General features: G+C 63.1%; 46 protein-coding genes (2 of these 46 running past the window's edge). 21 read left to right on the forward strand and 25 right to left on the reverse strand.

The features are described from left to right. Window positions 1-13 carry the start of a nuclear transport factor 2 family protein gene (locus H290_RS0117925; protein ID WP_020108204.1) on the reverse strand. 521 nt of this gene lie to the left of the window's left edge, so only the first 13 of its 534 coding nucleotides appear in the window; its start codon is at window positions 11-13; its stop codon lies off the left edge, out of view. 134 nt (window positions 14-147) lie between these two features. On the opposite strand from H290_RS0117925, the gene H290_RS29025 reads away from it, so the two are divergent. Next, on the forward strand, window positions 148-1,017 hold the full coding sequence (locus tag H290_RS29025) for a helix-turn-helix domain-containing protein (protein WP_196809570.1): 870 nt from the start codon (window positions 148-150) through the stop codon (window positions 1,015-1,017). A gap of 201 nt (window positions 1,018-1,218) precedes the next feature. On the opposite strand, the gene H290_RS0117935 is transcribed toward H290_RS29025, so the two are convergent. Beyond that, window positions 1,219-2,277, reverse strand: a complete 1,059-nt coding sequence (locus tag H290_RS0117935) for a beta-ketoacyl-ACP synthase III (protein ID WP_020108206.1) — start codon at window positions 2,275-2,277, stop codon at window positions 1,219-1,221. Window positions 2,278-2,467: 190 nt separating this feature from the next. On the opposite strand from H290_RS0117935, the gene H290_RS0117940 reads away from it, so the two are divergent. Then, window positions 2,468-3,154 carry a ZIP family metal transporter gene (locus tag H290_RS0117940; protein ID WP_020108207.1) on the forward strand — a complete coding sequence of 229 codons (687 nt, stop codon included), beginning with the start codon at window positions 2,468-2,470 and terminating at the stop codon, window positions 3,152-3,154. A 293-nt stretch (window positions 3,155-3,447) separates the two neighbouring features. Here H290_RS0117940 and H290_RS0117945 read toward each other — a convergent pair whose 3' ends face one another. Next, window positions 3,448-4,083: an FMN-binding negative transcriptional regulator gene (locus H290_RS0117945; protein WP_020108208.1), complete on the reverse strand. Its 636-nt coding sequence runs from the start codon at window positions 4,081-4,083 to the stop codon at window positions 3,448-3,450. Between the two features lie 98 nt (window positions 4,084-4,181). On the opposite strand from H290_RS0117945, the gene H290_RS0117950 reads away from it, so the two are divergent. The 3 genes from H290_RS0117950 to H290_RS0117960 all read left to right on the forward strand — a co-directional run bounded on the left by H290_RS0117950 (window position 4,182) and on the right by H290_RS0117960 (window position 7,947). Then, entirely contained in the window at window positions 4,182-5,489 is a 1,308-nt protein-coding gene (locus H290_RS0117950) for an aminotransferase class I/II-fold pyridoxal phosphate-dependent enzyme (RefSeq protein ID WP_020108209.1), read from the forward strand. Window positions 5,490-5,692: 203 nt separating this feature from the next. After that, on the forward strand, window positions 5,693-6,466 hold the full coding sequence (locus H290_RS29030; protein WP_020108210.1) for a GAF and ANTAR domain-containing protein: 774 nt from the start codon (window positions 5,693-5,695) through the stop codon (window positions 6,464-6,466). A 383-nt stretch (window positions 6,467-6,849) separates the two neighbouring features. Beyond that, complete coding sequence (locus tag H290_RS0117960) at window positions 6,850-7,947, forward strand: alpha/beta fold hydrolase (RefSeq protein WP_020108211.1); 1,098 nt, start codon at window positions 6,850-6,852, stop codon at window positions 7,945-7,947. 234 nt (window positions 7,948-8,181) lie between these two features. On the opposite strand, the gene H290_RS0117965 is transcribed toward H290_RS0117960, so the two are convergent. From H290_RS0117965 to H290_RS29035, 3 genes are all read right to left on the reverse strand, one after another. Next, on the reverse strand, window positions 8,182-9,615 hold the full coding sequence (locus H290_RS0117965) for an acyl-CoA desaturase (protein ID WP_020108212.1): 1,434 nt from the start codon (window positions 9,613-9,615) through the stop codon (window positions 8,182-8,184). A 14-nt stretch (window positions 9,616-9,629) separates the two neighbouring features. Further along, entirely contained in the window at window positions 9,630-10,727 is a 1,098-nt protein-coding gene (locus tag H290_RS0117970; protein ID WP_028463348.1) for a ferredoxin reductase, read from the reverse strand. A gap of 334 nt (window positions 10,728-11,061) precedes the next feature. Then, entirely contained in the window at window positions 11,062-12,402 is a 1,341-nt protein-coding gene (locus H290_RS29035) for a DUF1254 domain-containing protein (protein WP_020108214.1), read from the reverse strand. 445 nt (window positions 12,403-12,847) lie between these two features. On the opposite strand from H290_RS29035, the gene H290_RS0117980 reads away from it, so the two are divergent. The 5 genes from H290_RS0117980 (at window position 12,848) to H290_RS31505 (ending at window position 20,029) form a co-directional block, all read left to right on the forward strand. Then, the gene (locus H290_RS0117980) at window positions 12,848-13,732 is read left to right on the forward strand and encodes an alpha/beta hydrolase-fold protein (RefSeq protein ID WP_020108215.1); all 885 of its coding nucleotides are present in this window, start codon (window positions 12,848-12,850) and stop codon (window positions 13,730-13,732) included. Window positions 13,733-14,067: 335 nt separating this feature from the next. After that, entirely contained in the window at window positions 14,068-14,832 is a 765-nt protein-coding gene (locus tag H290_RS0117985) for a hypothetical protein (protein WP_020108216.1), read from the forward strand. 63 nt (window positions 14,833-14,895) lie between these two features. Further along, window positions 14,896-18,846 (forward strand): non-ribosomal peptide synthetase, encoded by a 3,951-nt coding sequence (locus H290_RS0117990; RefSeq protein WP_231373736.1) that lies wholly within the window; start codon window positions 14,896-14,898, stop codon window positions 18,844-18,846. 233 nt (window positions 18,847-19,079) lie between these two features. Then, the gene (locus H290_RS29040) at window positions 19,080-19,865 is read left to right on the forward strand and encodes an O-methyltransferase (protein ID WP_036519492.1); all 786 of its coding nucleotides are present in this window, start codon (window positions 19,080-19,082) and stop codon (window positions 19,863-19,865) included. Beyond that, window positions 19,862-20,029 (forward strand): hypothetical protein, encoded by a 168-nt coding sequence (locus tag H290_RS31505; protein WP_020108219.1) that lies wholly within the window; start codon window positions 19,862-19,864, stop codon window positions 20,027-20,029. Before H290_RS29040 ends, H290_RS31505 begins: the two co-directional genes overlap by 4 nt. Before the next feature lie 30 nt (window positions 20,030-20,059). On the opposite strand, the gene H290_RS0118005 is transcribed toward H290_RS31505, so the two are convergent. Continuing rightward, a complete protein-coding gene (locus H290_RS0118005; protein WP_028463350.1) occupies window positions 20,060-20,929 on the reverse strand; it encodes a helix-turn-helix transcriptional regulator in 870 nt (289 codons plus the stop codon). A gap of 123 nt (window positions 20,930-21,052) precedes the next feature. Here H290_RS0118005 and H290_RS0118010 point away from each other — a divergent pair, with 123 nt between their 5' ends. Continuing rightward, window positions 21,053-22,072 (forward strand): zinc-dependent alcohol dehydrogenase family protein, encoded by a 1,020-nt coding sequence (locus H290_RS0118010; RefSeq protein ID WP_020108221.1) that lies wholly within the window; start codon window positions 21,053-21,055, stop codon window positions 22,070-22,072. A gap of 21 nt (window positions 22,073-22,093) precedes the next feature. Beyond that, window positions 22,094-22,861, forward strand: a complete 768-nt coding sequence (locus H290_RS0118015) for a glucose 1-dehydrogenase (protein WP_020108222.1) — start codon at window positions 22,094-22,096, stop codon at window positions 22,859-22,861. 314 nt (window positions 22,862-23,175) lie between these two features. Here the strand turns inward: H290_RS0118015 and H290_RS0118025 are convergent, their stop codons facing one another. The 4 genes from H290_RS0118025 to H290_RS0118040 all read right to left on the reverse strand — a co-directional run bounded on the left by H290_RS0118025 (window position 23,176) and on the right by H290_RS0118040 (window position 27,740). Beyond that, window positions 23,176-24,588: a hypothetical protein gene (locus H290_RS0118025; protein ID WP_020108224.1), complete on the reverse strand. Its 1,413-nt coding sequence runs from the start codon at window positions 24,586-24,588 to the stop codon at window positions 23,176-23,178. A 229-nt stretch (window positions 24,589-24,817) separates the two neighbouring features. Continuing rightward, window positions 24,818-26,251, reverse strand: a complete 1,434-nt coding sequence (locus tag H290_RS0118030; RefSeq protein ID WP_020108225.1) for a cytochrome P450 — start codon at window positions 26,249-26,251, stop codon at window positions 24,818-24,820. Further along, complete coding sequence (locus tag H290_RS0118035) at window positions 26,248-27,057, reverse strand: SDR family NAD(P)-dependent oxidoreductase (protein ID WP_020108226.1); 810 nt, start codon at window positions 27,055-27,057, stop codon at window positions 26,248-26,250. Before H290_RS0118035 ends, H290_RS0118030 begins: the two co-directional genes overlap by 4 nt. After that, window positions 27,054-27,740: a hypothetical protein gene (locus H290_RS0118040; protein ID WP_020108227.1), complete on the reverse strand. Its 687-nt coding sequence runs from the start codon at window positions 27,738-27,740 to the stop codon at window positions 27,054-27,056. Before H290_RS0118040 ends, H290_RS0118035 begins: the two co-directional genes overlap by 4 nt. 76 nt (window positions 27,741-27,816) lie before the next feature. Here H290_RS0118040 and H290_RS0118045 point away from each other — a divergent pair, with 76 nt between their 5' ends. Both H290_RS0118045 and H290_RS29045 read left to right on the forward strand, forming a co-directional pair. After that, entirely contained in the window at window positions 27,817-28,512 is a 696-nt protein-coding gene (locus H290_RS0118045) for a TetR/AcrR family transcriptional regulator (RefSeq protein ID WP_020108228.1), read from the forward strand. Between the two features lie 415 nt (window positions 28,513-28,927). Next, on the forward strand, window positions 28,928-30,382 hold the full coding sequence (locus tag H290_RS29045) for an amino acid permease (protein WP_020108229.1): 1,455 nt from the start codon (window positions 28,928-28,930) through the stop codon (window positions 30,380-30,382). A 74-nt stretch (window positions 30,383-30,456) separates the two neighbouring features. Here H290_RS29045 and H290_RS0118055 read toward each other — a convergent pair whose 3' ends face one another. Further along, window positions 30,457-31,926: a PucR family transcriptional regulator gene (locus tag H290_RS0118055; RefSeq protein WP_020108230.1), complete on the reverse strand. Its 1,470-nt coding sequence runs from the start codon at window positions 31,924-31,926 to the stop codon at window positions 30,457-30,459. Between the two features lie 172 nt (window positions 31,927-32,098). Here H290_RS0118055 and H290_RS0118060 point away from each other — a divergent pair, with 172 nt between their 5' ends. Genes H290_RS0118060 through H290_RS0118075 form a run of 4 tightly spaced genes read left to right on the forward strand, consistent with a single transcriptional unit; the run spans window position 32,099 to window position 35,839 of the window. Further along, window positions 32,099-33,499 carry an FAD-binding oxidoreductase gene (locus tag H290_RS0118060; protein WP_020108231.1) on the forward strand — a complete coding sequence of 467 codons (1,401 nt, stop codon included), beginning with the start codon at window positions 32,099-32,101 and terminating at the stop codon, window positions 33,497-33,499. Window positions 33,500-33,533: 34 nt separating this feature from the next. Then, complete coding sequence (locus H290_RS0118065) at window positions 33,534-33,881, forward strand: cupin domain-containing protein (RefSeq protein ID WP_020108232.1); 348 nt, start codon at window positions 33,534-33,536, stop codon at window positions 33,879-33,881. A gap of 21 nt (window positions 33,882-33,902) precedes the next feature. Next, window positions 33,903-35,399, forward strand: a complete 1,497-nt coding sequence (locus H290_RS0118070) for a CoA-acylating methylmalonate-semialdehyde dehydrogenase (protein ID WP_020108233.1) — start codon at window positions 33,903-33,905, stop codon at window positions 35,397-35,399. Between the two features lie 47 nt (window positions 35,400-35,446). Next, window positions 35,447-35,839 carry a tautomerase family protein gene (locus H290_RS0118075; protein WP_020108234.1) on the forward strand — a complete coding sequence of 131 codons (393 nt, stop codon included), beginning with the start codon at window positions 35,447-35,449 and terminating at the stop codon, window positions 35,837-35,839. Window positions 35,840-35,955: 116 nt separating this feature from the next. Here H290_RS0118075 and H290_RS0118080 read toward each other — a convergent pair whose 3' ends face one another. The 6 genes from H290_RS0118080 to H290_RS0118130 form a co-directional block, all read right to left on the reverse strand. Next, entirely contained in the window at window positions 35,956-36,792 is an 837-nt protein-coding gene (locus H290_RS0118080; RefSeq protein WP_020108235.1) for a peptidoglycan-binding protein, read from the reverse strand. A 105-nt stretch (window positions 36,793-36,897) separates the two neighbouring features. After that, window positions 36,898-39,207 (reverse strand): hypothetical protein, encoded by a 2,310-nt coding sequence (locus tag H290_RS0118085; RefSeq protein WP_155976908.1) that lies wholly within the window; start codon window positions 39,205-39,207, stop codon window positions 36,898-36,900. Next, window positions 39,171-41,417, reverse strand: a complete 2,247-nt coding sequence (locus H290_RS30275; protein WP_051122100.1) for a hypothetical protein — start codon at window positions 41,415-41,417, stop codon at window positions 39,171-39,173. The genes H290_RS0118085 and H290_RS30275 overlap by 37 nt, the downstream gene beginning before the upstream one ends. A 3-nt stretch (window positions 41,418-41,420) precedes the next feature. Then, the gene (locus H290_RS30280; protein WP_020108242.1) at window positions 41,421-45,152 is read right to left on the reverse strand and encodes a LysM peptidoglycan-binding domain-containing protein; all 3,732 of its coding nucleotides are present in this window, start codon (window positions 45,150-45,152) and stop codon (window positions 41,421-41,423) included. A 412-nt stretch (window positions 45,153-45,564) separates the two neighbouring features. Further along, window positions 45,565-46,128 (reverse strand): hypothetical protein, encoded by a 564-nt coding sequence (locus H290_RS0118125; protein ID WP_231373737.1) that lies wholly within the window; start codon window positions 46,126-46,128, stop codon window positions 45,565-45,567. A 259-nt stretch (window positions 46,129-46,387) separates the two neighbouring features. Next, window positions 46,388-47,260: a class I SAM-dependent methyltransferase gene (locus tag H290_RS0118130; RefSeq protein ID WP_020108244.1), complete on the reverse strand. Its 873-nt coding sequence runs from the start codon at window positions 47,258-47,260 to the stop codon at window positions 46,388-46,390. Window positions 47,261-47,419: 159 nt separating this feature from the next. Between H290_RS0118130 and H290_RS0118135 the strand changes: the two genes are divergently transcribed. Continuing rightward, window positions 47,420-48,127: an HAD family phosphatase gene (locus H290_RS0118135; protein WP_020108245.1), complete on the forward strand. Its 708-nt coding sequence runs from the start codon at window positions 47,420-47,422 to the stop codon at window positions 48,125-48,127. A gap of 491 nt (window positions 48,128-48,618) precedes the next feature. Here the strand turns inward: H290_RS0118135 and H290_RS0118140 are convergent, their stop codons facing one another. From H290_RS0118140 to H290_RS0118170, 7 genes are all read right to left on the reverse strand, one after another. Further along, on the reverse strand, window positions 48,619-49,611 hold the full coding sequence (locus H290_RS0118140) for an adenosine deaminase (protein WP_020108246.1): 993 nt from the start codon (window positions 49,609-49,611) through the stop codon (window positions 48,619-48,621). A 101-nt stretch (window positions 49,612-49,712) separates the two neighbouring features. Then, on the reverse strand, window positions 49,713-50,699 hold the full coding sequence (locus H290_RS0118145; RefSeq protein ID WP_020108247.1) for an LLM class F420-dependent oxidoreductase: 987 nt from the start codon (window positions 50,697-50,699) through the stop codon (window positions 49,713-49,715). 54 nt (window positions 50,700-50,753) lie between these two features. After that, entirely contained in the window at window positions 50,754-52,181 is a 1,428-nt protein-coding gene (locus tag H290_RS0118150; protein WP_020108248.1) for an amino acid permease, read from the reverse strand. 12 nt (window positions 52,182-52,193) lie between these two features. Beyond that, on the reverse strand, window positions 52,194-53,198 hold the full coding sequence (gene argF / locus H290_RS0118155; RefSeq protein WP_020108249.1) for an ornithine carbamoyltransferase: 1,005 nt from the start codon (window positions 53,196-53,198) through the stop codon (window positions 52,194-52,196). Between the two features lie 13 nt (window positions 53,199-53,211). Further along, the gene (locus tag H290_RS0118160; RefSeq protein ID WP_020108250.1) at window positions 53,212-54,432 is read right to left on the reverse strand and encodes an arginine deiminase; all 1,221 of its coding nucleotides are present in this window, start codon (window positions 54,430-54,432) and stop codon (window positions 53,212-53,214) included. A 24-nt stretch (window positions 54,433-54,456) separates the two neighbouring features. Beyond that, a complete protein-coding gene (gene arcC / locus H290_RS0118165) occupies window positions 54,457-55,422 on the reverse strand; it encodes a carbamate kinase (RefSeq protein ID WP_028463352.1) in 966 nt (321 codons plus the stop codon). A 256-nt stretch (window positions 55,423-55,678) separates the two neighbouring features. Beyond that, a complete protein-coding gene (locus H290_RS0118170; protein WP_231373738.1) occupies window positions 55,679-56,467 on the reverse strand; it encodes an alpha/beta fold hydrolase in 789 nt (262 codons plus the stop codon). Between the two features lie 132 nt (window positions 56,468-56,599). Here H290_RS0118170 and H290_RS0118175 point away from each other — a divergent pair, with 132 nt between their 5' ends. Together H290_RS0118175 and H290_RS0118180 are read left to right on the forward strand one after the other, a co-directional pair. After that, window positions 56,600-57,208, forward strand: coding sequence for a TetR/AcrR family transcriptional regulator (locus H290_RS0118175; protein WP_020108253.1), 609 nt, complete (start codon window positions 56,600-56,602; stop codon window positions 57,206-57,208). 56 nt (window positions 57,209-57,264) lie between these two features. Then, window positions 57,265-57,671: the start of a glycoside hydrolase family 3 C-terminal domain-containing protein gene (locus H290_RS0118180; RefSeq protein WP_028463354.1), read on the forward strand. 1,846 nt of this gene lie beyond the right edge of the window; the window shows 407 of its 2,253 coding nt (coding positions 1-407); the start codon lies at window positions 57,265-57,267; its stop codon lies beyond the right edge, outside the window.

Raw genomic sequence — 57,671 nt, forward strand, 5'->3', positions numbered from 1 at the left:
TCGCTGTCTGCATGTGGACCCCTTCGAGGCGTCGGCGCAGGACACGCCTCCGAGTGTTCGAATATTCAAACTCTATGGTTGAATATTCAGAATATGGTCGGTTGTGACCGCAGTCAACCGACCGACCCGCAGGGAAGGGAGCAACTCGTGTCCAGTCCGTCTCCGCCGACGCGGCGCGTGGTGAACGTCATCGGACTACTCGCCGAACGCCATCCTGCGCCCACCCGACTCAGCGACGTCGTACACGCTCTGGGCCTCAACAAGGCGACGGCGCATGCGATCCTCGCCGAACTCTGTGAATCGGGATGGGTCACCCGCGACCCGGCAGACAAGGCGTTCTTCATCGGCAATGAATTGGGCCGGATCGCGGCACAGTTCGATCAAACGCGTTCGGTAATCCACGCCGCGCAGGCGGCGGCCGCGGCGGCCGGGCGTGAGTTCGGCTACGCCGCATCGGTATCCGAACGTGTCGCAGACTCTCTGGTCATCTCGGCATTCATCCCCGGAGGCGATGGGCAGTGGAGCGTGACCGTGGGCGACCGCCTGCCTTTCGCGGCCCCCTTCGGGCCCGCATTTGCCGCATGGGAATCAGACGCGCAACGTCACGCCTGGGTCGAACGCAGCGGGGTGGACATCGCAGGATTCGCAGAGCGCCAAGGCGAAAAACTCGGACAGATCCGCGTCGACGGGTACAGCGTGGAACGGCTCAGTCCGGAAACGGTCTCGGCCATACCGGTGATGACAAGACTTCACGCCGACGCAGCGTCCTCCTCGATGCGCCAAAATCTCAACGAGATCCTGATGGAACTCAGTGGCACCGCGCCGACCTCGAGGTCGGCGCAGACTCAGCCGCAACAGGAGTATGTGGGAGCGATCACGGCACCGGTCTTCGACGACCGCGGCCGCGTCACGTTCAATATCTGCGTCCATCCCTTCACGACGTTGTCTTCCCAACGCATAGTGCACATCGGGCGGCACCTCAGCGAGGCCGCCACTGCCATCACTCGGCGCGACTAGACAATTCTGGATTCGCTCGAAGTGGTGAGGAAAGATAGGTTCGCTCGGCTTACCCCCGCGGCCGGCTGCCTGCGGTGCTAGTGGCCCTTGATGACGGCGCTCGACGATCGGGATGCTTAGCCCGACCAACATGAGATGTCATTGACCACGGACCTTCTGGCCGCGTAACCACCATCCACTATTCGAGGGGGTGCCTCATACCTACCGAATCGGCTGATCGTTGCTGCAGAGCGGCGGCAATGCTACGACCTGGCCGGCATAGGCCAGTCCGGCGCCGAAACCCAGTAACAGCGCGGTGTCGCCGGGCTGGGCTTGGCCAGACCGGATGATTTGTTCCATCGCCATCGGAATTGATGCTGCGCTGGTGTTGCCTGATTCGACAATGTCCCGAGCGACCGCGACGGTTTCAGGCACCCGAAGCACCCGGATCAGCGCGTCAGTGATGCGGCTGTTGGCCTGGTGCGGTACAAAAGCGTCAAGATCATCGACCGTGATGCCGGCCTTCTCCAAGACATCCCGCCCAGCCTTCTCCAAAAAGGTCGCCGTCCAACGGAATACAGCCTGACCCTTCATACGGATATACGGGCGCTCCGCTTTTGGGCCACCGGCTGCAGCAGCATCGACCTCAGAGAAGTACTGCTGAAAATCTTTGTCCTGCTTGATGGCATCGGTCTGGCTTCCATCCGAACCCCATGCTGTCGGACCGATACCCTCCGAATCAGAAGGACCAACCACGACAGCGCCGGCCCCGTCGGCAAAAATGAACGCACAGGACCTGTCGGTGGGATCGAGAAGATCGGACAACCTCTCCACTCCGATCACCAGCACATGGCGCGCCTGTCCTGCCCGAACGAGGCCTGCAGCGTTGCCCAGGGCGTAACAGAATCCCGCGCATCCTGCAGAGATGTCGAAAGCCGCGGTGTCACTCATGCCGAGTTCCGTCGCGACTACTGCTCCGGCAGATGGGCCCAACACCATCTGCGATGACGTCGCGAGTACAACCGCGTCGATCTGATCGGCCACCAGGCCTGACGCGGCAAGCGCATCCGAGGCAGCGGCAACGCTCATCGAGATGATCGTCTCGTCGGCCTGCGCCCAACGGCGAGACTCGATGCCAGAACGCGACCTGATCCATTCGTCAGTGGAGTCGATACTGTCGACCAGTTCCGAGTTGGGTACGACTCGACGTGGTCGATAGACCCCGAGACCCAGGAGCGCGGCGTGGGCAACGGGGCTAGCTGTAGCGATGTGTGCTGGCACTTACCCTCTTCGAACTAGTCAATTGGATTTAGCTTGATCTAACATGAACCGATTGGTCCATGCAACGAAACGATGCACTGCGCGTGTCCTCCTTGATGCCAGGCCGGCCGGCCAGGACCGCTCGGCGACCTTTGTCGAGGACCGTGCTCACTGACATCGGGACGGCTGACGATAACAGAAAGACCATCCCATGCTGACAGCATTTCTCTACGGAATCGCTACCGCATTACCACTCGCGGTGGGCGCAGCAATCGGCCTTCGCTGGCATCTACCGAAGGCAGTTCTGGCCGCTCTCATGGCTTTCGGTGCCGGCACCATGATCGCAGCAGCCTCGTCGGAACTATTCGAGCCGGCCTTCCAACAAGCCGGCGCCGTGATCGCCGGCATCGCCTTGTTTGCCGGCGCCGGCGTGTATGTCGTCGCCAACCATCTGATCGAAAATCGACTGGGACCTGCCGCGATCGGGTGGGCACTGATGCTGGGCACCGTACTTGACGGCATCCCCGAGAACACCGCACTGGGAGTGTCCTTGACGACCGGCGGTGGCCTGGTCCTCGTTGTCGCGATCGCCGTGGGCAACGTCCCCGAAGCAGTCAGTGGCGCCGCACTCATGCGCCAATCCCACGGATTCAATCAGATACGGGCGCTGACATTGTGGGTCACCACAGCCGTGATCCTCGTGGCAGTCACCGTCGCCGGTTACGCCCTGTCCGACGCTATTCCTCAAACAGGCATCAGCACAGTGCAAGCATTCGCCGGCGGCGCGACGATCGCCGTTCTCGCTGATTCACTGATGCCAGAGGCCTACCGAGAAGGTGGCTGGTGGGTAGGACTGAGCACCGCCGCAGGATTCATGCTGGCGTTCGTCCTCGGCTAACCACGATCGCAAGACAAGTCAATGGCTACCAATAGATTTCGCTGATAACTACGTGCTTCGCAGCGGGCGGCCTCTTCGTCGCTCTGACAGTGCGATCATTGGCTGCCACCAAATACGTCGTAGGTCAGTGACTGGCCACCACTTGCTTGCGCTCGCCTTTTGTCTGCGCCGAGTACGGCCTGGACGCACCATTGCGACTGAGAACCTCGTTCGTTCGTATTGTGGTGTGGTAGAACCAGGTACGCATGATCCCGGGGCCAGTCGGCTCGGCGCGCGCCTGGCGAGCCAGCTGCTCAGACCGCCGGCGGTCCGGTGTAGGTGATCACCGCACCAGCCAACGCGCGCTCAGAAGCGTTGGAAGAGTTCGAAAGACCGTCGACGACGCTGATCTGGTTGCGTTCGGGCTGGTTCTGGGACATCTTCGCTTTGCCTTCCCACCGGGTGATCACAAGCTCGATGCCCACGATGGCTTTGAGCTGGCCGGCGATGAAGTGTTCCGGTGCATCAGCAACGGCCCACGGCATATCGCGGGCGTGTTCGTGGCGATCGCTGAGCACACTCACGTGCTCGAGGAGCCAGTCCGGGTCATCGTGCACTTGCAGCGAACCGTACACATTGATGGTCTCGTAATTCCACGTCGGCACCACCTTGCCGCCCTCGGCTTTGGTGGCATACAGCGACGGCGAGATGTACCCATCCAGACCGGCGAAGATTGCCACCGAGTCACTCGCTGCGTCCGCCGCGTGCCAGTGGGGATTCGCCCGTGCCATATGGGCGACCAAGGTGTTGCGGTCGGGGTCGAACATCATGGGCATCGGCGTGATCTGGAACCCGTCAGCACTGGAAGTAATCAGATGCGCCATCCCGGAGCTGCGCAGCGCTGTTGCGATCTGCTCATCGGTCAACTCGAACTTGCGAGGAATGTACATGGCTCGAGTCTCCAGTCGTCGACGGTGGGCGGTCGGGTGCCACGCAGGCAGCGCAGCCAGGCTAACATTTGTCCTAGGACAATAGAAAGGCGGTTGATGTGCAGGGCCAGATCAGCGGTTCCACGGCGGCAGCGATCGCCGAATGTGTACGCGACCTTGTCGCAGTGGGGCACATCCAACCCGGCGATTCCCTGCCGCCCATCCGTTCGCTCGCCGACGATCTCGGCCTCAACCGCAACACTGTGGCCACCGCCTACCGCCAGCTGGTCTCCATGGGTCTGGCGGTGACCCGTAGCCGCGCCGGCACGGTGATCACCACACTTCCCCCGCCAGATACTGAACTGGACCCCGCCCCCGGGGCGATGGATTTGGCCAGCGGCAACCCCGACCCCGCGTTGCTTCCTGACCTCTACGCAGCGGTGAGCGCCTCACGCACCGACCCGGCGTTATACGGCGCCCCCGCGGTGCATCCGAGCCTACGAGTCGCGGCGCACCAACTCTTCGCCGACGTACCCGCCGGCGAGCTTGTCATCACCCACGGCGCGGTTGATGCGGTCGAACGCCTGCTGGCCGCGTATCTGATCCGCGGCGACCTGGTCGCACTCGAATCGCCGTGCTTTTTGGCCAGCATCGGCACCATCCGCCTCAACGGCTACCGCACCGCCGCAGTTGCAGTCGACGAATACGGAATGACTCCTGACGGCCTGGATCGAGCGCTTCGTGAGGGAGCACGCGCTGTCATCATCACCCCTCGCGCCCACAACCCCACCGGGGCAAGCCTCAATACCGAACGAGCACAGCAACTCTCAGACGTCCTGGAGGGCTATCCCGAAGTTCTCGTCCTTGAAGACGACCACCTGTCGATGGTCGCCACCGCCGCCTATCACCGGGTCACTGCAGCCACGACGCACCGCTGGGCACTGATCCGATCGGTAGCCAAGTTCCTCGGACCTGACCTACGGGTCGCTCTCACCTACACCGATCCTGCCACCGCCGACGCCCTGGAAGCTCGACTGCGGGCCGGGAAGACCTGGGTCAGCCACCTACTGCAAGGCGCAGCTGCCTACCTTCTCAGCGATCCCGACTCCATAGCCCTCGTCGCTTCCGCACGCCAAACATACCAACGCCGACTCGGCCACCTCACCGCAGAACTACTGCAGCACGACATCACTGCGTTCGGGATGCCAGACGGCCTCAACATGTGGATCGACCTACCCGCCCATGTGGACGCCGACCGCCTGCACACCGAACTCGCCCGCGCAGGTTGGGCAACCCAACCCGGACGCATCTATACCGCCGGCGATTCTCCCCCACCGCACGCCCTCCGCATCACCACCGCCAGCCTCACTCAGTCCACCGCTCACCAGTTCGCCGCAGCCCTGGCAGGCCAACTGCACGCGCCATGACCGCGGACCTACCCCCTCACCTCCCCCACAGAGCGCGTCGACCTTACGCATATCTCGTATTCGACCGCCTCCGGGCGGCGTCCATTAGTGCTGGTCAGCGGTAGGTCCCGGTCTAAAAAAGTCTTGCAGAACAGGTGCTTGCACTGGGTGGGTGCGGATGTTTAATATCTGTGACTGAAAATTGGTTGGGTTCGACATGGAGGATGGCCATGAGCGAGTACGTTTCGAATCTTTCCGAAGATCTTGCTGCGATTGCCGGTGAGCTCTCTACCGCACGCCATGACACGGTCCTGCTCGCGGCGGCGATATCGAAGGCGGCGACACGCCTGGTGCCGGCCGCAGAGTATGTCAGCGTCGTCGTGGTGACCAATGGGACGATCGAGTTGACAGGCGCGGCCGATGACCTTGCCGAGACCTGCGACAGCCTGCAATCGGACCTCGGTGAGGGCCCGAGCCTGCATGCCTCAGTACACGGCGGCACCGTGGTGATCAATGATGTATCGCGTGAGAAAAGATGGCCCCGCTTCATTCAGGCGGCGGCCGAGGTGGGGGTGCGAGCGATGATGTGTGTGCCCTTCGATGCCGGTGAAAACAAGTCCGGGTCGGTGAACATGTACAGCTCCTCTGCGGGCGTGTTTACCGGCCAGTCCAGGGAGGTGGGTGAACTGTTCACCGCGCACGCGGCGGTGGCTTTTACTGCCGGCCGCGAAAATGAGCAACTCCACCAAGCTGTGCAGGGACGGGACGTCATTGGGCAGGCCAAAGGCATGATCATGGAACGCTTCAGTGTCGACGCCGACCACGCCTTCGGCCTCTTGCGGAAGCTGTCCCAGGATTCCAACGTCAAACTTTCCCAGATCGCACAGCGGGTCATCGAGACAGGCGCCGACAACGCCGCACCGACGCCGGTCCCCAGACGGACATCGGATTCGAACGGCAACAATATGGACCCCGACGTCCACCGTCAGGCAGGATAACCGGCCGGCGGCGCGTTCCACCAGGTCGAGAAACTGTCTATGGCAGGCAGACCTGCTACGGCCGCGAACGGCGCGACTCCTCAGTTGAAGCCAGTAGGTGGCTGGGATCTAGCAGGAAGAACTGCCCGGTTCGGTGGCGGTGCAGAGTGGTTCGTCCGACGCCGAGGACTTCGGTTATCTCTGTCATGTGTATTCCGTTGTCTCATTCATTCTGTTTGACGAATCTTGGCGCTGGACATGACTAGTGGGGCCTCGCGTGCGGCCTCGGGCACGAGTTGCTGTAAGTCCTGATGATCCGTGTTTCCGGCCAAACACTCGAGGCCGTCTTCTAGCCTCATACGTGACCCACAGCACAGATGACGGGAAAGCGGGAGGGAACGAACATGAAAGACGCCACACGCGCGCGGATGACCAAATTCGGAATGACCACAGCTGCCCTCATGGCAGCGGCCACCATCGGAATCTGCGGTGCCGGTACCGCGTCGGCGGCAACCACCGAGGACCTTGCCGCGGTCATCGAGTCCGGTCTCAAACAACCGGCGAGTGATGTCATCCTCAACGGAAACAGCACGTGGACAGCACCTGTCGGCAATGGCCCGAGCAGCAGCTCATTCTTGCCGGCCTTCGCCTACGGACTGTTGAATCCTGACGTTGCACCGCCCGGTGCCAACGACTGGAGTTGCATTCCCAAGGAAGGCCAGGAGCCGGTTGTTCTCGTCCATGGCACGTGGGAAAACGCTTACAACAACTGGGCATTGATGTCACCGTCTCTGAAAGCTGCGGGACTCTGTGTGTACGCGTTGAACTACGGAAAGTTGCCGCTCCCGAACGGCGGTGGACTCGGGAACGTCATACCCGGTGCCAACGGCACCGGCGACATCGGTCAGTCGGCAGGGCAACTCGCCACATTCGTCGATCGCGTTCTGGCGTCAACCGGTTCGGCAAAAGTCAACATCGTTGGTCATTCACAAGGCGGCCTGATGGCGCGGCAGTACCTCACGTTCAACGGCGGCGCCGACAAGGTCGACAATCTCGTCACACTCGGCGCCACCAACCACGGGACCAGTCTGCTGGGGATCGGCGCGCTGGGCCGGACCATCAACAACCTCGGGATCGACGTGCTCGGGCCGGTTGCGCTCGGGGTGGGGGTCTCCGGTATCCAGCAGGTCTACGACTCCGAGTTCCTGAAGACACTCAATCGAGGCGGTGACACCGTCCCAGGCGTGAAGTACACGGTGATCGGTACGCGATACGACGAGATCACCACCCCATATGCGTCGACCTTCCTCACGGCGGGACCGGGTGCGACCGTCAACAACGTCACCGTTCAGGACGGCTGCGAAGCCGACACCTCTGATCACCTCGCGCTGAGCTATTCCCCACGGGCGGTGTCCATCACCGCGCGCGCTGTCGGCGCAGAGACCGCCGGCGGGGTTCCGGTGCCGGTCGTCTGCGAACCCAACGCCTGGCTCTTCGGCTGAGATTCGCGGAATCGGAGCAGATCAGGCGTAAGTCAGTACCTTTTGTACCCACGAGAGGTCGACCCGGTCTGGCGCCGTCACCCTGGCGTTGTCCGGCGCATCCTCAGGCATCGGAGATGGCCTGATGCCGCAGTGTGTTGGCCGGGGGGCGTCAACCAGCGGAGTCAATTGCTCGGCGCCGGAAGAATAGTGCTGTCTCTACACGCAGACCCACGCAATAGGGCTCACCGGCGTTCAGTCCCGAGGCGGCGGTTCCACATCGACCCCACCGGCCTCGTGTTCAGGTCCGGCGTCGGGGTGGCCGGCCGGGACTCGCTGCCGAAATCGCGCGGCCTCGCTGACTCGTTCGGGACCCGCCGCGCTGTGCGGGGCCCGGTGATAGGGATCTGGCTTGGGTCGCGGACGTCCACCCGGCAACGCCAGCCGGACGATCGTGCGGTGCACTTGTCCCCACTGCTGACCGAAAGGCCCTGAGTTGTACGGTAATTCGTACCGCTCGCAAATGTCCTTCACCTTGGGCGCGACCTGCGAGTACCGGGTACTGGGCATATCCGGGTACAGGTGGTGCTCGACCTGGTAGCCGAGGTTGCCGGAGATCACGTGGAACAGCGGACTGCCCTCGATGTTGGCCGATCCCAACAACTGCCGGACATACCAGCCGCCGCGGGTCTCGTTCTCGGTTTCGGCCTTGCTGAACGTGTAGGTCTGGTCTGGGAAGTGGCCGCAGAAGATGATCGCGTGGGCCCACACGTTCCGAATGATGTTGGCGGTGAAGTTCGCCGCGAATGTGGCCAGGAATGTTTGCTCCACCCCCGGCAGGACTCGATCCATAAGACCGGCTGCGGTATTCGCACGTGTGCCCGCACCAGGCGCACGTCGCAACCGGCGCGCCAGACGCGAGCTCTTCGGCTGTTTGATGTTGCCCCCGGACGCGAGCTGCGTCAGCGCGAAGGCACCGGCGCTGATCACCGGCCAGCCGATGTAGTCCTTGATCACCTGCCGCCGCATCTTGACACCGATCCCCTTGAGGTCGTGCCAGAGGTCCGCCGCCGATTTCTCGCCTTTGCGAAGGGCATCGAGGTCGAGATCGTGCAGCGCGACACCCCATTCGAAGAAGGCGGTGAGCAGGACGTTGTAGAACGGTTGTGCCAGGTAGACCGGGTTCCACGGCTGATGCGGATCGATCCGCATGATCTCGTAGCCGAGGTCCTTGTCCTTGCCCCGGATGTTCGTGAACGTGTGGTGAATGTAGTTGTGTGAGTGCTTCCACGCCTCCGCTGTGGAGGCGGTATCCCAGTCCCACACCGAGGAGTGGATGTCAGGATCGTTCATCCAATCCCACTGCCCGTGCATGACGTTGTGGCCGATCTCCATGTTCTCGAGAATCTTCGCCATACCCAGGCACGCGGTACCTGCAACCCAGGACACCTTCGATCTCGACCCCAGCAGCAATACCCGGCCCGCCACGGCGAGATTGCGCTGAGTGGCGATCACTGACTTGATGTACCGGCGGTCGGCGTCGCCGAGATCGCCGTAGACCTCATCGTGGATGGCATCGAACTCTTTGCCGAGCTGATCGATTGTCTTGTCGGAAAGATGCGCGAGCGGGCTTTGCACGTCGTTGTGCCTGTTGTGACGAGTCTTGCCTTCGGCTTCGTCGATCGTCATGACTCTCCCTTCGTCTACAGATCTATTTCGATATCGCCTTCGGCACTGTTCACACAGATCCGCACCGAGGCTCCAGCCGGCTCGCTGACTTCACCGGTGCGTAGATCTCGCAATTGCCCCGACTTGAGGGTTCCGACACATGTATGGCAGATACCGATCCGGCACCCGTACTTGAGTTCGAGGCCGGCATCTTCTCCTGCAGCCAAAATGGTCTGTCCAGGTTCGCATGTGGTCGCGGTCTTGCTGCGTACAAACTTCACCGAGCCGCCTTCCCCGTCGCCGGCGCCACCGCCGATGATGGGTTGGAACCGTTCGAAGTGAATACGGTCCGAGACGTCATTGCTCTCCCAATGCTCAACGAGGGCATCGAGCAACTCCCCAGGGCCCGAACACAGGGCCTCTCGTTCGCGCCAATCCGGGCAGAGCTCGTCCAGATCTTCGGGCTTGATGCGCCCGTCGTCACCGGTCAGCCGAATGGTCACCTGCAGACCGTCCTGCCGCCGGTCCATCTCCTGCAGGTCCTGGTAGAACATCACCTGATCTTCGGTCCGCGCCGAGTGGATCACCACCACGTCGTCCATGGCATCGTTGTGGTCGAGACTGCGGAGCATGCTCATGATGGGCGTGATGCCGCTACCGGCGCTGATGAAAAGCAACTTGTCCGGACACGGGTCGGGCAGCGTGAAGACACCCTCGATCTCGCCGAGCCGGATGACCTCCCCCGGACGGATCTTCCGCACAAGATAAGGCGAGACCACCCCGTTCTCAACGAGCTTGGGAGTGACCGCGATCAGCCCGTCCCTCGGCTCAGGGTCGGACGTCAAAGAATATGCCCGCCAATGGAACACACCGTCGATGACCACTCCGAGCCGGACATACTGGCCGGGCATGTGCCCCGGCCACTCGTACCCTGGCCGAATCCACACAGTGGCAGCGTCGGACCCTTCTGGACGGACCTCTTCGATGCGGCCGCGCAACTCGCGCGTGGTCCACAGTGGGTTGATCATCTCCAGATAATCATCCGGCTGCAGCGGGCTGAACAGGTGACTGATGGCGCGCAGCGCCCGGCGCCGCAACGTGGGCACGGCAGGCTTCGCTCCGCGCTCAGCCACCGCGGCACCACACAGTACTAGACAAGGTCGTACTCACTGGAACGCTCACGTCGACAATCCCCCGCGGCCGATCCGCGCATCTGTCGATACGCGGTATGTCGGACACCTGCATCGTGGCTTGACAGGTTTGGCTAGCTCTCAGCACCCACTCGTCGCGGGCTAGGTGTGACCTTACGACTCACTAACCGCGTCGGCAGTCAAATTGATGAATCAGCACTGAGACTTTGGCAAGCTGGTTGAGACCTGGGCTGCGCCTACGGGGTCGACGGTTCGCCGGTCACGAGGAAGATCACCCGGCGTCCTACCACGACGGTGTGGGCGCACCGAGAACCTGTCAGACGGGGATGATCGGCGGCGGCGCCCAAGCCGTGTTGGTCGGAATGTATTGCCGGAAGATGAGCTGGAAAGGCCCCGCCGGTGCCGGAATCCAGTTGGCAACGGGTCCGCGCGGACCCACTGAGATCGTGACGTCGGCCGAGCCGTCCGGGTTTCGCACGAGCGGGCCATCGAGGTCGGTGCCCACGGAGTATTTGAATATCGGGTTGACGATCGGGAACCCGTCCATGTCGTAGACAGTTACTGACCACCAGCCCGACTTCGACTTGTCCACCGGGACCGACGCCGGAACATGGATCACGTAGGAACGGGCACCTGTCAGCGTCGCCCCCGCCGAATCCACCGTCGCACGGAAGTACCGGGACTCCGCGAGTTCGTTGATACCGAGACCGACCTTGGTCAGAAATGCGCGCAACAAGTAGTCGGTGCCCCAGTGCCCGGCCGTGTCGGTCGTTCGCCACGGGCCTCTCGCGGGCAGCACGCCCTCGGAGTTGTCCACAACGGCGTTCCCGTTGACCACCCCGGCCGACAGTGCCGCCGCGTCCGGGCCGGCGCTCGGCGTGGCCCCCGGTCGGACACCAATCGACGACAGCGAGGCGACAATCGCCGCGTCCGCCGGTGGTGGCGGGTCGGCGGCGATGACGTCAGCAAGCTCATCGAAGAATCCGGCTTGCGCCGACACCAGGTTCTGCGGACTCGATACGGTACAGCCCTGCTGGCGCAGCGGCGGCGGGGTAGGTCCCACGTTCTCGTTGTCCACCGACATCCGGTAGCTGCTTTGCAGGGTCCGGGCGTCGGGAATTGTCGTGCCGGACAACAGGGTTCGGCCGAGCATCCACACATCCCAGGTACCGGACCGGATTTGCCGTTGCCCACGCACCGGCCCGTGGTATCCGGGCGGGACGATCGTCACGCTGTGCCCAGCCGGCCCGTCGACGCGGGTTCCGGCGTTGCCGATCACATTCGAGTACATGTCGAGGAACTGAAACACCATGTACCGGCCGCCGGTCGGTGGGTAGGACACCGTGACAGGACCCTTGCGTAGATCGAGAAAGGAATTCGTGTAGAGCGTCTCGGTGTTGGGCGCGACGACCGCCCGGAACAGCGGGTTCGCCGTCACCGGAAGGTTCAGCATGGTGTTGACCCCGGTTGCGCACAGTGTGAGCGCACGGGTGCGGGCGAGCGCGACCGGGGCGTAGCCGTAGACGAAGCCGTCCGTTGCGATCCGCACCTTGTCGTCGTTCGGCGCTCCGACCGCCGGTCCTGGTGCGAGCAGCGATGTCACCGCCACCGCGACGGCCAGCGCGCCAGTTATTGCACCCCGGGCGAACTTAGGCATTTTGCCCCCCTCATCGATCCTCGGGCCTGCTGCACTCGACAGGTAACAATGTCGGTCACGCAACCTGGTTGGCCGGTGCGGTCATGATGGCTTCGATTTCGATCCTGGTCAACCGCCTAGAGGCGATCTGGCGTCGACGGCGGTGGACTCCGATGAATCGGCCCGCCCAGCGAACCCTCGTAACACCAGAATCACTAAATAACACCAGCATCACCAAATTCGTGCTAGGTCATTCCCGCAGCGGTTAGGATCCCGGGATGGATGGACGCAACGCTCGGCGGCGAGCGCCGGCTTTCAGCGAAACAGTCCGATGAGGGCGCGCCGGCGGGGACTACTGTGGATGGCCGTCTGCGCGTGGACGGTGGTCTGCGCGTTGGCCGCGTCTTCCACGGTTGCATTCGCGGCCCCTAACCCCGCGGGACCTGTTGCGTCGGATGGATCCGCTGTGGTGTCCGTGGCGCCACTGGGTGGACGCCAGTTCGCCGTGACGGTGTATTCGGCGGCGATGAATCGGCGGATACCGCTGTGGGTGTCGCACCCGAACGCGTCGGCACCCGCGCTGTATCTCCTCAACGCCGTCGATGGCGGCGAGAGCGGGGGCGCTTGGACCGGGCGGACAGACGTGGCCTCGTTTTTCGCCGACAAGAACGTCAACGTGGTGATCCCGATGGCCGGCCGCGCCAGCTACTACACCGATTGGGAGCACGACGATCCGGTCTTGGGTTCCAACAAATGGGAGACGTTCCTGACCCGCGAACTGCCGCCATTGCTCAATGCCAGATTCTCCATGACAGGCCGAAATGCGGTTGCCGGATTGTCGATGTCGGCGACCTCCGCCTTGGACCTGGCGGGCCATGCCCGCGGCCTGTATCAGGCGGTCGGTTCCTACAGCGGCTGCACACGCATGAGCGACCCGCTGGTGCAGGGAACTGTGTATTCGGAATTGGCGACCTTCGGCGCCAATGCAGCCAACATGTGGGGTCCACCAGGGGATCCCACGTGGGCCGACCACGATCCGACGCTGCACGCGGATCGACTGCGTGGCACCCACGTGTATGTTTCGGTCGGCAGCGGCCTTCCAGGCCCGCACGAAACCCTGAATGCGCCGGGAATCGGCGGCAATGTCGGCGCGCTGGTCGATCGAGGTGTTGTCGGCGGAACGTTGGAAGCCGTTGTCAATCAGTGCACGCGGCCGTTGGTGGACCGTCTGCATGCCCTCGGCATTCCGGTGACTGTGAGCATGCCTGCGGCCGGCACACACTCGTGGCCGTATTGGCAAGACGAGCTGCACAGATCCTGGCCCACGCTGGCTGCCGCGATCGGCGCATGAGCTGCGACCACACAATGTGTCGGGAATGTAGGTGACTTCGACGTGTCCATTTCACACATTCCGGCCGGCATCGCTGGTTTAGCCGGACGACCCGCCGGGTATCGCTCGTTCGAGGGTGAGTTCGGGTGTGTTGCGAGTGTGATCTGTTCGGATGGCGGGTGGCGGGGGTACCGTTGATTGTCGTCGATCGCGTGAAATGCAATTGTACTGGTGGTCGCCTGGCCGAAGTTGGTCAGAAGACGGGGAAAGCCACCGCAGACACGTTCGAGTGAAGTCTGACAGGGGGTAGCTGAGAACTGGCAGGGAATTCCAGCGACCAGAAAGTACCGAATGTGATGACAGTATGTCTCGATGTCCGGGCCGAGCGCAGGCGGGTTGCCGGCGCGTTCCGTCCGGGGCAACCGTTGCCCGATTTTGGCTACAGCAGCGAAGAGGACGCTTTGTGGTCGCGTGTGTTCGCGACGCTTCGCGGCATGCATGAGCACTTCGGTTGCGTGCAATATCAATTGGCCGCACAACGCGTGGAGCTGCCCACCGGCCGGGTCCCGCAACTGCGTGAGGTCTCGCGCACGCTTCGGTCCTTGACCGGCTTCGAGCTTGCACCGGCGATGGGAGCCGTACCAGGCCCGCTGTTCTACGGCCCACTTGCCGAGGGCATCCTCACCTCAACCCCGGATCTGCGCCCGGTCACGGAGCAATTGTTTTCGCCGGACCCCGATGTCATTCATGAATTGGTCGGCCATGGGGTGATGCTTGCCGATCCGGATTTCGCGCAGTTGTATCGCTGGTTCGGACGAGCCGCCGTACATGCCGCCTCTGACGAGGTGCGGACGGCGATCTCACGGTTGTTCTGGTTCACCATGGAGGTCGGCCTGGTCATCGAGAGGGGTCGCCCGCGAGCGTGTGGTGCCGCCATCTTGTCCTCGGTTGCGGAGATGGAATCTTTCGTGGATGCGGAGTTGAGAGACTTCCGGGTCGAGGATGTCATTGCCAGCGACATCGACGACAGTATTTGTCAGCCAGTGCTGTTTGTCGCCGATTCGGTCAGCCAGATGATGGATGACGTAAAACGTTTCCTCGCGACAAGTGTCGACTGGTGACAGTTCACTTCGGCATGGTTGCCGTCGCTGACACCCTCGCGGGCGAGCGTTAAGGTCTTTGCGGTGCTGGATCTACCTGGCAATATGCGCCGAAATGGCAGCACAGTATCGCAGGCGGGCACCTTCGAATTGTCGGTCGCGCAGTCCGAACTGTGGATGGCGCAAGAACTTCACCCGAGCGTGCCGTTCTCCATTTCCCAGTATGCCGATCTGCACGGACCCGTCGATCTCGCACTCCTACAGGATTGCTGGCGACGGGCCGGTCACGAATTACAGTCGCCACACGTGCGATTTGCAGTGGTCGGTGGCCAGCCGTGCCAATACGTCGACGATGACCTGCCGACGGGGTTCGACTGCGTCGATGTGAGCGATCACCCCGATCCAGAGCACGCCGCTCGTGTGTGGATGAACCACGACCTTGAGGCCGCCATCGACTTATCGGGTCCCGATGTCACCAGGACGGTGATGTTCACCCTCGGTCCCGACCGATACCGCTGGTACGCGCGCAGCCACCATATCGCGGTCGACGGCTTCGGCGCCGCGCAATTATCGCAGCGAACGGCCGAATTGTATTCCGCCGCAACCGAAGGCAGGGCCGCTCCATCGTGCCGGGCGATGCTCCTGACCGAGATTGTGGCGGCCGAGCAGCGGTATCGGTCCTCGCCGCGATTCGACGCCGACCGCGAATACTGGGCTGAGCAACTCGTCGGCCTGAATCACATCACAAAGCTGACCGATCGGTACGCAGGACCGTCGGCACGGCCGCATACCGCGCACGCAACGGTCGATGTAGCAGCAACGGCGCGGCTCGACGCCGTGGCCGGCCGGTTCGGCACCGGCATGGCGGAGGTGTTGGTCGCGGCAGTGGCCGGATTCCTGGCGCACATGACCGGTGACCGCGATGTCACAGTGTCACTGCCGGTCGCCGCCCGCACCACCGGGGCATTGCGGCGATCGGCAGGAATGGTCTCGAACGTGGTGCCGTTACGAGTGCGGGACGTAGCCGAGAGTACGGTCGCTGACCTGGTGCAACAGGTGCGCCTGAACATCATCGGGGCGTTGCGCCACCAACTGTATCGCCACGAAGACCTGCTCCGCGACCACGGTGTCGGTCTGGCCGGTCGCAGTGGCTACGGTCCGCTGATCAACGTCCTCACCCTTCCCGACAGCATCGGCTTCGGTGTCGCGCGCGGGCGGGCGCACCTGCTCTCGGCCGGGCCGGTGGAGGATATGTCGGTCAGCTGCTACCGAGTCGGTAGCGGACCCCTCAGCATCGATTTTCATGCGAACCCCGACCTGTACACCGCAGATGAGCTGGATCGGTATCGAAAACAGTTCATGGACTGGTTGTCCCGATTCCTGCTGGCTTCGGCCGAGGAGAAGGTGTTCGCACTCATCGCCGGCACACGGAGCATCGCGGCCGCGCAGGCCCGGCGTCGGTCGCGGTTGCTGCCGGAGTTGCTGGCGGCCGGGATCGGTGCCGGTGAACGGATTGCGCTGAGCGGGCCGGACCGGGCGGTGTCGTATCGCGAACTCGACGAGGTGTCCGCGCAGTGGGCACGTGAGCTGATCGCACGTGGGGCGGGGCCGGAAGTTGTTGTTGCGGTGGCGTTGTCCCGGTCGGTGGAATCGGTTATGGCGTTGTGGGCGGTGGCCCGAGCAGGCGCGGTGTTCTTCCCGGTGAATCCCACCGATCCGCCGGCGCGGGTCGCGAAGCTGATTGCAGATTCAGGGGCGATGCTGGGAATCACCCTCACCCGATGGTGCACGCTGCTGGACGCCACGGCGGTGAATTGGTTGCTGCTCGACAGCGACGAGTTCGCCTGTGCCGCCGCATCACACCCGTTCGCGGCGGTGACCGATGCGGAGCGGACACAGCCACTGCGTGCCGCTCACCCCGCGTATCTGATCTACACCTCCGGATCCACCGGGGAGCCGAAGGGTGTGCTCAGCACTCACGAGGGCCTGTCGGCACTGAGCGACGAACTGCTCGCCCGTGGTCGAATTTGCCCGGAATCGGTCGTGCTGCTGGCACATTCACCCTACTGTGACGCGTCGATGCTCGAATACCTCTCCGCATTCGCATCCGGTGCGAAGCTGGTCGTGTTGGCACCGGACATCGTGGCGGGCGAACAACTTTCCCAGGTGATCGAGCATGAAGCGATCACCCATTTGAACGTCACGCCGACCATTTTGGCGACACTCGACCCGCATCGACTGACGTCGCTGCAGAGCGTCACCGTCGGCGGCGACAAATGCCCACCGGCCCTCGCCCGTCGCTGGGCCACCCGGGTGCCCATGTTCAACTCCTACGGCCCGACCGAAGCCACTGTGATCGTGACCCACAGCGGTGCGCTCGACCCCAACGCGGCCATGACGATCGGCGGGGCACTCCCCGGCGTGCAGATTCTCGTGCTGGATGCCAGGCTCGGCCTGGCACCACCCGGGGCCCGCGGCGAACTCTATCTCGCCGGTGACGCGTTGGCGCGAGGGTATCTGGGACGGCCCGCGACCACGGCACATTGTTACGTGGCAAACCCGCACGGGCCCAAGGGAACCCGAATGTATCGCACCGGTGATGTAGTACGCGAGCAGCCGGATGGCACGCTGGAGTACCTCGGACGCAGCGATGTCCAGATCTCGCTACGCGGGCAGCGCATCGAACCGTCCGAAGTCGAGCGCGCTCTGACCGCGGACGAGGCAGTCGATCAGGCCGTAGTGCGGATATGGACGTCCGAAGCACTCGGCGACCGATTGATCGGCTACGTCGTCGCCGCAGATGGCGACGGCTTCGACCGCACCGCTGTATTGGCGCGGTTACGGACGGTGTTGCCGCCTGCCATGATTCCGGCAGCGTTGATTCAGCTGACCGCGATACCGATCAACCCCAGCAGCGGTAAGGCCGACCGATCCGCACTGCCCGATCCACAGGTGCTGGCGCGTCCCGCATTTCGCCCGCCGCAAACACAGATCGAGCACATGGTGGCAGATGCGATCGCCGACGTGACCGGACAGTCGTGCATCGGCCTGGACGACAATTTCTTCGAACTCGGCGGCAACTCGTTGCTGGGAGTGGACCTGTGTCAACGGTTGTCGGAGCAGAGCGGCACTGCGGTGGCGATGTCGTGGTTATTCACCCCGACGGTGCACACCTTGGCAGCCGCCATCGAATCCGCGGCTGCGGTCGGTGCGAACGGTGATGTGACGGCAGGTGTATCGGCGCTGGAGCCGATTCTTCCGTTGCGTGGCAACGGTTCAGGGACGCCGTTGATCTGCCTACATTCCGCCGTGCCGCTGTCGTGGTGTTACACCGGCCTGCTGCAATACGTCACCGACCGGCCGATCTACGGGCTGCAGTCCCCAGCCATCGCTGCAGGAGGGCGCCGGTGCCGGACCGTCGAGGAGTTGGCGCAGGTGTATCTGGACGAACTCACCCGTGTGCAACCACTGGGGCCGTACCACCTGTTGGGCTGGTCGCTGGGCGGGCAACTCGCGCACGCGCTTGCCATTGGGCTACGCGCGCGTGGGCATGACGTGGATTTGCTCATCATGCTCGACAGCGTGGCATTCACCGACGGTGCACCCCAACCGTTATCGCCGACCATGCGCGATCTGGTCACCCACCTAGAGGGCAATGAGACAGACACTCCAGACAGCCGGCCGCTGGCCATCGACGATGCTGTCGATGTGCTCGCCCACACCACCGGACCGGGCCGCGGGTTGACCCGTCAGCAGCTCGAACGCCTTCACCAGGGATATGTCGACTGCGTTGGCATGTCGGCACGCTACCGGCCGGAATCCTACGACGGGGACTTGCTGTATTTCTCGGCACGCGAAGGAATAACCGGCGAACTCACCAGCGACATGTGGCGACCGTACGTTTCCGGACAGATCACCGAACACTCCGTCGACGTCACGCACGCCCAAATGGCGAACCCCGCGGCCCTCGCGGTCATCGGACCGATCTTGGAGGCCGAATTGAGTCGACGACAACGTATCGACAGGCGACAGTAAAGGCACACGGCACGTAGAGGGTTTCGCATGACGTTGGCGGCAGGGTAAGGGAGAGACACGTGAGCAAACATTTCGCTGCGATCCTGGCAGTCACGGTGTCGGTCGCTTCATCGGTTCTGCTGGCCACACGTCGGCCAAGACTCTTCGGGCGCCGTCTGCCGCGGGTTGTGCTGGCAGCCATCGCGGCACTCGGTCTGGCTATCGGCGCCAACGAGTGCACCGGTAGGCCGGTGATGTTTCTGCGATGGTCGTATGTGCGGTTCCTGTTCGGTCTTCGGCACATGGGCGCCACCTGGCAGGTCGGTGACGGCCGCGAACAAGCCTTGGCCGACTATGTGTGCGCGCATGCGCGCAGAAACGACATCGACGACGTCATCCGGGCGATCGACGAGTTCTGCTACACCAAGAGCTATCTGATCAACATCGGTGACGAGAAAGGCAAGCTTCTCGACCGCGCCGTCGCAGCAGCGCAACCGCACCGGCTGCTGGAACTCGGCACCTACTGCGGCTACAGCGCACTGCGCATTGCGCGTGTCATGCCCGCCGACGCCGTTTTGTACTCGATCGAATTCAATCCGGCGAACGCCGTCGTTGCCCGACGGATCTGGGATCACGCGGGTATCGGCGAGCGCATCGTGGTGATCGTCGGAACGTTGGGCGATGACGGTAGGACCCTCAGCACACTGGGCGACAAACACCAGTTTGCCCCCGGAACCCTCGACTTCGTCTTCATCGACCACGAAAAAGACGAATATCTTCCCGATCTCCACCGGATCCTGGACCACGAATGGCTGCACCCAGGCTCGGTTGTCGTGGCAGACAACGTCAAATACCCAGGCGCCCCACAGTATCGAGCATTCATGCGCAGCCAAGAGGGCCTCGACTGGCGTACCCGAGAACATCCGTCACACGCCGAATACCAAAAGATCATCAAAGACGTCGTGCTCGAATCGACCTACCTCGGCCGACCAGACAATGCGCAATCAGGTCAGCGGCCCGTCACACCTCACGCGGGATGATCAGCCGCACCCTCGAAAGGCAGATCGTCGACCCCCGCTGTCACGAAGACGGTTTGGCGCTCAACGGGTGGCGGTGCCAGTGGGTGCGGGCGCCGGGCATGAAGTGCACCAAGTTCGCCGACATCCGCAACGGTGCAGGTGCGGCGGCGACGGCATCGATGTAGACGTTGTGATCGTTGGGTGTTCGGGGAAGGTCAGGGCTGCGCGGCGCTGTGTTCGGCCGCCCAGGAACCGAGCAGTCTCAATCGCTCTGCGCTCGGCGAACCGGGTTCTGCGGTATAGACCATCATGATCGAGCCGGGGTCTGCGGTAATGACGAGTTCCTCATACGCCAGACTCACCTCCCCGACAATAGGATGGTTGAACCGTTTGGTCCCCGACCCGTGGGTCCGCACATTATGCGCACCCCACAGGGTCCGGAAAACGTCGCTGCGCGTAGACAGTTCGCCAACCAGATCCTGCAACCCCTTGTCGTACGGATCGCGGCCGGCCTCAGCCCGCATGATCGAGACACACATCTCCGCGAACAGGTCCCAGTCGGGGTAAAAATCACGGGAGGCGGGGTCCAAGAACTGGAACCGGGCGAGGTTGGGGACACGGCCGCCGTCGCCGATGACCGGTGAGTAGAACGCCGCGCCAAGCTCGTTGGTCGCCAGCAGATCCTGGTGCTGATTCCTGACGAACGCTATGGCGTCGGTGATCGAGTCCAGCGCCCACTGCAAACCCACCCGGGCCGGTGATGGTTTGGAACTGCGCCGGCGCGGACGCCCCGAGGTGGGGATGCCGTCCGCGGCGCGGGCCAAATCAAGCAGGTGCGAGCGTTCGGTTTCATCGAGCTGAAGCGCACGTGCGATCGCATCGAGCACCCCTGCCGACGCACCGGCGATCGTGCCCCGCTCGAGCCGGGCGTAGTACTCCACACTGACACCGGCCAGGGTTGCGACCTCGCTACGACGCAGACCGGCCACCCGCCGGTTCAACCCGGCCGGCAGCCCGGCCGCCTCGGGGGTCACCTTCGCCCTCCGTGACATCAAGAACTCACGTACCTCAGCGCGATTAGCCATGACCCTCAGCGTAGGTCCGGATCGCCCATCGAGGGGTGCCCTGTCAGTACACCTCCCCGCAGGGACTCCCCCGCCCCCGGATTTGTTGGTTGCCTGGTACAGACCAACAAAAAGGAGACGTACATGCGTGGAGTCATGCTCAACAAGCCCGGTGACGTGCAGGTTGTCGATCGCCCCGACCCGGTCATCGTCGAACCCACCGATGCCATCATCAAGATCGCCGCCACCTGCGTGTGCGGATCGGACCTGTGGCCCTACCGCGGCGACGACCCCGCCGATCACATCCCCATGGGACACGAATACGTCGGCACCGTCACCGCGATCGGCGATGCTGTGAAGAACCTCGCGGTCGGTGATTTCGTGGTCGGGTCGTTCTTCGCCTCGGACAACACCTGCGAGATCTGCCAGACCGGATATCAATCCCGCTGCGTGCACGCCCACATCATGGGCGAGATCGGCACCCAAGCCGAATATGCCCGCGTCCCCCTGGCCGACGGCACCCTCGTCGCCACTCCCGGCCGGCCCGACCCCGTCCTCATCCCATCCCTGCTCGCCGCCTCCGACGTACTGGGAACCGGCTGGTTCGCCGCCGTCGCCGCCGAGGCCGGCCCCGGAAAAACCGTCGTCGTCGTCGGCGACGGAGCGGTCGGACTACTCGGTGTGCTCGCCGCCAAACAACTTGGAGCCGAACGGATCATCGCTGTCAGTCGCCACCCCGACCGTCAAAAACTGGCCCTCGAGTTCGGCGCCACCGACATCGTCGAAGAACGCGGAGACGACGGCGTCGCGAAAATCAAGGAGCTCACCGGCGGCCTCGGCGCCCACTCGGTCATCGAAGCCGTCGGCACCCAGGAATCGATGATGCAGGCCATCCGCTCCACCCGCCCCGGAGGGCACGTCGGGTACGTCGGGGTCTCCCACGACGTCGACCTGCCCGGCCTCGAACTGTTCTTCTCCGGCATACACCTGCACGGCGGGCCGGCACCGGTACGACGCTTCCTGCCCGAGCTCATCGATCTGATCTGGAACCGCACCATCGACCCCGGAAAAGTCTTCGACCTCACCCTTCCCCTCGAAGAAGCCGCCGAAGGCTACAAAGCCATGGACGAACGCCGCGCCACCAAAGTTCTTCTGACTGTCTGACCCACTAGATAGGAACTACACATGCCTGATACTGAATTCATCGACAAGGTCGCCTTCATCACAGGCGCCGGTAGTGGAATAGGGCGCGCTACGGCGTTGGCATTCGCCGCCGCGGGAGCCACCGTCGTAGCCACCGATCTCGACAACGAAACCGCCACAGCCACCGCCGATCTCATCGGACAACAGGGCGGCCGCGCCCTGGGTCTGGCCTGCGACGTGACCCGCAACGACGACATTGTGGCCGCGCTGAACGCGACCGTCGACACTTTCGGTCACCTCGACATCGCATTCAACAACGCCGGTATCGAACAACCCGTCGCACCTTTGGCCGACATCAGCGAGAACGACTGGGATCGCATTGTCGCCGTCAATCTCAAGAGCGTCTACCTGTGCATGAAGCATCAAATACCGCTACTCCTCAAGGCGGGAGGCGGTTCGATCGTCAACACGTCCTCGGGTGCCGGGGTCATCGGCATCCGCGGCCAAAGCGCCTATACCGCAGTCAAACACGGCGTAATCGGGATGACGAAATCGGCCGCCCTCGACTACGCCGCAACCGGCATTCGCATCAATGCCATCTGTCCAGGCATCATCGAAACCCCGATGATGGGCCGATTCTCCGGAGGCACCCCCGAAGGCCGCGAGCGCGTCATCGCCCAGGAACCAGTCGGCCGCATGGGCCGACCCGAAGAGATTGCCTCGGCCGTTCAATGGCTCAGCTCAGACCTGGGCGCATTCACCACCGGCCACGCCCTCGTCATCGACGGCGGACAAACCGTCGGCCTATGACATACACAATCGTGGGCCACGGAACAATCCTGCTCTTCAATGGATTGAGTCCGATCACACCCACCAGCAACGTCGCCGGCTCATCGATCGCGTTCGCCGGCGAATCCGCCTATGGGACACTGCTTCACGAAGCCCTCGCACCCCGAAACATCCACGTCCGCCAAATCCCTGGTTGCCATCGACGGCGGCGATCACCGCTACGCACCCGACGCACTCGCCGAGCGGCTGCGGACCATGCATTCCCAGCGCCATGCATCACGACACAGGGCGGTTCTAACGCAGTAACGCCAACGATCTGCAAACGTCCACAATCGTTACGCGGGCATCCCGGCGAACTCGGTCAGCCGGCTCATTCCCAGCGCCGCGTACTTCCTCAATCGCTCGACCGCAGCGACGAGTTCATCGGACTCCATCAGGTCCGGTGGCGTACGCGAAGGGTTCAGCGCGACCTGATCAGCCCATGCCTTGATGTCAGGGTTCGCGCTGAATGCGGCAGCGGCGCGGCCACCGGTGACCTGCATCCGCGCCCACTCGGCAAGACCGTTGGGATAGGTCGACGACGGGCAGATCGCGTTCTTCGCAGCATTTCCCGCGTCAGCGTCCGCTCCGACAGCCACGGTCGCCTCGACATGGCCCGATAGCGCCGCGCCGAACAACGGGAAGCCGGCACGTACCGGTTGCAGCGTGATCGTCCGGTTCCCCCAGATAGGCACCTGCGGCTGAGTGCGTAGTCCCCGCGCAGCACAGTGCACGATCACCGCGTCGGGGTCGACGGCCACCGCATCATCAGCCTCTCCGTTGTCGAACGTGAGGCGCCCGGGCGAGACTGCGCGCAGGTGCCCCCGGCGTACGACATTCTCGATCATCCGCAACCGGTCGAGCTCCCACTGCGCGATCGTCGGAGTCCTTGCCATCGTGGGCGTCACCGAACCGTCGATCCGCAGCATGACGCCGGCGTCCTCGAGGCGGCAGAACATCTCATCGGCCGAGACGGACTCGGATGCGGCCTGCATGGTGTCGGCCGCGGCACCGATGAACGTGGCCGGTTCGGGCTGGATGACGGCACGGTTCAACATCCACGGATCGCGCGGCCGCACCCAACAGATCGCGTCGGGGTCGACCCCGTTGTCGATCAACCACACGCAGGCGTCGGTCGCGGTCTTGCCCGCACCGACGATCACGTACTGCGATGCGGCACAACCGAGGCCGACCAGATCGTTGATGGGTATGACGTGCGCGCCGTCGGCCACCTCGAACGGCGGCGGCATCAAGGAGGGGATGTCCGGGGTGAGATAGCGGGCATCGACCACGCTGCGACGTACCCGCACCTCGTGCTGACGCCCGGAGATCAGTGACACAAACCGGCCTCCACCGAGGTAGTCGCAATTCGAGTGGAACGACACCTTGCCCGAAGCGAGCAGGCGGTCACGCAGGATGCGGTCGTAGTAGGCGCAGATCTCCGGCGCGGTCGCCCGCTCATGCAGACCAGCCTCGGGCCCGCGCTCCTGGATCCGTCCACCTCCCAACGGCGTCGAGGCCACACCGTAGAGAGCAGAGGCCTGGTGGAGCCGGACGAACGGATAGGCATCGAGCCAGTGACCGCCGACTCCGTGCCGCCGATCGACCATGACCACGGAGACGTCGGCGCAATCGATGAGGGCGTCGACAAAGCCCATCCCCATCGCACCCGCACCGACGACCAGGTAGTCGGCCTCCAGCACCGCCATCTCCTCAGACTGACCCTGGCCACGGGGAACGTCAATGACCTCTTGGGTGTCAGCGCAGCACCGGCCAAGGTCAGCACCGCGAGAACGAGAACCGCCACGGTAAGCAGTTCACTTCCGAGGCGAAGGGTGCTTGACCTAGGTCCCCCATGGCCAGAAGGGTTCAATCACCGCCGTGCACAACCCAGTTCACAGAGCGCGGTAACGGTCGTTGGTATGGCAGGTGGCGGTCTCAAGCAATTCTGCGAAGCCGCACCGGCAACCCGTCGGCCGGTGTCGGACCGGTCCCCCAAGCCATCACCGGGGTATACGACGACGGCACCGTCCATTCGAAGTCGATCAGTATCCGATGCAGAATGGCTTTGACTGTCAGCCCGGCGAAGTGCATGCCGATGCATTTGTGTGCACCCGCACCGAACGGCGACCACGCGTAGCGATGCATCTGCGCGCGTGTTTCCGGGTCGTCAAAGCGATTGGGGTCGAACATATCCGGGTGGTTCCACCAGCTGTCGAGACGCATCGAAGTGTGCACGTTCAGCGCTATCTCGGTCCCTGCGGGGATGAAGTGACCTTGAATGCTCGTATCCGCGGTGCTCTGGCGGAACAGGGTGCCGGCCGGCGCGTACATCCGCAGCGACTCCTTGAAGGCGTTATCGAGGAGCTGTGCAGAGTTCAGATCGTCGATCGACGCCGCGTCCGGGAGAGCCCGCACTTCCGCTCGAAGGCGTTGTTGCAATTCTGGATCCTTGCCGAGGTGGTACATCAGCATCGACAACGCGATGGTGCTGGTGTCGTGGGCCGCCATCAGCAGAAAGATCATGTGGTTGACGATGTCCTCGTCGGTGAACGTGCTGCCCTCGTCAGTCTGCGATTGGCATAGCACGGTGAACAGGTCCTCGCCGGCGCCCTCGCGTCGCCGGGGTATGGCGGCGCGGAAGTAGCCCTCCAGGAAGCGTCGGCCACGGAGGCCGCGTGACCATCGTCCAGGAACGCCGGGATGTCGGATCACGGCCTGCGCTCCGAGAACAGCATCGTCGAAGGCGTGAGACAACTGTCGAGCTGTCTCACCCTCGGGTGATTCACCGATGAACACCTGACTTGCCATCGTCAACAGCAGCGCTTTCGTGCGGTCGTACAGCAGAACCTTGTCACCCGGGGTCCACGTTGACAGCGTCTCCGAAACCAGCGGACGCGTCAGCGCGAGATACCCGTCGAGTCGCGGTCGGGTGAACGCCTGCTGCATGATTCGCCGGTGGAAGAGGTGCTCGTCGAAGTCCAGAAGCATCAGCCCGCGGTGAAAGAACGGACCGATGATCGGCTTCCACCCAATTTCGCTAGAGAACACTTTCTTCTTGTCGAGCCACACTTCCTGCAGAGCGTCCGGACCCGTCACCGTGACCACCCTGAATCCGAGCGCACCCGTCCAGGAGACCGGACCGTGCCGGCGATAGCGTTCACGACCGAAGTCCAATGGTTGAGCGACGCTCTCCAGAACGTGGCCCAGCACGGGGAGCCCGTAACTGCCCATGACCGGCTTCAGGTCACTACCGGACGCCGGTACGGCCAGCGGCTGCACCGGCGACGGATACAGGGAGGCAACGTGAGCAGCAGCACGTTGGCACACGCCGGTGATCGTCACCCGCGACGGCACAAGTGACGGTGTCACGGCGTCTGCGTCCTTTCAAGATAGGCCCGCCGCTGGTCGGGATCGAAGGCACCGGGTTCGCGCCCACCGACCAGACGTTTGGCACCAAGTAGCAATCTCTCCGGAACCCCTTGTTCCACAACCCCCATCGGCGCCAACCAGCGCGGCACGGTTACCTCGTCGCGAGTGTGCGCCGCACTCGCGACGATGGCTGCGGCGACGTCGGCGGGATCCAAAGTCGGCTGGAATCGGAGAGTGACCCCGGAGGTGAGGTCGGTGCGGGTGGCGGCCGGCATCACGGTGGTGATGGAAACCCCCGTGCCCACGAGCTCGGCACGGATTGCGCGCGAGAGCGCGACCACACCGAACTTCGATGCGCAGTAGGTGGCCATGCCGGGGGTCGAGACCTTGCCGGCCATCGACGACACGTTGACGATATGTCCGCGACCGCGTGCGATCATCGAAGGTAAGGCCAGGTGTGTACCTGTGACCACCGCACCAAGATTGACCGCCAGTTCCCGATGCAGGGCGGCGAGGTCGTTGTCGACGAAACGCCCCATCAGCTGGATGCCGGCATTGTTGACCAGCATGTCGACGTCAGCACCGTCCCCGCCGGCATGCAGATAGTCTCTGAAGCTCGTCTCGTCCGTGACGTCGAGATGATGTGCGCGGACCCCGAGTTCGTCGGCAGTTGCCTGAGCGGCAGCAAGATCCAGGTCACCGATGGTCACGAGTGCACCCTGGGCTGCAAGTGCGGCAGCGGTGGCCCGACCGATTCCGCGTGCGCCACCGGTGACACAGACCCGGGCACCGGCCAGCTCGATCACAGTGGACTCCCGATCGGTTCGCGCAACGCGAAGTGCGCGATGAGGCGAACTTCCCCGTCCGGCATGGTCAACAAAGCCCGGCCCAGGTAGACGCCGGGTACGACCTCCACGATTTCGTCGCGCGTCCTTTTGATGGGAAAAGTACGGACACTGGGATTTTTGTACTCGGGCACGCCATAGTCGAGCGCCCGAACCATCACCCTCGGCTCGATCGCTCCCCTGTCGATCGAATGTCGAAAGTCGAAGCCCTCCATCTCATTTCCCGCGCGCCGCAGACCGCGATATCCGAACGCCACCATCGGCATCGCGAGACGCGCGATCATTGCCAACCGGTTGAATCCGGTCCCGGCCTTGAGGTCGAATGTCTTGCCGCGCCACGTCGGATGGACACGCATCAACGGATTGGCCAGGTGCGCTTCGGGTATACCGAACAGTTTGCCGACGATGAGACCCTCCATTTTGCCGTCCGGACCTTCCGGCGCGGTTCCTTCGGCGAACATCTCTTCCAAAGCTCGCCGATCGTCGCTGCCGCCCAGTTCTTTTATGTACTGCCACGCGGCCCCACGCGCGACCGTGGGATGCTCCTGCGCCAGCTCGCGTAGTTCCGCGACCATGGCCTGAACCGCCGAAATGTCCTTCTGACCCGTAGACACTTCATTGATCTTCTGTGCTCCAGTGGTCATACATTCCCCCAATTGGTACGGTTTCGTGCCAGTTCCTTCTGGCACGAAACCGTACCAGTCTGTGCCCGTAAAGGAAATGGATCCGCTCGGATGGAAGACTGGCCTCGTGACGAATGCCAGTGAGCGCAGCTACGCAGGGGCGACCATGTCCGCTCGCGTGGCAAAGCGACGGGCAAGCCTGCTGGACGTGGCACTGACAGCCATGGCCAAGAATCGCTGGCGGTCGACGACCGTCGCGAGCCTGTGCTCCGAAGCAGGCCTGAACAAGAGGTACTTCTACGAGAGTTTCGACGATCTCGATCAGGTGGCCGACGAGACCATCGACGAGGTAGCGGCAGAGGTAGGCGGTGCTGCAATCACCGCCTACGTCTCGACACTCGGAGCAACGCTCGAGCAGCAGGCACAGGCCGCGGTGGAAGCGATAGTCGACGTCCTGGGCACTGACCAACGAAAAGCATTGGTACTGCTCGGTGGCGTCCCGACTTCGGTGGACAAGGAGGGTCATCGCGGCGCCGTCATCGCAGGTTTGACCACTGTGCTCACCGAGCACGCCAGGAAGATTCACGATGTCGAACTCGAGCATGATTCTCTGGCCGCGACCGGTCCGGCTTTTGTCATCGGCGGTACCGCTCAAGCCATTCTGTCGTGGGTGAACGGAGACCTCGCTGTCAGTCGTGAACAACTGATTGACGACATCACCGCCCTGTGGTTGGCATTGGGTCAAAGCGCAGCGGAGATCGCTCGCTCGAGACTCGACGGCAACATTCCCTGACGTGCTGGGTGAGAGTGGTTGGGACTCAATTCTATTGCGCTTCACGCCATCACTGCACCCACAACACCACCACTGGGCACGCATCCGGCAATTCCAACAGTTCACGTCTTCTTCGTTCTACCCGCACCCTGGAATCGACTCCAACTCGAGGAATGCGGCATCTGCGGCACGTCGCCCAGATTTGAGCGCGTCTTGCCTCCATTCCCTCGGTCGGGCTCGCACATTGATGCCGGTCCGGAAAGGACTGGGGTGAGACGCCTCATATAGATGTATGAAAGGCCGGCCGTCGTCTATCGGACTCGCGGATAGCCCGCACACGGCGTTCAAGCGAGGGTGATCACAGTCACACACGGCCTGTCTGTTGATTCTCTCGATTCATATGGCATGCCCTCGACCACACGAAGGGACCACCCCGATGGGCACTATCGCCGATCCATCCAATTCTCTCAAACCCGGTCTGAAACAACGCCATCTGACCATGCTGTCGCTCGGCGGGGTGATAGGTGCCGGGCTGTTCGTAGGGTCGAGCGCCATCATCAGCCAAGCCGGCCCACTCTCGTTCGTCACCTACGCCATCACCGGACTGCTTGTCCTCTTCGTGATGCGAATGCTCGGCGAGATGGCGGCAGCCAAACCCTGCACGGGGTCATTTACCGATTACGCGCGGATGGCCTACGGCCGCTTCGCCGGCTTCTCCACTGGATGGCTGTACTGGTACTTCTGGGTCATCGTCGTAGGTTTCGAAGCCGTTGTCGGTGGTCAGATGATCCACAACTGGATTCCCTCCCTGCCCGTCTGGGCGATTGCACTGGGCTTGATGATCATCATGACCTGCGTCAACATGTTGTCAGTAGGCTCCTTCGGCGAAGCCGAATATTGGTTTGCGGGAATCAAGGTCGTCGCCATCGTTGCTTTCATCGCAGCCGCCGGCCTGTTCGCATTCGGAATCTGGCCGGGCGCATCACTGACGTTCGACAACATGACGCAACATGGCGGACTCCTACCCGACGGACTCGCGACGCTGTTCGTCGGAGTGGTAGTTGTCATCTTCTCGATGACCGGGGTCGAGGTGGTCACCATCGCGGCCGCAGAGTCCGCGGAACCAGCCAAAGCCATTCGTAAAGCAGTTAATTCGGTCGTGTTCCGTATCCTCGCGTTTTTCGTGATCTCGACATTTCTCATCGTCATGATCGTTCCGTGGAACACCATCGTTCCGGGTGAGTCGCCATTTGTTGCAGCGATGGACCGCATCGGCATTCCCGGATCGGCCAACCTGCTCAACCTGGTCATCCTCGTCGCCGTGCTGTCGGTCCTGAACTCCGGCCTTTACACCGCTTCGCGACTCCTGTTCGTCATGGGGGCGCGTGGTGATGCACCCCAGTGGATGACCACCACCAACAACCGCGGAGTGCCGGTGAAAGGCATTCTTTCGTGCACAGTGATCGGTTACGGCTGTGTCGTTCTGTCGGCGCTGTACCCCGACACGGTGTTCTTGTTCCTCATCAATGCCTCCGGCGCTGTGTTCCTGTTCGTGTACTTCATGATCTGCATCTCCGAACTGCGGCTCCGTCGCCGGTGGGAGAAGCAGAACCCGGGAATCCTCGAGTTCCGTATGTGGCTTTACCCTGTCCTGCCGCTACTGGTCACCGCCGCCATAGTCGCGGTCCTGGTGAGCATGGGTCTGAGGGAGCAGAATCGCATCGAACTGTTCCAAGGCATCGCCGTCTGGATCGCGCTGTCGATCATCTATCTACTCCGCAAGAAGTTCGGAAATGTGAGCAACAACGACGTGATCGACGGCAACCTGATCACGCCGATCCCGGCTTCGTCGTCGACAAGCACTCCCGGAACCAGCAGCGCGCCAGCCTGATACAACTTTCATGACCACTGGTCGGCCAACAGTGCGCCGGTACTCGAAGCGAGCATCGAGTACCGGCGTCGTTGTCATTCCTGGACCAGGTCGATCAAGGGAAGGTGCGCTTGATCGACGGCTTCGAAAGCGAGCCACAGCATGGCGACCCCCTGAGTTGTCGTAGCTTTCAGACCGGTCAGTTGTTCAACCTTGCGCAGGCGATAAACGAGGGTCTGGCGATGAATTCCCAGGGCGTCGGCGCTGCGTTGCCAATTGCCGTCGTTACGCAAGAACAACCGTGCCGACTCGACGAGCTCGCCCTCATTCTCCCGGTCATACTTCAGCAGCGGACCGAGGACCTTGGTGACGAGGCGTCGGGTGTCCTCGACACTGCGTGGGAGTACCCCGGTGCTTCCGTCGAGCTCGTCATAGGTCAGCACCGGTGCAGTGTCTGACAACGCGCGCGCGGAGGCCAGTTGGGCCTGTCGAATCGATTCCGACACATCGCCGTTGACCTTCAGCGGCGCGCTCACGCCAACCACGCACCCATCCCCGAGCTTGCGTGCCAGCGCCACCAGGAGGTCCGGATCGTTGGGCGCAAGTCCGATCAATACTGATCCACGGTGGGTCAGTAGTGGGGCGCAATGCTGCAGCCGCGCATCTCGGTGAATCGTTTGATGCGACAGTGACTGGGCTCCGGGCGCCGTCCAGCACACCGCGACCACCGCGCCGCCCATACCGCGATGACGAAGTTCGGGCCACATCGCAGAGATCGGGATGGTTCCGTCGAGCAGGCCCAAGAGCAAGTCTTCCCCCGAGGCACGGAGATGATCGCGCCACACCGCATCGTGCTCGAGTTCCAACGCGATCAAACCGCCGACATGTTGCAGCAGGGCACGATCGGACGCCGGGTCCGACCGGGCTGCACGCGCAATAAGCACGTTGTCACCGACTCCGGGTATCGGTATCTGAACAGATCCGCCGGGCTCGCCCCCCGACTTGGATCGCGCCGCCTCCCGACCGCGCACAATCGACTCTTCGGCCGCGGAGTCTCGCACTTCCAACGCGAAACCCGTTGCACCCTCCAGTGCGGACACCCTGTCGACGAAATCGCCCCGAGCATGCAGCGACTGCCAGTAGACGTCGTACAGACGTGTAATCGTCGATACCCGATAGCGCTCGGACTCCACCGCACTCTCGATGACGGTGCGCGCCAGATCGACGAAGTGCAGATCGAAATCCGCTGCGAGAACGGGGAAGTTCCGTTCCTCTGCCGCCGCCAGCATCCCGGCGCTCAAAGCCGGCGCATTGGGCTCAGGAGCAACCACCAGTGCACTGACCCGACTATCGATGAGCTTGACGATCCACTCGACCTGATCCGGCTCGTCAGTCGGCAATCCTCCGCCTGTCGTCATGACCAAATCGCCGGACTCGAACCATTCCCAGGGATCAGGAAGATCGCACGCGTGGGCCCAGGTCACCAAGCGGGCTCCGCCGGCCACGCCGGCCAGATATGACAAACCCAACGACGGTACGTCCGTCAATCTGTCTACCGAGATCACCGCATCTCACCTCCTGCGCACCGGAGCTGCCGATCGTACAAATGTACAACGGCTCAGAACAAGACTATGCGGCTCGCGTATGTCGCGGCTCACATTTCTCCACAACACTCGACACCAGTGAAGGAGCGTATCTCCGCTTCTCGAGACGCTCGAAGCCGCAAGGAGGCATTCAATGGTTGTGAACGATGCACGCGCGGGAGGGAAGACCTCACAGGGAGTGCCCTTATGGCTCGACGATCGAGCGACGATCACTCGCAGGGCGCCGCTGGATTCGAACATCACCGCCGACGTCGCCATCATCGGCGCCGGATTCACCGGCCTGTGGGCCGCGTACTACCTCCTCAAAGAGAATCCCGCACTCAAAGTGATTCTCCTGGAACGTGAATACGCCGGATTCGGTGCATCCGGCCGCAACGGAGGCTGGTGTTCGGCGATCTTCCCGGTATCGCTCGGCCGAGTCGAGAAACTGTACGACCACAATGCGGCAATCGAACTCCAGCACGCGATGAACGACACCGTCGCCGAGGTCGGCCGGGTCACCGCAGCCGAAGACATCGACTGCGACTTCGCCCCGGAAGGCTTTGTCTCGCTGGCACGATCGAGAGCGCAGCTCGAACGCGCTCGAGCTCAGGTCGCCAGCGCCACCGCCTTCGGGATGCCGGGCCAATGGTCACTTCTCGACGCCGAAACCGCCTCGGAGAAGATCAACGCGGACGGAGTGCGCGGCGGCGTCTACACCCCGCACTGCGCACTGCTGCACCCAGATAAGTTGGTACTCGGGCTTGCGTCGTGGGTGGAAAGCCACGGTGGCGTCATCTACGAAGACACCGCTGTCACCGATTTCGGCCACGGCACGGCCACCACGGCAGGCGGAACGGTCACCGCGTCCGTGGTGGTCCGGGCAACCGAAGCATTCACACCCGAGTTTCCGCAATATCGCCGCAATGTCGCACCGCTGTACTCACTTGTTGTCGCCACCGAACCGCTTCCCGAAGCGACTCAGTCAGCACTGGGCCTGAACACGCGTACCGCGTTCAACGACCTGCGCAACCTGCGCATCTACGCCCACGTCACCACCGAGGGAAGACTTGTGTTCGGCGGCCGCGGTGCGCCCTACCATTTCCGGTCCGCCGTATCGCCGGAGTTCGACGTCAACACCAAGATCCACAACAAGATCGTCGCGACGATGCATGAGTTCTTCCCCTCGCTCGCCGACGTCGAGATCACTCACCGGTGGGGCGGGCCGCTCGGCGTACCCCGCGACTGGTTCCCCTCCGTCGGATACGACCGCTCGGCGAAGATGGCGTGGGCCGGACCCTATGTAGGCGACGGTGTCGCAACCAGCAATCTCGCGGGGCGCGTCCTGCGCAATCTGATCACCGGCGCCGACGGCGAGCTCAACAGACTGCCCATCGTCGATCACCGTTCCCGCAAATGGGAAGTCGAGCCATTCCGCTGGATCGGCGTCAACTCCGGATTGCAAGCCGCCACAGCAGCTGACCTCGAAGAACGCATCACCGGCCGACCCTCCAAGATCTCGGGAATGCTCGAAAAGCTCACCGGGGCGCACTGACCCACATCCATCACTCACACAGAAAGACACACCAATGCCCGCGCTCATCCACCTCCACAACACCGCGGTCACGGGCGACCTGACACCTGCAGGGCAACGACCCGGCGCCGACAGCGGGGACCCACAACTCGCGACCCTGACCGTTGAGAGCGGCACCGCTGCACAGGTCGGCATCTGGGAATGCCGACCCGGCGGCTGGCCGGTCGTGAACCGGCCGAACACCGAAACCTGCTACATCATCTCCGGCCGCGCCACACTGACCGACGACCAAACCGGCACGTCGGTCGAGATATCCCCCGGCGACTATGTGACCCTGCCTCCCGGATGGAGCGGTCGCTGGGACGTCACAGAGACATTGCGCAAGGCCTACACCATCTTCTGAAGACACAAGGACTGAAACATCATGAGCGAAACCATCATTGGACACTGGATCGACGGCAAACCATTCGCCGGAACGTCCAGCGAGACCGCACCCGTCACCAATCCGGCCACCGGCAACATCACCAGCCGGTTGACGCTGGCGAACACCGAGGACGCCCGCGCAGTCATCGATGCAGCCGCGACGGCATTCCCTGGCTGGCGCGACACCTCACTGGCCAAACGGACACAAATTCTCTTCACCTTCCGAGAACTGTTGAACGCCAAGAAGGGTGAGCTCGCCGAGATCATCACCGCTGAACACGGAAAGGTTCTGTCGGACGCTCTCGGCGAGATCAGTCGCGGCCAAGAGGTCGTCGAGTTCGCCTGCGGGATTCCGCACCTTCTCAAAGGCGGCTTCACCGAGAACGCGTCCACCAACATCGACGTCTACTCCATCCGCCAACCCCTCGGCCCCGTCGGAATCATCTCCCCCTTCAACTTTCCCGCGATGGTCCCGATGTGGTTCTTCCCTGTCGCCATCGCGGCCGGCAACACCGTAGTCCTCAAGCCCTCGGAAAAGGACCCTTCCGCCAGCATCTGGCTCGCCGAACTCTGGGAAGAAGCCGGCCTTCCGCCGGGCGTGTTCAACGTCCTGCAGGGCGACAAGCTCGCAGTTGACGAACTCCTCACGAACAAGACCATCAAAGCAATCTCCTTCGTCGGCTCCACCCCCATCGCCAAATACGTCTACTCCAACGGAACCGCAAACGGCAAACGCGTCCAGGCGCTCGGCGGCGCGAAGAATCACGCCATCGTGCTACCCGACGCAGACCTCGACCTCGCTGCGGACGCAATGGTCAACGCCGGCTTCGGCTCCGCCGGTGAACGATGCATGGCCATCTCCGCACTCGTGGCCGTCGGCGACATCGCCGACCAGCTCGTTCACAAGATCGCCGAACGCACAACACCTCTCAAGACCGGCGACGGCACTCGCGACGCCGACATGGGCCCGTTGGTGACCAAGGCCCACCGTGACAAGGTTGCCTCCTACGTCGATGCAGGTGAGGAAGCGGGCGCAACCATCGTCGTCGATGGCCGCAAGGTGATTGCTGACGGCGGCGCCGATGGCTTCTGGCTCGGACCAACACTCATCGATCACGTCACCCCCGACATGTCCATCTACACCGATGAGATCTTCGGTCCTGTCCTCTCCGTCATCCGCGTCGACAGCTACGACGAAGCGCTCGAACTGATCAACTCCAACCCGTACGGTAACGGCACGGCCATCTTCACCAACGATGGCGGAGCGGCACGTCGATTCCAGAACGAAGTCGAAGTCGGCATGGTGGGAATCAACGTACCCATCCCAGTCCCCATGGCTTACTACAGCTTTGGTGGGTGGAAGAACAGTCTGTTCGGCGACACCCACGCGCATGGCACCGAAGGTGTCCACTTCTTCACACGAGGAAAAGCGGTCACAAGTCGCTGGCTCGACCCAAGCCATGGCGGCATCAACCTCGGATTCCCGGAAAACTGCTAGCTCCGCAGTTCCACCATTCAACGGACCCAGAACGACAGGACATCTCAATGCCACTCGTCCGCATCGACATCATCGAAAACCGCCGCACTCCAGCACAAGTGAAAGTGTTGGCCGACGCGATCCAGCAGGTCATGCTCGACACCTTTGACGCTCCCGTAGGCGACCGGTACCAGGTCATCACGGAACACAAACCCGGACACATCATCGTCGAAGACAGCGGTCTCGGCTTCCAGCGATCGGTGAACATAGTCGTCGTACAGATATTCCAGCAGGGCCGCGACGAAGCAAAGAAAGTCAAGATGTACCAAGCACTCGCAGAGCGCCTAGAACAAGAGACCGGACTGTCGCCGGAAGATTTGATCATCTCGGTCACGGCGAACACCCGCGGAGACTGGTCATTCGGGCGAGGAACCGCACAATTCCTCGAAGGCCACCTCTAGACGAAGTACACCAAGATCAAGAAGCTCGTTCAAAATGAGGTGGATCTGATAGCCGGGCCCACCGGCCGCAGGCATCTGCTTCCACCGAAACGTCCATGCCAGGTCGGAATCACTCGTCAGAACATGTCGACAACCCAGACCTCCATGTCGAATTGGGGATTACCTGGATTGCTCGGATCGGCAATGCGGTGTTGCTGGATGACGGTGCCGAGGCTGAGGATGTCGGCGCGCGGGGTCGCGAACTTCTCCTGGTTCGATGCGTATGTGAAGCGACATCCACCGACCAGGGCCGACTGAGCCAGCCGCCGAATCTCGTTGAGCGTGACCGAGTTGATGGGCGCACTTCGCATACAAATATCGCTGGCGCAGCCACTGGCCAATGTCGAGGTCAACGGTCGCCCGTTGGCGTGCTGCGCTTCGGTGGCGAAGTCGGCGAAGCCGAGATAGTCGGTTTCGCCTTCACCGAAGATGTTGATCCGCATGGCGTTACCGATCGGATTGATCGGCGTGCCTCGATGCTGGGCGCGATTGTCCGCACCCGGCGCGGAGACCCGCGGTGGAGTAGGACACAGCGAATGATTGTGCGGGTCACCCGCTTCGGTCGGCGATACCAGCCCGACACTCGGCGGAGTCAGGTTCTCGAATTCGAGGACCTCGTCGTCAATGCTTCTGATCGTGCGTTTGCCGACAATGCGGTCGGCGGTCACCTGGCCGGGACCCAGAATGCCGCGCTTGTTCTTGTAGTCTTCCACCGCGTCGCCGGTGTCACCTCCGTAGACACCGTCGACCTCGAGGTCGGCTTCGTCGAGTTCGTTGAGGGCAATCTGAATCCGCCACACGTGCTCGCCGACGTCGTGAATCCCCTCTCCGATATGTGCTGGATCCGACACCAGGCAGCTCTCCAACTGCGGATCGGGGGAAGGCGAGGTGAGCAGCATGCTCTGGAGTCCCATGATGTAGTTTCCTTTCAATTGGTTGCGGTAGGTGACGGGCCGTCGAGGTCGATACCGAGGAACCGACCATGCTTATCCCCCACAGTGTTTGGCTCTACTTCCGGTTCAAAGATGCAGACTGTCGGCGTACACGATGCGGGACACACTCTGCGGTGTCACCTGCCCGGGATCGGGATCGGTCGGCAACAGTTCCCGTTCCTCCACCAGAACTCGGATGTTCGCGCCTTCGCCCGGCGTGGCCAACCGAATTGCCGGGTCCAACGGCAACTCCCCACTCCACGTTCCTGCGAACGACACCGGATCGGCACCTTCGACCACACAATCGACGCTCGTGACGGTGACCCAATCCAGGTCGGAGGTGGCGCGATCGGGACGGGTCTGCAGGCTGGCTCGGAACTTCCTGCTGTGCTGAAGTTTTGCGAGGTGTGCGGCGGTCGCATCCAGGCCCGCCGCGGCTGCCTCCGCTCCCGGTATGTCCGTGACCGCGAATGTCCCGCTGACGGTCACCCGGACCGCGCCGTCCTCGGGTCGGCTCAGGGTGCAGATCCGTTCCGGCAGGAGCTGCACGAAATCGGTGTTGGTATCAGCCGAGAAGTGACACCCGTCAATCGCATTCGGTTGGTAGCGCGCAACATTGAGCCGGACGAAAGGCCAGGCTTGGTCCTCTGCGTCGAATCGCACATCGACGAACCAGCGTCGGCGACCCTCGTCGTATTCCGGGGTGAACAGGTACCCGCTGATCGTGCTGTTCGCGGCGACCCGGCCATACGGGCGCCCGGCAGTACCCTGCAGGTCCACCTTCAGATCGAGGGCGCGCTCTTCCCAGGCGGGCAACAACGGGAGTTCGGTGGCGGTGGCCGGACCGGGTCCCTCCGCAGATGGATCCCGACCCCACAAACTGACGATGTCGCGCTGCGTCTCGGGTGTGTCGCGGGGCCCGATCATGACCGCAAGCACCTCCCCTTCACCGCTGGCCAGCCATGGCCGCTCCAACCAGATCCGCAGACCGCTGCGACGAATACGCCGGACAGCAAACGGGTGCGCCGGCTCGCGGTGTTCTTCCCAGAAGAACACCGGGAGAATTTCGTACACAACAGGTTTGGGTGGCACAACTGAGCTCAGATGGCGGAGCTGGACAACGTTACCCGCCGACTGAGCATCGTCGACGGGTGGCAGCTGGGTGGGCTCGAAGAACTCGCGGTACCGCGACGATCCCTGCAGGTGATAGTTGACCACCCGAAACTTGCCATCGGGCAACGCGTGTACGGCCGGTCGTTCCGGTACCCCCACCGGACGAGAGCCGGCGGCAGTGGAGATGGAGAATATCGACACCGTTTCCTGTTGTCCCACCTGAAATTTGGTGACCACCTCGGAACCGGTCACCGCTGCAGGCGCCGGGAGCGCGGGATCGTCGACAATCTCGGACCATGTGGCCCGCAGCTCGACATTGTCGGTGCTGGCACCGTGGATGTTGACCGTGCCGATGATCTCGGCACCAACGTTCCACGGCGTCCTGGGTGTTGTGGTCAGCGCGGTGATCGCCGGGGGCACCGCGGGCCGTGGGGTGGCGTTCACCAGCCGCAGATCCGTGCTCGGGGTCAGCCACCACAACCACCCGTCTGTCGCCGCTGCGGTCAGGATTTCACGATCGGCTTCGGATACAGCCGGATCGTGCACCGCGTGAAATCGCCACAGGCCCAACTTCTCCAGATCGTCGGAATCGACGATGGACGAAACGGCAACACCGACCTGTTCCCCCGGGGGTAGACCCACCCGGACTTCGTTTCCGTTCTGCTCCGCCGTCAGTTGGTCCGCAGTGTGGAGCACGAACCGTAGTCCCGTGATCGTGGGCCACTGACCTGGGTAGCGCAGTGTCACCGACTGGAGGATGCGCCGGTCGGCGAGATGGTGGTCGCTGCCTGCCTCGTAGAAGATCAGCGCGATGCCGCGTGCCATCGGATCGGGCAGGTACGGGACGATCAGTTCGTTGGTGTCGTGGACGACGTATTGTCCTGCTGCGGGCTGGACTTCGGGTGGGAATGGGTCGTCCTGATTGTTCCGGACACCGCGATGCTGCAACTCGTCGAGGGTGACCGCCGCGTCTGGATTCACCGTCGGCGCCGATTCCAGGGTCACCGGCCATGGCACCGGATTGGTGCGCTGTGGATCGTCGAGATCCTGGACCGTCGTGTGAAAGAGGTTGCCTCGCTCGCGCAGTGCGGTGGCGTAGGCGCGCCGTCGTGCTGCCGGGTCCCCCGAGGTCATCAAGTGGTCGAAGAGGCCGTTGTGTTCGGCTTCGATCTGGCTGGTCTTCGGCGGCAGCAGGTGACGCTCCGTGGTACTCGACCCGCCACTGTCGGTCCGGATCACCAGGCGGTTCAGCGATTCGGCGAAGGTGAATCGGCGGCGCGGCACCACGGTCGGTTCAGCGATGGGGTCCCAGCGCAGGAACGGTCGCGGTGTGGTGACCGTGTTGGGGCTGCCCGAAAGTGCGAACAGTGCCGCGAAGTCGGCGGCCGCGTACCCAAGTGCGGTCGGACCTTGAGGGTGGCCGCTGTTCGTTCGATCCGTGCCATCGCGTCATGGACACGCCCGACGAGGCCGCGAGGCGATTGCCCCGGTGCGGTCGCCGGCCTCTGCGCCATCAATAGCCCGGTGCTGTCACGGTTTTCGGTCTCCTGCCGTAACTTCTTCAGATGCGCGTCGGCCGCTGCGACCGTCGCTGCATCGATGACTGCAGGATCCGTGGTCTCGGTGGAATGCGCGACCACGTTGCCGGCCAGATCCACGCCAAGAATCCGGAACGCGTAGCGACGGCCGTACCGCAATGCGGGCAATGTCCCGGGAGCCGCTGAACTCTGCACCCTGAAGGTGCCCGGGCGGTCCTCGACCCCGTCGGTGATGACCTCACTGCCGGGATCGGCACCCTGGCCGCTGTCGTGGACGATGTTCAGCCCGGGTCGGGCCGCTGACAGACTCCAACCATCCCAGCCGGCGACAACCTCGTGCAGGTAATAGGGATTGGCCGCGGCGCCAGGGACACGACTCGGCGCCGCGCCCTGGAGCATGCCCGTGTCCGGGACGGCGCTGAGCACCACGGTCCCGTTCACGTCGACGGTCACTCGTCGTTCGTGCAGGCTGTGCCATCGGCGGGTGTGGTCGTCCCACACCTGCACCTGGAGTCCGCGGACGAGTTCGCCGAATCCGAAGCGCTGCGGCGTCGCGCCGGGGTCGGTGGCCAGGACGTCTGTCCGACGGGCCTCGGCGGCGCCCACCGTCCCCCGCACATTTGTCACCCGGCGGGTGTTGGCGATCGCAAAGCCGTTGGATCGCAGTGTTGCCGGTGCGAAGTTGCCGCCGTCACCATTGAATTCGGCGGCCTGCGCGCGGGCGACGCCACGAAGGTGTTGTTCGAGTTTGAGTCCGGCCGCGTCGGGGTCGAGGTCCAAGACCCGGTATTCCGGCAGACCGACCGTCAAGAATCCCGACTCCCAACGGGTGTCGGCGCCGGTGGTGGCCATGAATGCCTCACCGATGGTGGTGCATTCGGTCAGCGGCGACAGTAGGGTCTGCACCCCGGGGATCGTCACCTCACAGGAGATGCTGGTGGCACCTGCCAGCAACGACGGGTCCTCCAGCTTGACATCCACCACGAATCCGAGGCTGCGTGCCAGGGCCGGGGTGTTTCCGGCTGCCGCAGCCAGCGCATGGAACTCGACCTGTTGCTTGTCCGGTCGGGGTCGTTTCTCCCCGGGCGCCAGCGGCAGCGGCGCCGGTTGCTCTGGGCGACGGTAGTATTCGGCGGCGGCGTGACTGTCCAGAAGCATCTTCTGAACCGGGCTGTCGGCGCGACGGGCGACATTCGGTCCGGCCGGCCCATCGGGCGCGGCCGGATGCAGCAGACCATCCAGGTGTGCGGTCACTGCCCGATCGAAGGTCTCGAACATCGGCGGCTGACCCGCCGGCCGGTCAAGTAGCTTCCCCAGCAGTGAATCCTGCTGCGGGAACAGGGGTTCACCGTCACTGCAGTCGCAGCCGTCCCGCGTCGCCTCGGCGCGCTCTCGACCGGCCCGCTCGATATTCCGGCGGTGACCGTCCGGGTTGCGGCGGTGTTTGACGAACTCGTCGACCAGAGGTCCCGCGCCGTCGATCGTGCCGAAATATTCCAGGACTGCGGTGGCCAGTCGGCTTTCACCGACCGCGGGCGGGGTGACGGGTGACGAAAATACCGACGAGTAGTGCGCGTCGAGTCCGTGATCGGGCATCGCCGACGCCGGAAACGATCGCCAAGGCGCGCTGGACGCGAGTGTGCTGCGCGGAAACCCGGTGACCAAAGTGGTGGACGGAAACGCCGCGGCCCACGCCGCCGGGTTGATGGCCGCGGTCTGCAAGGTGCACGCCACCGGATTCGGTGAATTGTTGATGCGCAGCGCGACATTCGCGCGACTGAGCGAGCCCGGCCAATCGACGATTGCCGGGAAGTCGGCCAGCGTGCCCGCCGCCTCGGCACCCCCCGCGACAGCATCCGGGACGAGTCGGTGGGTGAAGAACAGCGAAAGGTGGTACGCCGCGCCCGCTGACACCGAATGCGGAAGGACGGTTGTCATCAGTCTGGTGGTCGCCATGGCTCAGGCCCCAATCGCAAATGCGTCGAAGTAATTGTCCCACATGTTGTTACCGCCACGTTCGGGTGGCATGATGTCCCGCAGGCTCGGGTCGCCGCGCGAGCCGGCGAGGCGCCGTTCCACGGTCACTTCGACCGATGCCGAGAAGAACAAAACCTCGACTTCGAGCACGAGACTTGCCCGCCCGACGAGTTTGCCCGTGAAGGTGTCGTATGTGAGTGACAGCTCCAGCGTCAACGATGCCGAGGCCAGACCCAATACGTCCACTTCACCGCGGATCCGGAAGTAGCCGGTCAGTTGGCCCCGCTCACCTTCGAGTCGCAGATAGATGCCGATCATCACCGACACCGACCCGGAGGCGACTCCGAAATCCAGGCTCAGGGCGGCGCCGGCTTCCAAACCCATTTCCAGGAGGACCAGGCCGGCCGGACTCAGCCGGATACCGACCCAGCCGCCGCCTCCGATGGCCATCACCGTGAGCCGGAAAGGTGCTTCCTTGCGGCAGAATCCGAAACCCACCGTCACCGCTTCGCCGATGAACGGGACATGGCAGTCAGCAAGCAACGCAATGTTTTCCAGGTTGAAGACGCCGAGCGGAATAGACGGTAGCGCTAGTTCGAACCCAGCCTTGACCCCGCCGGGTGAGATATCCACAAAGGGCGGGTCGGAGAATCCGTCGAAGGGGATGACCTGCCGAAGCTTCTCGATGAACTCGAGCGGTCCGCGGAACTCGAGTCCACCGAACACCACATCGATCTCGGGTTTGCGACCGCTTGCCACCCGAAAGCCCATGCGCGTGAACCGCATCGCCATCAACTCTGCACCCGGCAGCAAGGCGAGTTCGAAATCGGTGAGCTGGGCACTGACGTCGATGCCCGATCCGGGTGCATCCCCGGTGCGTACCTCGGCGCTGATCGTCAACCCGTTCGGGGACGGGATGAACACTCGTTGGTTGCCGGACGAGTTCTTGGGCCACGGCCCAAGTGGCGGTGTCCAGTCGAATCGCAGGACACCGGTGGATGTCGCCGTCAGCGCTTTCACCAACATCACGACGTCGGGGTTCGAGGCGACATCGATGATGTGCTGGACGGCGTTGTAGGGCTTTTCGAGCATCGCCCGGGACGCTGCGGGCAGGTGCGGGCTGGCAATCAGCACGCCCGCCGTGCTCACCCGAACCTTCAGACGATCTGCTGCGCCGATGGCGTCTGCCACCTTGCCGGCCAGCAACGCTTCGAATGCCGCCGCGAGTTCCTCGGCGGCGCCCGGTAGTTGGGTCTTCAGTGCGGCAGTGGTGTCGGCCAGCACCTGCAACTGGTCTTTGCCCGTCGCCGATGTGTCCTTGGCGATGGCGACTGCCAGATCAGCTGTCAGCGAATCGGTAGCGATGGAGAGCCGACTGACCTCCGACCGCAGACCACTCACGAGATCAAGCGCTTCGGAGACCAATTCGGGGGCCCTGTCGAGGCCCGCCCCCTGCACGATGTCAAGGAGGGAGAACAACCCGAACAGCTTGGCCCCGGCCCCACCCAGAAACGCTGCCGGATCGAACTTGCCGTTTGCCAGCGGGCTTCCGGCCGTGACGTTCTTGTCGCCGATCGCTCCCAACGTTCGCGAGAGTGCCGCAATCCCCACGTTCGGCTGGACAAATCCGCCGCCCTTGTCGCTTCCCCCGCCGAAGTCGAGGCGGGTCGGGGTGACCAGGGTCAAGAACACCTCCGCGGGGCCGCCGGCCGCGAAACCCTTTGCCGCGTAGTCATCGTCATACGTCACCGATACCGGCGCGGCGCCGCCGTTGAGTGCGCTGAGCGCCGGGACGACCAGGTCCGCCGCCGCCAACCGAGGAGCCACGATCCGGGCCGCCGCATCGGCATCTGCCTCGAATCCGAGTGATTCAGTTCGAAATGTTGTGTCGCCGGCCGTGGTCTGCGGCGCCATCGCGATGTCCTTGTCGAGAATCGCGAGCTCTGATCGCACCGTCGGTGTCCAGGCCGCGGCGGCCGCCGTCATCACCGCGGTGAACTTCGCGTCGGTGTCGACGTGCAGGAGCGGCACGAACACCAGCGGCGTCTCCATTTCGATGATTTGCTTTGCATGATCAATCGCAGACATACGCCAGCGGAAGTTGCCGAACCCCTCGACCTCCGCGACAAACGGTGCCACCCCCGCGACCGGTTTGATATCCGGCGTGACCAGCGGGCGCACCGACATCTCGGTGAACGGCATCGCAAAGGGCTTCGTACTCCCAGCTCCCCGATACGTGCGAGTCGGCTCGCGCACCACGATGAACTGCCTCTTGATCAGGGTGGCCACCGGGTTGGGTCCGGGTTTGATCTGCCGTTCGGTGATGTCGACGAGCGTCGCGGCGTGCCCGAAAGGGTACAGTAATCCTGGAATATCCACGCGCACATAGGCATCGCGTCCCATCGGTGCCAGGTGCCGGTAGGCGAGAATCCTGTTCGCCGGAGTCGGATCCCACTTCGCCGACCAGTCGATCCAGGCGCCGACCGCGCTCAGCACCAGCTTACGAACCGCCAGCGGCTCGGGTTCAACCGCAGCGCCCTGCTCATCGGTGCGGTGCGAGGTGAGCGCAACAATGTCAGCGCGGTACTCGGGCTTCAACGATCCCTCGAAAATCGGCGGTTGCCCGGGATCATCGTTGCGAGTGTGTAGTGCCCGGACAATCCGCTGGACCTGATCCTTCTGATCGATCTCGGTCAGCACACCGTCCACTTCTCGACGCACCGCGAGCCGAGTGGTCCACAGTTCGATGCGCGCTGAATCATCGAGCGCGGCATAGGGTTCGATCGGGTGGTGGAACGCACCGCGAGGGCTCGGTGACACGATCAACCGGAAGGGTGCCTCGATCGCGGTTTCCCGTTCGGTCAGCGGTGCCGGACGATCCGGCAGCTCCACGGGCGGCGCACCGTCTTCGGGCCGTGCACTCGCCGACGGTGACACGTTGAGTGCGAACAGCGGCAATGCCCGCAGCACACCGGCCGTCGAGAACTCGATCCGCGTTCCCACCGGCACGCCGAACACCACCCGGGACTCCCGCGCAGCGAAGATCTTTGAGGGCTGTCCAGCCGGCGTACCCGGGAATCGCTCTTCATAGATGTTCTGTGGCCCGAACCGCACGACGATGTGGGCGTCGTCGGCGACCGCCCGGAGATGTCGCGTCGGGTCGACCACCGGGACTTCCGGCGCCGGTCCGGGTGGCCCGGCGATCCCTGGGATGAGAAAGACCTGACCGGGAAAGATCAAGTCGGGGTTGGGTATCGCATTGGCTGCGACTATCTCCGGGTACCGGCGAGGGTCACCGTAAAACCGTGCGGCGATGTCCCAGAGTGTGTCACCGGGGACAACGGTGTACCGGACCTCCGTGGGCGGGCGCGGCGGCTCGGGCACACCGGGGCCCGCGGGTGTCTCGATCACAAACCCCACGGCGGTGCAATCGAGATCGACCAGATCGTCGGTACGCAGCAGCCGAAAGTCGATCGGTTCCGCAGGGAGCTCCGGCGGCTTGGGTTCGGTCGGCGGGTCCGGCGGTGGTGGCACCGGTGGGGTCGGCGGCGGCGCGAGGTCGGGAATGAGTAGTTGTTGCCCCGGAAATATGAGGTCGGGGTTGGGCAGATGATTGGCGTCGGCGATGACCGGGAACAGCTCGCCGCGTCCATAGAATCGGATGGCTATGTCCCAGAGGGTGTCACCGGGGACGACGGTGTAGTTGGTGGCCATCCGCACTCCGCTCCTCGCGTCTGTGGTCGGCCGAGACACCGCCGCGACCGTGATTGAAATCTACGATCACGTCAGCTGTGGGCGCACGAGTAGTCGACTACCTCAATGACTCCGTCGCAGTACCTTGATCCAATCAACGGCCACTTCGCGGCGGCCAGGTGGGCGTGGCCGTTCGGCCAATTCAATCGCCTCAACCGGAGTGTTCGCCGGGTCTGCGCTCTCAAACCGACCCGAAGTGCCGCAACTACCGCCTGCGATCGCGAATATCCACTACTCCATCGGTAATCGGCAGGCGCCCAATATTATTGACCGATCGCACGTGGAATGAACGAGCTTTCAATCCAACAGGGTGTGCCGCGCGTTGTTTGCTACATCCGGGTCTGTTGTTTGCGGTGCCAGGCAGTCAGGGGTCCTACGGCTGGCAAAAAACGCTTCCGGAAACGTCAAAGACGATTTCGCTTCCCGCGAGCCGCTGTCCGCAGACCGCTACCACGATATTGGGAAGGCCAGGCAACCCCCTGCCATACGCGAACGCCTGGGAGCCATCCGGGTAGGTGGCAATGGGCAGGTTCGAAACCGTGCTGCCTGAGACGTACACGTTGTTCCACTCACCGTGAATCGCAGCGTTGCCGTTGGTTACCACCACCAGATTGTCGTGGTCGCCGGTATACGGGTCTATGTAGTCTTTCAGGAACCCTGCCGTGCCATCGAGTGCGATCACCGTGTTCCCAGTCCTGTTCTGACCAACCGCCGTAGCCGCGGCAGGTCGGAACACGCTGATCGCCAACGCCCGGTTGTCGTTGGACGCATCGGCCTGCGCACCGGTGGCCGAGTTGTCGCCGATTCCTACCGGGTCACCGGGGCCGCCGTCGTAGGAGATACCCGGCGCCGCGCTGACTGCGCCCGCTCCGATCATCCCCGCCACACCAACTCCAACGGCCAGCGCCGAACCGACCACAATCCTGCGAACGTCCACCGTCACTCCCAACTCGTACCGATCCTGCCCGCGAGCGCGTCCACGACATCTTTTCATTCCCCCCAACGATTGTCATGGGAAACGATGGTCGCCGCGTCAGGTCGAGTTCCGCGATACGAAGCATCGTCCGCGACGGCAGGGACGCACGCAGAAGCGCTACTGCAATCCGCCGATTGTCAACGCCTTGCGCCAGCCAGACCTACGGGGACGCCGACCACGCTGGGTACGCGGAAGGTAAGCAGTAGTGCCGAAGTGTCCGTCATCCCGATGCCGGCCTGCGCGCGATCAGCAGCTGTCGTTTCGTCCTGACATACAGGTCGCTCCGGTAACGGACGTCGCTCGGTCCGCCGTCGAGAAGCCGATCGAGATGGTCGAGGTCGGCGGCGCCGAGTCGCTCGGCGACTGCGCCACGGATGCGCGTCAGGACGGCAAAGGCATACGTGCCGACCACGTCCGGCAGCGGTGGCGGAAGGTCGACCACGATCGGACGGTCCAACTCGACGACCAGGCCTGCCCGGGCCAGACGCGCTCCCCAGTCGCTGCCCATTGCGGGCATGTCCACGGTGCGGTCGACGGCGAGCAAGGTGTGGGCCTTGGCCTCCGCAGCGGCGCCCGATGCGCCGTCGGTCAGGAACCGGGGATGTCCGGTGAGCTCGACGATCGCCAGCAGACCACCTGGTCGGATCGCGGCCGCCACCTGAACGAGACTGCGGTCGGGATCAGCCAGGTGGTGCAGCGAGCCCGACGCCCACGCGAGGTCGACCAGGTCGAGCTCAGGCACGCCCTCGTCGAGGTCCGCGTGCACGGTGGTGACCCGGTCGGCGAGACCGAGGTGCTCGGCACGGCGCTGCAAGTGCTCGAGCATGTCGGTGGACCCGTCGACAGCCACTACGTGCGAGCCCGCGAAGTGCTGCAGGAGCCCGAATGTGCCTGTCCCCGTACCTGCTCCGAGATCGAGGATGCTGCGTACCGGCTCGTCGGCCAACACGGCGATGTCGGCGCGTACGGCGCTCAGCGGCCCGTCGAGAATCTCGGCGTCGAGGTCGAGAATTTGGGGCAGAGCGTAGTTCGGCTCGTGGCTGTCGCCGGCGTGCCGGTGGTTCCCGTGGGCACCGTGGTGATGGTGGCTCATGGTCGATAGCCTAGATCTTCCATCGCCCGCACCCTGTGCACCTCGACCGACCAGCTGGTCGAGCCCGAAAACGGCCACGACGTCGTCATCCGGCCACAGCCGAGTTGGGCGAGTGCTCTGCAGGTCTGAGCAGATGTGCTCTCGGGTACTCTGAATTCCGTGCTGGGCCTACCCGATTCGATCACGGTCGTGTTGTTCGACCTGGACGGCGTGCTGGCGAGTACCACCGTGGTGCACCGCGAAGCCTGGAAGCGTACGTTTGACACTTTCCTGCGCGCGCAAGCCGGCGAAGAGTACCTACCGTTCGACGAGCAGGACTATCTCGATCACATCGATGGCCGCCTGATCACCGATGGGGTACGCACGTTCCTGCGCTCGCGGCACATCGACGCGTCCGCGGAAACGGTGCAGATGATCGGCGCCGCCAAGAATGCGACATTCCTGGCCGCGCTCGCGGGCGGCGCGGTGGCGGCGTATCCGGGTTCGATCCGGTACTTGGCTGCGGTGCAGCGCCGCGGATTGCGGATCGGAGTGGTGACCTCGTCGATCAACAGCAAGGCGGTGCTGGACGCGACTGGTCTGAGCCGGTTCGTGCAGTACCGGATCGACGGCATCGAGATCTCCCGGACCGGCATGCGGGGCAAGCCCGCTCCGGATTCGTTCCTCGCCGGTGCGGCGGCGTTCGGTGCGACCCCACCTGAGACCGCGGTGTTCGAGGACGCGTTGTCGGGGGTGCAGGCCGGGCGTGCCGGCGGGTTCGGGTACGTGGTCGGGATCGACCACGTAGGGGGAAATCAGGCGGCGGCGATGCGAGTGGCCGGGGCGGACGTGGTGGTGCGCGATCTAGATGAATTGCTGACCGCCTGAGCCACGCACGGTGAGCGAAGGCGAACCGGTGGCCACGCCCGGGCACCTACCTGAATGTCTTCTACAAACAGCGAGGGCGCCGTCGCAGAATTTGAGCACCTACTCAACTGGGCTGTCACCCAGGCGATGTCCGGTTTACTTGATATCTTCTTAAACCACTCCGTACCGTGCGGCACTGATCCGCCGGCTCGACCGAACGGAAACGGTGGGTAAACAATAACTTTCGGAGATGGCCGCTCAGGCGTGTGCAGAACGCGTACGAGTGCAGCCGATACCTGGCAGGGCTGCGGGCCGGATGTTGAGCTGCTTGGATCGCAATTCGTTACCTGTACAAAGGATCTGAAGGTATGGAGTCCATCTCATCCGTCGCCCTCGAGACAAACTTCCCTCAACATCAGGCTGAAAGTTGTTGCAATCTAACGTGAATCGTCGGCCTTGTCGAATATTTGGGAAGTATTCGCGCAGAAGGCTATTGGTGTTCTCAATTGCTCTCAGAGTGTCTGCACCGCGACCGATATCTCCGCCAGCAGTTCAGCTTTGCGGGCATCATTCGCGAATGATCCGGTGACCGAGTTTCTCGCCAACGTCGCAAGATCGTCAGCATTGAGGTCGAGCGCGTCGCGGACCCCATTCAGGTTGTCGTCGACGTATCCGCCGAAATATGCGGGATCGTCAGAGTTTACGGACACGTTGAGGCCCTTGCGGAGCATTGTCCGCAGGGGGTGGTCAGAGAGCTGATCAACCGATTTCAGGCTGACATTCGACAGCGGACATACGGTCAACGGAACACGGTCCTCCACGAGCCGTTTGACGAGCGCCTCATCCTCGAGGCACCTTATTCCATGGTCGATGCGTTCGACACCGAGCAGATCCAAAGCCTCCCAAATGTATTCCGGCGGGCCCTCTTCACCTGCATGCGCGACGAGGTGCAAACCTTCGGCGCGCGCCTTCGCATACACGTCCACGAACTTCGATGGCGGGTATCCGACCTCCGCGGAGTCGAGTCCGATCCCGAGCATCGGAGTTCCGAGCGCAAGCACGTCTTCAAGGACGGACATGGCCGACGCCGCACTATGGTCGCGCAGCATCGAAACGATCAGACCGGTGCTGACACCGTGACTTTCGAGGGAGGTACTGAGCGCCGAGCTGACTCCCTCCATCACCTCTTCAAGTGCGACTCCCCTGACCAGGTGGGCTTGCGGGTCGAGGAACACCTCCGCGTGTCGTACACCGGCGAGCGCTGCTCGCGCCAGATAGGCATTGGTCATGTCGGCGAAATCGGCCGCGGTCCGCAACGTCGACATGTTGGCGTAGTACAGATCGAGAAATGACTGGAGATCCGCGAACTCGAACCGACTCCTGAGTTCATCCACGTCGGCGTAAGGCAGAGTGATCTTGTTTCGTTCGGCGAGACTGAAGATGGTCTCTGGCTCGAGGGTTCCCTCGAGATGGAGGTGAAGCTCGGCGACCGGTAGGGACGTCATTTTGCTGGTCCAATCATGTTGTACAGGTGTCGAAGTGACTGAGCAAAGTCCGGGCGTTCGGTCATCCGGAAGCCGGTCGGAGGCCGATCACTGGAAAACCGCTAGCGCGGGGCCAATGCTTTGAGCATCGCAGCGGCCTCGTCTTTGCTTCGAACCACAGGATGGATCATCGGAATGTCGACGCCGGCATCGGTGAAAGCCTCCAGCCGTTCCCGGCATTCGGCTTCGTCACCGACGATGGTGAGGTCCGCGATCAGTTCGTCGGTGACACCAGCAGCCAGATCAGCTCGGTTCCGATTCTCCCAGCCCGCCTTGATCTTCGCGGCTTCGGCTTCATATCCGCACGAGGCGAGAAAGGAGTTGTACGTCGGGGTTGCCAGATAGGGGCCTATCGACGCTCGCAAGGTCTCCAGCCCGGACGCCCTGTCGTCGGTCACGATCGTCTGCAATCGCACGACCAAAGGGAGCGGATCGGTCTTCCCCGCCCGCGCGGCACCATCTGCAACCGTCTGTTTGAACATCTGGATCGAAGAAGCCGGGATGAAGTTGCACGCCACACCATCCGCAAATTCGCCGGCTGTACCCGCCATCATCGGCCGCTGCGCACCAATCCACAGTGGGATCTCACCGGCGGACGGCACGTTCAGACGAAAGTTCTTCACACGAAGGGTATCCCCGGAGAATGTGGTCTTGGGCTCGGAGAACATTGATCGGAGCGCTTCGATGGTTTCGCGGACACGGGTGACCGGGCGTTCGAAGGGTATTCCGCACCAGTCGTCGACAATCGCCGGTGACGACGATCCGAGCCCCAGGATGAATCGATCCGGTCCAGTGACCTGACTGACCGAGGCCGCCGCCGCGGCGAGAAGCGCGGGTGGCCGGGTGAACACCGGTATGACTGCGGTCCCGATCCGCAGAGCCGCGGTGGCCGACCCAACCATGGCCGCCAGGACGAACACATCGATCGTGGCTGTATCGGCGATCCAAACATCTTCGTAGCCAAGCTGTTCCCCGAGTTGGGCGAGTTCAACGTTCTCTGCGATCGAACTGACCAAAGGCAGGCTGAAGGCCGACCGTGCTGCCGTCATCAATGAACTCCTCACGTTCACACCGACGGAAGCGATTGGGAGGCGGCGTTACCTTCAGCGGTACGGCGGCACCGGGTCGGGTTCGCCGGTCATCTTGTCCTTTTGGGCAGCGTAGACGGGAATGCCGAGTAATAGGGCGCCCCCCGCCAAAAGGAACGGAGCCCAATACACAAAGGTGCTCTGTCCGGTGTTGCGTGAGTACCAGATGAACAGAATTGAGAACACCAACGAGATGACGGCGACGACCATGTCACGCGCGAATCGTGCGCCCTGCATGGCGCGCCGGTCGGCGAGACGCCACTTCAACTGGGCCAGCGCCGAAAACCCATACGGAATGGCGGAGGTGATGCCGGTCATCAACACGAGCGTGGTGAACACGGTGGCTCCGCCAGAGCCCAGGTAGTTGACCCCCACGGCGATCGATGCCAGAACGGTGGATGAGATGATGCCGAATGCCGGTACCCCATGCTTGGTCAGTTGTTTGAACCGCACTGGGAAAAGGCCGTCTTTAGCAGCTGCGAGCGGCATCTCGGCGCAAATCATGGTCCAGCCGTTCAGCGCTCCGAAGCCCGAGACGATGACGATGATCGACATGACGTATCCGGCCCAGGAGCCACCGAACATCTCGTTGACCGCATCCGAGAACGGTGCGGTGGACTCCTGCAGCACGGAGTTCGGCAGGATGCCGAAGACGGCCGTCAGAGACAGCATGTAGACGACGGCGCAGGCGAGGGTACCGAGCACCGTGGACCGTGGAACGTTTCGGTCAGGATCGCGGACTTTGCCGGCCGCGACCGATGCGACCTCGACGCCCAAGTAGCTGAACAGTGCGATCGCCATGCCGCCGCCGATGGCTCCGATCGCGCTTTCGGTGCTGACGTTCCAGGGCGTGTAGTTGGCGCTCTTGATGAAGAACAAGCCGACGATGGCCATGAAGGCGAGTCCCGCGAACTTCAGGATGGTGGTCAAGAGCTGGACCGATCCCATGTTCTTGACGCCGGACAGGTTGATGAGCGCGGGGATCCAGAGGCCGATCAGCACCAGCAGGACCGTGAACCACTTGCTGTGGTCCGTGTTGATGAACTCCTCGACGTACAGCACCCAGCCGACGGCGATACCCGCGTTGCCGGCCCATGCGGTGATCCAGTAGGACCAAGCGTTGAAGAAGCCGACCGGGTTGCCGAATGCGACCCGTGAGTACGCGTACGGGCCGCCGTCCGCCGGGACGCGGCGCGACAGCGAAGCGAACAGCAGAGCCAGCGCGATGGCGCCCACCGTGGTGAGCCCCATCGAAACCAAGGTGATCGGTCCGTAGCCGGACAGCGACGTCGGCAGATTGAATATTCCGACGCCGATGATGCTGCCCATGATGAGCGCGATCGCCGTCGGCGGGCCGAAACTGCCCTTGTCGGATCCAGCCGCGGACTCTTCGGGCCGAGGCGCGAGAACGTCTCCGCTCGGATCGGATGGCACGTCAGCCATGGCTCATCCTCCTTAAATGCCGAGCGTTGCGACGAGGACTGCCTTGATGGTGTGGAGGCGGTTCTCGGCTTGGTCGAAGACGATGCTGGCCGCCGACTCGAAGACCTCGTCGGTGACTTCGAGGCCGGAGCTCATGCCGGTGTGCTCCATCATTTCCTTCCCGACGGTGGTGTTCGGGGCGTGGAATGCCGGCAGGCAGTGCATGAACTTGACTCTCGGGTTGCCGGTGGAGGCCGTCAGCTCGGCGTTCACCTGGTAGGGAGCAAGCAGCTTGACCCGGTCGGTCCACACATCTTTTGGCTCGCCCATCGATACCCACACGTCGGTATGGATGAAGTCCACCCCGCGGACCGCTTCGGTTACGTCGTCGGTGATGGTGATCTGCGCACCCGTCTTCTTCGCCACCTCGTGAGCCAGGTCAACGACGTCCTTGGGTGGTTGCAGGTCCTTCGGGCCGCCCAGCCGGACATCACTGCCCATGAGCGCACCCATGATCAGCAGTGACCGTGCCATGTTGAACCGGCAGTCGCCCACAAACGCGTAGGAAATCGCGTCGTAGGGCTTGTTGCTCGATTCGTACATCGTCAGGAAGTCGGCGAGCATCTGCGTCGGATGCCATTCGTCGGTCAGGCCGTTGTACACGGGCACGCCCGCGTACTCGGCGAGTTCCTCGACTTCCGACTGCTTGCTGCCCCGGTATTCGATCGCGTCGTACATCCGGCCCAGAACCCTCGCAGTGTCGGCGATGGACTCCTTGTGGCCCATCTGCGATCCGGACGGATCCAGATAGGTCACCTGCGCGCCCTCGTCGTAAGCGGCCACCTCGAACGCCGACCGGGTGCGGGTGGAGGTCTTCGCGAAGATGAGCGCGATCTCCTTTCCCTGTAGCCGCTTGCCCTCCGTGCCGATGTACTTCGCGATCTTCAGCGCCTCCGACAGCTTCAGCAGATACCGCAACTCAGCCGGTTCGAAGTCGATCTCTTTGAGAAAACTGCGATTTCGCAAGTTGAATGACATTGGATCTCCTGATTCAGAAGGCCGAGTCGCGCTCAATGGGACAGGTCATGCAGTGAGATCCGCCGCGGCCACGGCCGAGTTCGAATCCTTCGATCGTGATCACTTCGATTCCGGCTTTCCGCAGTGCGGTGTTCGTCCCGGTGTTTCGCTCGTACGCAATCACCACCCCGGGTTCCAGCGCGACGACGTTGTTGCCGTCGTCCCATTGCTCTCGCTCGGCCCCGAATGTGTCCCCGCCGGTTTCGATGATGCGCATCTTGTCCACCCCGAGCGCCTTGGCCATCAGTTCGGGCAACGACCCGTTCTGCTCCTCGGTCACAAGGTCTTCGGCCGACTCACCCGGGCGGATCGCCCAGGTGCGCGCCCCATTCACAACCTGGGGGAACAATGTGACGAGGTCTCGGTCACACATCGTGATCACGGTATCCAGGTGCATGTAGCTGCGTGACTTCGGCAAATGCACCGCGAGCACCTGCTTTGCTGCACCTGCCCGAAACAGCGACCGGGCGATCCAGACCACCGCCTGGGGCGTCGTCCGCTCGCCCATGCCGATCATCACGGTGCCGTTGCCGATCGGCTGCACGTCACCGCCCTCCACGTGGCAGCGTCCCCAGTTCTCGTCGGACCCACCCAGCCAGATCGGGAAGTTCTCGGCGGCGAACATCGGATGGAAGCGGTAGATCGCCTCCATGATCATCGTTTCCGGCATTCGGGCCGGCTTGGTCATCGGGTTGATGGTGACCCCGCCGAAGATCCAGCACGACGGGTCGCGCTGGAACAAGAAGTTGGGCAGCGGCGGCACGAGCATGCTCGTCGGATCGGACGACTTCCACTCGAGGCCAACGTCTTTGGTGACGTCAGCTCTTGTTATTCCGCCGATCAGAAACTCGGTCACCAACGCCGCGTCCGCGGTCTCCAGCCATTCACGGGCTCGCAGCGATGCGGCGATACCCACCTGGCGCTCGCTCAGAACATGAGTGCTGACCCAGTCCGTCGCCTCGGGCTTGACCAGTGCCTCGGCCAACAGTCGCTCCGCCAGGAAAACCTCGACGCCACGCTCCCGCATGGCTTCACAGAACATGTCGTGCTCGGCTTTTGCCCTGCTGACCCACAAGACGTCGTCAAACAACAACTCCTCGGCATTCGACGGAGTCAGACGGGTGTGCTCGAGGCCGGGCCGGTGGACCATGACTCTGCGCAGCTTGCCAACCTCGGAAAACACTCCCAACGGCATTGCGATCTCCTTATGTTGCGTTGACTAGATGGACGGTTCAGTCAATTGGCCGTCGGTGAATGTGACGCCGGCGCGGGCGGTTGAGATGCGGGTGCCTGCGCTGCCGGCGAGCATGGCGTCGATGTCAGCCAGCGCACCGATCATGGCGGGATTGCCCGTCGTCTTCGCAAAGTCGCTCGCGGCAATGACCTTGGGCAGCATGGACCCCGCCGCGAACTCCGATCGGTACTTGGTGAGTAGCAAATCGGGATCGGCCTCCGCGACGGCCCGTTGCGCAGCAGTGCCGAAACCCACGTAAACCGCAGGTGCGTCGGTGGCCATGATCAGGATGTCGGCCTCGATGTCGCGTGCCAGCAAGGCGCTGGCACTGTCTTTGTCGATCACCGCCTCGACGCCGATCAGCTGCCTGCCCGCTTGATAAGCGGTGGGGATCCCGCCGCCTCCGGCGCAGATCACCACGCAGCCCTTCTCGAGCAGCCACTGGATGGGCTGGCGCTCAAAGATGCGTTGCGGGACCGGCGATGGCACGACGCGGCGCAGGTGATCGCCGTCAAGCTTGAATGTCCAGCCCCGTTCTGCCGCCAGCTTGTCAGCCGTGGACTTGTCGTAAAGCGGACCGATCGGCTTGCTCGGGTCAGCGAATGCCGGATCATCGGGATCGATCTCGATCATGGTCAACAGGGACGCCAGCGGCTTCTCGAAGGGAAGCCGATTGCCGAGCTCCTGTTCGATGAGATAACCGATCATGCCCTGCGTTTCCGCCCCCAAGACATCGAGCGGCGCCTCAGGCACCGGCTCGTACGCCGCTTCTTCCAGCGCCAGCAGGCCAATCTGTGGGCCGTTTCCGTGCGAAATTATGAGCTCGTGCTGTTGGGCGATCGGCGCGAGATGGTCGCACGCCAGCTGGATGTTCTTCCGTTGATTTTCGGTCGACATCAGCTGTCCACGACGTAGAAGCGCGTTCCCGCCCAAAGCTACGACGACTCTCATACTGCGCACCGCTCCCGCAAATAGGAAGTATTCGTGACGGACGAATTGTCGCAGTCCGTTTACAGCACCGCAGGAAAATTGATACTTCTTAACGAAATCGTGGGTCCGTGTTCATCTTGGTGTGGTTGGACTGACTCATGCCAAACTGCCGGTGGCGGTTACACGCGGCGATCCGAGAGCTTAATTCGTCCGACACCGTGTATTCAGTTGCAATACCAATTGTTCGAAACATCCAGGAAAATGACGACGGCTTGGTCTACTCGCTCACTGCGCGGGAGTTGTTGATCCGCGCCGCCCAGAAGGATGCCACCACGCGGGCCAGGGCGTCCGGTTGTTCGATCGCCGGAATGACCCGCGAACCGTGGATGGTCACTTCCCGCGCATTCGTCATCGTCGTCGCCACCGCGCGAGCCTCCTCCGGTGTCCATTCGCCACGATCATCCGTCGTCACAAACAGCACCGGGCAGTCGATCCGCGCGGTCGCCCAGCTCAGATCCGTGCGGTTGAGGATGGCGGTCTCGATGGCGCGAACCATTGCCGCCTTGCCGGATCGGCGCATCGAGGTCCGGAGCAATTCGAGCGCACCGGGATCGTTGCTCCGGGTGTCATCGGTGAACAGGGTCTCCTCGATTGCCCTGGCAGGCAAACCCCGTGGACCGAACGCGCGGTAAAGCGGCTTGAGTGCAGCAACTTTCAAGCGCTGGCCCCGATCGATCGGACGTGTCGGCGCGCTGATTGCGACGAGACTGCGAACATACTCGGGGCGAGTGGCGGCGAGTTCCATGCCGACGTGCCCACCCCAGGCGTTTCCGATCCAATCCACGGGACCGTCGAGTTCTGCATCGAGCGCCTCGAGGACCTCGATAGCCGCACGAGTGCATCCTGAAATATCGGTGGCCTCCTTCAGCGGATCACTCAACCCCGCTGAGGGCGCGTCGATCAGGAAGAGGCGTCGATGCGCAGAAAGGGCCGGCACCACGCGGTCCCAGCTGCTCGCGTCGACGAACATGCTGTGCCATGCGACAGCGGGCGGCCCCTCTCCCACAACGCGAATGTGCAAGTCTCCCAATGATGTCAAGACTGTGCGACTGCTTTCGGAAGTGAACATCAGCTCTCTTTCGTCGGTGGATTAATTCAAGTTACACAGAGTAATTTCAAATGGGTATACGCTGTTCGAATGGCCCGGACCTACTCGTCGGAACTGCGGACGGAACGCGCTCGCGACAACAGGCGCTCAGTCCTTCGTGCTGCGCACGAAATGTTTGTCTCGGTCGGTTGGGTGGCAACGACGATGGCTGGAGTCGCACACGCCGCGGGTGTCACGCGGCAGACCGTGTATCAGCAGTTCGAGTCGAAGCTGGAACTGCTCGATGCATGTATCGACCTGGCTTTGTCGGATGGCCAGCTGGTTCCGGTCCGCGACATGCCGGAGTATCGACACATGGCGGTGGGAGACAGAGCGTCTCGACTTGCAGCTGGTGCGCAATGGCTTTGCGGAGCCCATGAGCGTTCGGCGGAGATACAAAACGTGCTCGATCAGGCCGCCGTCACCGACACAGAGGCCGCAGCGCGATTGGTCGTTCGTGAGAACACACGCTGGGATGAAGTGCGATGGGCAGCATCGTTGATACTGGGACGAGAACCCGACGGCCACACAGTCGACGCCCTGTGGACACTCGCCTCACGTCGGGTCTGGTTGATGCTCGTACGCGATCGCAACTGGGATGGGCAACAGTGGCGCACTTGGTTCGTCGCTCAGGCAGGCGTACTTCTCGATTCGCCGTAAATGACTTTGTCCGTTTGCGGTGAGAGCCACCGCCAGTCAACCCGGAGGTGCAGTACATGAGCACACCATCGATCCCCGATCTCTCACTCCGGCAGAAATCTGCCCTAGGTAGTGGAGCTGACTTCTGGACCACCAAGGCGATCGGGACTGTGCCATCGATGGTGCTCACCGATGGCCCACACGGTGTCCGCAGGCAAGCCGGAGCGACAGACCACCTCGGCCTCGCCGGGAGCGAGCCCGCGACCTGCTTTCCGCCGGCGGTAGGGCTCGGACAGAGTTGGGACCGGGACCTGGTGCACCGAGTCGGCGAGGCTCTCGGACTCGAGGCCCGGAGCCTTGGCGTCGACATCCTCCTCGGCCCCGGGATCAACATCAAGCGCGACCCACGCTGCGGCCGGAACTTCGAGTACTACTCCGAAGACCCCATTCTCACAGGCATTTTGGGTAGTGCCTGGGTCGATGG

The sequence above is a fragment of the Nocardia sp. 348MFTsu5.1 genome (assembly GCF_000383535.1).
Classification (GTDB): Bacteria; Actinomycetota; Actinomycetes; order Mycobacteriales; family Mycobacteriaceae; genus Williamsia; species Williamsia faeni.

Coding starts and splice junctions, on each gene's coding strand:
- H290_RS0117945 (WP_020108208.1), bottom strand. CDS start 4,083: ATGTACATTCCTCGCAAGTTCGAGTTGACCGATGAGCAGATCGCAACA.
- H290_RS0118150 (WP_020108248.1), bottom strand. CDS start 52,181: ATGGCTGACGTGCCATCCGATCCGAGCGGAGACGTTCTCGCGCCTCGG.
- H290_RS0118025 (WP_020108224.1), bottom strand. CDS start 24,588: ATGGCGGTGCTGGAGGCCGACTACCTGGTCGTCGGTGCGGGTGCGATG.
- H290_RS0118045 (WP_020108228.1), top strand. CDS start 27,817: ATGGATCCGCTCGGATGGAAGACTGGCCTCGTGACGAATGCCAGTGAG.
- H290_RS29035 (WP_020108214.1), bottom strand. CDS start 12,402: ATGCCTAAGTTCGCCCGGGGTGCAATAACTGGCGCGCTGGCCGTCGCG.
- H290_RS0118040 (WP_020108227.1), bottom strand. CDS start 27,740: ATGACCACTGGAGCACAGAAGATCAATGAAGTGTCTACGGGTCAGAAG.
- H290_RS0118005 (WP_028463350.1), bottom strand. CDS start 20,929: ATGGCTAATCGCGCTGAGGTACGTGAGTTCTTGATGTCACGGAGGGCG.
- arcC (WP_028463352.1), bottom strand. CDS start 55,422: ATGAGAGTCGTCGTAGCTTTGGGCGGGAACGCGCTTCTACGTCGTGGA.
- argF (WP_020108249.1), bottom strand. CDS start 53,198: ATGTCATTCAACTTGCGAAATCGCAGTTTTCTCAAAGAGATCGACTTC.
- H290_RS0118010 (WP_020108221.1), top strand. CDS start 21,053: ATGCGTGGAGTCATGCTCAACAAGCCCGGTGACGTGCAGGTTGTCGAT.
- H290_RS29030 (WP_020108210.1), top strand. CDS start 5,693: ATGGCCATGAGCGAGTACGTTTCGAATCTTTCCGAAGATCTTGCTGCG.
- H290_RS30275 (WP_051122100.1), bottom strand. CDS start 41,417: ATGGCGACCACCAGACTGATGACAACCGTCCTTCCGCATTCGGTGTCA.
- H290_RS0118075 (WP_020108234.1), top strand. CDS start 35,447: ATGCCACTCGTCCGCATCGACATCATCGAAAACCGCCGCACTCCAGCA.
- H290_RS0118080 (WP_020108235.1), bottom strand. CDS start 36,792: ATGGGACTCCAGAGCATGCTGCTCACCTCGCCTTCCCCCGATCCGCAG.
- H290_RS0118140 (WP_020108246.1), bottom strand. CDS start 49,611: ATGACGTCCCTACCGGTCGCCGAGCTTCACCTCCATCTCGAGGGAACC.
- H290_RS0118160 (WP_020108250.1), bottom strand. CDS start 54,432: ATGCCGTTGGGAGTGTTTTCCGAGGTTGGCAAGCTGCGCAGAGTCATG.
- H290_RS31505 (WP_020108219.1), top strand. CDS start 19,862: ATGATCAGCCGCACCCTCGAAAGGCAGATCGTCGACCCCCGCTGTCAC.
- H290_RS0117985 (WP_020108216.1), top strand. CDS start 14,068: ATGACAGTATGTCTCGATGTCCGGGCCGAGCGCAGGCGGGTTGCCGGC.
- H290_RS0117965 (WP_020108212.1), bottom strand. CDS start 9,615: ATGACGATCGACGAAGCCGAAGGCAAGACTCGTCACAACAGGCACAAC.
- H290_RS0118175 (WP_020108253.1), top strand. CDS start 56,600: ATGGCCCGGACCTACTCGTCGGAACTGCGGACGGAACGCGCTCGCGAC.
- H290_RS0117960 (WP_020108211.1), top strand. CDS start 6,850: ATGAAAGACGCCACACGCGCGCGGATGACCAAATTCGGAATGACCACA.
- H290_RS0118145 (WP_020108247.1), bottom strand. CDS start 50,699: ATGACGGCAGCACGGTCGGCCTTCAGCCTGCCTTTGGTCAGTTCGATC.
- H290_RS0118060 (WP_020108231.1), top strand. CDS start 32,099: ATGGTTGTGAACGATGCACGCGCGGGAGGGAAGACCTCACAGGGAGTG.
- H290_RS29040 (WP_036519492.1), top strand. CDS start 19,080: ATGTTTCTGCGATGGTCGTATGTGCGGTTCCTGTTCGGTCTTCGGCAC.
- H290_RS0118015 (WP_020108222.1), top strand. CDS start 22,094: ATGCCTGATACTGAATTCATCGACAAGGTCGCCTTCATCACAGGCGCC.
- H290_RS0117940 (WP_020108207.1), top strand. CDS start 2,468: ATGCTGACAGCATTTCTCTACGGAATCGCTACCGCATTACCACTCGCG.
- H290_RS0118065 (WP_020108232.1), top strand. CDS start 33,534: ATGCCCGCGCTCATCCACCTCCACAACACCGCGGTCACGGGCGACCTG.
- H290_RS29045 (WP_020108229.1), top strand. CDS start 28,928: ATGGGCACTATCGCCGATCCATCCAATTCTCTCAAACCCGGTCTGAAA.
- H290_RS0118130 (WP_020108244.1), bottom strand. CDS start 47,260: ATGAGCCACCATCACCACGGTGCCCACGGGAACCACCGGCACGCCGGC.
- H290_RS0118070 (WP_020108233.1), top strand. CDS start 33,903: ATGAGCGAAACCATCATTGGACACTGGATCGACGGCAAACCATTCGCC.
- H290_RS30280 (WP_020108242.1), bottom strand. CDS start 45,152: ATGGCCACCAACTACACCGTCGTCCCCGGTGACACCCTCTGGGACATA.